The 57,671-nt window shown below is 59.8% G+C and carries 48 protein-coding genes and 1 CRISPR repeat array (2 of these 49 running past the window's edge); of the genes, 21 read left to right on the forward strand and 27 right to left on the reverse strand.

The window, feature by feature from the left end:
- The 7 genes from L861_RS21800 to glnA all read right to left on the reverse strand — a co-directional run.
- Positions 1-838, reverse strand: the 5' portion of a protein-coding gene (locus tag L861_RS21800; protein ID WP_016418833.1) for a Bug family tripartite tricarboxylate transporter substrate binding protein. The gene continues 158 nt to the left of window position 1, outside the view; the window shows 838 of its 996 coding nt (coding positions 1-838); the start codon lies at positions 836-838; the stop codon falls past the left edge of the window.
- An 84-nt stretch (positions 839-922) separates the two neighbouring features.
- Positions 923-2,128, reverse strand: coding sequence for a CaiB/BaiF CoA transferase family protein (locus L861_RS21805; protein WP_016418834.1), 1,206 nt, complete (start codon positions 2,126-2,128; stop codon positions 923-925).
- 2 nt (positions 2,129-2,130) lie between these two features.
- A complete protein-coding gene (locus tag L861_RS21810; protein ID WP_016418835.1) occupies positions 2,131-3,081 on the reverse strand; it encodes a hydroxymethylglutaryl-CoA lyase in 951 nt (316 codons plus the stop codon).
- Between the two features lie 154 nt (positions 3,082-3,235).
- Positions 3,236-4,645 (reverse strand): nitrogen regulation protein NR(I), encoded by a 1,410-nt coding sequence (gene glnG / locus L861_RS21815; protein WP_016418836.1) that lies wholly within the window; start codon positions 4,643-4,645, stop codon positions 3,236-3,238.
- A 61-nt stretch (positions 4,646-4,706) separates the two neighbouring features.
- A complete protein-coding gene (gene glnL / locus L861_RS21820; RefSeq protein ID WP_016418837.1) occupies positions 4,707-5,750 on the reverse strand; it encodes a nitrogen regulation protein NR(II) in 1,044 nt (347 codons plus the stop codon).
- A 184-nt stretch (positions 5,751-5,934) separates the two neighbouring features.
- A complete protein-coding gene (locus L861_RS21825) occupies positions 5,935-6,507 on the reverse strand; it encodes a DUF4124 domain-containing protein (RefSeq protein WP_016418838.1) in 573 nt (190 codons plus the stop codon).
- A gap of 147 nt (positions 6,508-6,654) precedes the next feature.
- Positions 6,655-8,061, reverse strand: coding sequence for a glutamate--ammonia ligase (gene glnA / locus L861_RS21830; RefSeq protein ID WP_027947767.1), 1,407 nt, complete (start codon positions 8,059-8,061; stop codon positions 6,655-6,657).
- A 570-nt stretch (positions 8,062-8,631) separates the two neighbouring features.
- Here glnA and L861_RS21835 point away from each other — a divergent pair.
- The 3 genes from L861_RS21835 (at position 8,632) to typA (ending at position 12,196) form a co-directional block, all read left to right on the forward strand.
- Positions 8,632-9,171, forward strand: coding sequence for a glycosyltransferase family 2 protein (locus L861_RS21835; RefSeq protein WP_016418840.1), 540 nt, complete (start codon positions 8,632-8,634; stop codon positions 9,169-9,171).
- Between the two features lie 80 nt (positions 9,172-9,251).
- The gene (locus L861_RS21840; RefSeq protein ID WP_016418841.1) at positions 9,252-10,241 is read left to right on the forward strand and encodes a polysaccharide deacetylase family protein; all 990 of its coding nucleotides are present in this window, start codon (positions 9,252-9,254) and stop codon (positions 10,239-10,241) included.
- Between the two features lie 125 nt (positions 10,242-10,366).
- Positions 10,367-12,196, forward strand: coding sequence for a translational GTPase TypA (gene typA / locus L861_RS21845; protein WP_016418842.1), 1,830 nt, complete (start codon positions 10,367-10,369; stop codon positions 12,194-12,196).
- Positions 12,197-12,296: 100 nt separating this feature from the next.
- Here the strand turns inward: typA and L861_RS21850 are convergent, their stop codons facing one another.
- Positions 12,297-14,501, reverse strand: coding sequence for an esterase-like activity of phytase family protein (locus L861_RS21850; protein WP_016418843.1), 2,205 nt, complete (start codon positions 14,499-14,501; stop codon positions 12,297-12,299).
- Positions 14,502-14,734: 233 nt separating this feature from the next.
- Between L861_RS21850 and L861_RS21855 the strand changes: the two genes are divergently transcribed.
- The 5 genes from L861_RS21855 (at position 14,735) to L861_RS21875 (ending at position 19,186) form a co-directional block, all read left to right on the forward strand.
- Positions 14,735-15,052: a hypothetical protein gene (locus L861_RS21855; RefSeq protein ID WP_016418844.1), complete on the forward strand. Its 318-nt coding sequence runs from the start codon at positions 14,735-14,737 to the stop codon at positions 15,050-15,052.
- A gap of 279 nt (positions 15,053-15,331) precedes the next feature.
- Positions 15,332-16,102: an ABC transporter ATP-binding protein gene (locus tag L861_RS21860; protein ID WP_016418845.1), complete on the forward strand. Its 771-nt coding sequence runs from the start codon at positions 15,332-15,334 to the stop codon at positions 16,100-16,102.
- 65 nt (positions 16,103-16,167) lie between these two features.
- Positions 16,168-16,872 (forward strand): ABC transporter ATP-binding protein, encoded by a 705-nt coding sequence (locus L861_RS21865; protein WP_016418846.1) that lies wholly within the window; start codon positions 16,168-16,170, stop codon positions 16,870-16,872.
- Positions 16,873-16,910: 38 nt separating this feature from the next.
- Entirely contained in the window at positions 16,911-17,915 is a 1,005-nt protein-coding gene (locus L861_RS21870; protein WP_016418847.1) for a branched-chain amino acid ABC transporter permease, read from the forward strand.
- Positions 17,915-19,186, forward strand: a complete 1,272-nt coding sequence (locus tag L861_RS21875) for a branched-chain amino acid ABC transporter permease (protein ID WP_016418848.1) — start codon at positions 17,915-17,917, stop codon at positions 19,184-19,186. Before L861_RS21870 ends, L861_RS21875 begins: the two co-directional genes overlap by 1 nt.
- 128 nt (positions 19,187-19,314) lie before the next feature.
- Here L861_RS21875 and L861_RS21880 read toward each other — a convergent pair whose 3' ends face one another.
- A complete protein-coding gene (locus L861_RS21880) occupies positions 19,315-20,514 on the reverse strand; it encodes an ABC transporter substrate-binding protein (protein WP_016418849.1) in 1,200 nt (399 codons plus the stop codon).
- A 254-nt stretch (positions 20,515-20,768) separates the two neighbouring features.
- Between L861_RS21880 and L861_RS21885 the strand changes: the two genes are divergently transcribed.
- The 3 genes from L861_RS21885 (at position 20,769) to L861_RS21895 (ending at position 23,351) form a co-directional block, all read left to right on the forward strand.
- Positions 20,769-21,536 (forward strand): dienelactone hydrolase family protein, encoded by a 768-nt coding sequence (locus tag L861_RS21885; protein ID WP_016418850.1) that lies wholly within the window; start codon positions 20,769-20,771, stop codon positions 21,534-21,536.
- Positions 21,533-22,588, forward strand: a complete 1,056-nt coding sequence (locus L861_RS21890; protein ID WP_016418851.1) for a C45 family autoproteolytic acyltransferase/hydrolase — start codon at positions 21,533-21,535, stop codon at positions 22,586-22,588. Before L861_RS21885 ends, L861_RS21890 begins: the two co-directional genes overlap by 4 nt.
- Positions 22,589-22,685: 97 nt before the next feature.
- Positions 22,686-23,351, forward strand: a complete 666-nt coding sequence (locus L861_RS21895) for a GntR family transcriptional regulator (RefSeq protein ID WP_016418852.1) — start codon at positions 22,686-22,688, stop codon at positions 23,349-23,351.
- 16 nt (positions 23,352-23,367) lie between these two features.
- Here the strand turns inward: L861_RS21895 and L861_RS21900 are convergent, their stop codons facing one another.
- The 7 genes from L861_RS21900 to L861_RS21930 form a co-directional block, all read right to left on the reverse strand.
- Entirely contained in the window at positions 23,368-24,687 is a 1,320-nt protein-coding gene (locus tag L861_RS21900) for a TRAP transporter large permease (RefSeq protein ID WP_016418853.1), read from the reverse strand.
- Entirely contained in the window at positions 24,687-25,190 is a 504-nt protein-coding gene (locus L861_RS21905; protein ID WP_016418854.1) for a TRAP transporter small permease subunit, read from the reverse strand. The genes L861_RS21900 and L861_RS21905 overlap by 1 nt, the downstream gene beginning before the upstream one ends.
- A 52-nt stretch (positions 25,191-25,242) precedes the next feature.
- Complete coding sequence (dctP, locus tag L861_RS21910; RefSeq protein WP_016418855.1) at positions 25,243-26,295, reverse strand: TRAP transporter substrate-binding protein DctP; 1,053 nt, start codon at positions 26,293-26,295, stop codon at positions 25,243-25,245.
- Between the two features lie 86 nt (positions 26,296-26,381).
- Positions 26,382-27,875 carry an aldehyde dehydrogenase gene (locus tag L861_RS21915; RefSeq protein ID WP_016418856.1) on the reverse strand — a complete coding sequence of 498 codons (1,494 nt, stop codon included), beginning with the start codon at positions 27,873-27,875 and terminating at the stop codon, positions 26,382-26,384.
- A 2-nt stretch (positions 27,876-27,877) separates the two neighbouring features.
- Entirely contained in the window at positions 27,878-28,768 is an 891-nt protein-coding gene (gene dapA, locus L861_RS21920; protein ID WP_016418857.1) for a 4-hydroxy-tetrahydrodipicolinate synthase, read from the reverse strand.
- A 42-nt stretch (positions 28,769-28,810) separates the two neighbouring features.
- Positions 28,811-30,253: a Na+/H+ antiporter NhaC gene (gene nhaC / locus L861_RS21925; RefSeq protein ID WP_016418858.1), complete on the reverse strand. Its 1,443-nt coding sequence runs from the start codon at positions 30,251-30,253 to the stop codon at positions 28,811-28,813.
- Between the two features lie 68 nt (positions 30,254-30,321).
- The gene (locus L861_RS21930) at positions 30,322-31,593 is read right to left on the reverse strand and encodes an NAD(P)/FAD-dependent oxidoreductase (protein WP_016418859.1); all 1,272 of its coding nucleotides are present in this window, start codon (positions 31,591-31,593) and stop codon (positions 30,322-30,324) included.
- Between the two features lie 148 nt (positions 31,594-31,741).
- Here L861_RS21930 and L861_RS21935 point away from each other — a divergent pair, with 148 nt between their 5' ends.
- Positions 31,742-32,677: a 4-hydroxyproline epimerase gene (locus tag L861_RS21935; RefSeq protein ID WP_016418860.1), complete on the forward strand. Its 936-nt coding sequence runs from the start codon at positions 31,742-31,744 to the stop codon at positions 32,675-32,677.
- A gap of 47 nt (positions 32,678-32,724) precedes the next feature.
- Here the strand turns inward: L861_RS21935 and L861_RS21940 are convergent, their stop codons facing one another.
- Complete coding sequence (locus L861_RS21940; protein WP_016418861.1) at positions 32,725-32,991, reverse strand: hypothetical protein; 267 nt, start codon at positions 32,989-32,991, stop codon at positions 32,725-32,727.
- 232 nt (positions 32,992-33,223) lie between these two features.
- On the opposite strand from L861_RS21940, the gene L861_RS24840 reads away from it, so the two are divergent.
- Entirely contained in the window at positions 33,224-33,385 is a 162-nt protein-coding gene (locus L861_RS24840; protein ID WP_016418862.1) for a hypothetical protein, read from the forward strand.
- 201 nt (positions 33,386-33,586) lie between these two features.
- A CRISPR array of direct repeats spans positions 33,587-36,437; the repeat unit is 28 nt; unit sequence TTTCTGAGCTGCCTATCCGGCAGCGAAC.
- Positions 36,438-36,566: 129 nt separating this feature from the next.
- On the opposite strand, the gene cas6f is transcribed toward L861_RS24840, so the two are convergent.
- From cas6f to cas1f, 6 genes are all read right to left on the reverse strand, one after another.
- Positions 36,567-37,130: a type I-F CRISPR-associated endoribonuclease Cas6/Csy4 gene (gene cas6f / locus L861_RS21945; protein ID WP_016418863.1), complete on the reverse strand. Its 564-nt coding sequence runs from the start codon at positions 37,128-37,130 to the stop codon at positions 36,567-36,569.
- Between the two features lie 4 nt (positions 37,131-37,134).
- Positions 37,135-38,175, reverse strand: a complete 1,041-nt coding sequence (csy3, locus tag L861_RS21950) for a type I-F CRISPR-associated protein Csy3 (RefSeq protein ID WP_016418864.1) — start codon at positions 38,173-38,175, stop codon at positions 37,135-37,137.
- Positions 38,176-38,192: 17 nt separating this feature from the next.
- Positions 38,193-39,176, reverse strand: coding sequence for a type I-F CRISPR-associated protein Csy2 (gene csy2, locus L861_RS21955; RefSeq protein WP_016418865.1), 984 nt, complete (start codon positions 39,174-39,176; stop codon positions 38,193-38,195).
- Positions 39,169-40,470, reverse strand: coding sequence for a type I-F CRISPR-associated protein Csy1 (csy1, locus tag L861_RS21960; protein ID WP_016418866.1), 1,302 nt, complete (start codon positions 40,468-40,470; stop codon positions 39,169-39,171). Before csy1 ends, csy2 begins: the two co-directional genes overlap by 8 nt.
- Before the next feature lie 189 nt (positions 40,471-40,659).
- Positions 40,660-44,052, reverse strand: a complete 3,393-nt coding sequence (gene cas3f, locus L861_RS21965; RefSeq protein WP_016418867.1) for a type I-F CRISPR-associated helicase Cas3f — start codon at positions 44,050-44,052, stop codon at positions 40,660-40,662.
- Entirely contained in the window at positions 44,049-45,026 is a 978-nt protein-coding gene (gene cas1f, locus L861_RS21970; RefSeq protein ID WP_016418868.1) for a type I-F CRISPR-associated endonuclease Cas1f, read from the reverse strand. The genes cas3f and cas1f overlap by 4 nt, the downstream gene beginning before the upstream one ends.
- A gap of 156 nt (positions 45,027-45,182) precedes the next feature.
- Between cas1f and L861_RS21975 the strand changes: the two genes are divergently transcribed.
- A complete protein-coding gene (locus L861_RS21975; RefSeq protein ID WP_016418869.1) occupies positions 45,183-46,052 on the forward strand; it encodes a WYL domain-containing protein in 870 nt (289 codons plus the stop codon).
- Positions 46,053-46,061: 9 nt separating this feature from the next.
- On the opposite strand, the gene L861_RS21980 is transcribed toward L861_RS21975, so the two are convergent.
- The 4 genes from L861_RS21980 to L861_RS21995 form a co-directional block, all read right to left on the reverse strand.
- Entirely contained in the window at positions 46,062-46,808 is a 747-nt protein-coding gene (locus tag L861_RS21980; protein WP_016418870.1) for an HIRAN domain-containing protein, read from the reverse strand.
- Between the two features lies 1 nt (position 46,809).
- Complete coding sequence (locus L861_RS21985) at positions 46,810-47,802, reverse strand: HipA domain-containing protein (RefSeq protein ID WP_016418871.1); 993 nt, start codon at positions 47,800-47,802, stop codon at positions 46,810-46,812.
- A gap of 142 nt (positions 47,803-47,944) precedes the next feature.
- Positions 47,945-48,169, reverse strand: a complete 225-nt coding sequence (locus tag L861_RS23860; RefSeq protein WP_016418872.1) for a type II toxin-antitoxin system Phd/YefM family antitoxin — start codon at positions 48,167-48,169, stop codon at positions 47,945-47,947.
- 147 nt (positions 48,170-48,316) lie between these two features.
- On the reverse strand, positions 48,317-49,756 hold the full coding sequence (locus L861_RS21995; protein ID WP_016418873.1) for an APC family permease: 1,440 nt from the start codon (positions 49,754-49,756) through the stop codon (positions 48,317-48,319).
- 224 nt (positions 49,757-49,980) lie between these two features.
- Between L861_RS21995 and L861_RS22000 the strand changes: the two genes are divergently transcribed.
- The 7 genes from L861_RS22000 to L861_RS22030 all read left to right on the forward strand — a co-directional run.
- Positions 49,981-50,655, forward strand: a complete 675-nt coding sequence (locus tag L861_RS22000; RefSeq protein WP_016418874.1) for a hypothetical protein — start codon at positions 49,981-49,983, stop codon at positions 50,653-50,655.
- Positions 50,656-50,916: 261 nt separating this feature from the next.
- Positions 50,917-51,681, forward strand: coding sequence for a metal ABC transporter ATP-binding protein (locus L861_RS22005; protein ID WP_016418875.1), 765 nt, complete (start codon positions 50,917-50,919; stop codon positions 51,679-51,681).
- Positions 51,681-52,571: a metal ABC transporter permease gene (locus L861_RS22010; protein WP_016418876.1), complete on the forward strand. Its 891-nt coding sequence runs from the start codon at positions 51,681-51,683 to the stop codon at positions 52,569-52,571. Before L861_RS22005 ends, L861_RS22010 begins: the two co-directional genes overlap by 1 nt.
- Before the next feature lie 33 nt (positions 52,572-52,604).
- The gene (locus L861_RS22015; protein WP_016418877.1) at positions 52,605-53,678 is read left to right on the forward strand and encodes a metal ABC transporter solute-binding protein, Zn/Mn family; all 1,074 of its coding nucleotides are present in this window, start codon (positions 52,605-52,607) and stop codon (positions 53,676-53,678) included.
- 110 nt (positions 53,679-53,788) lie between these two features.
- Positions 53,789-54,454: an ABC transporter ATP-binding protein gene (locus tag L861_RS22020; protein WP_016418878.1), complete on the forward strand. Its 666-nt coding sequence runs from the start codon at positions 53,789-53,791 to the stop codon at positions 54,452-54,454.
- Complete coding sequence (locus L861_RS22025; RefSeq protein WP_016418879.1) at positions 54,451-56,952, forward strand: ABC transporter permease; 2,502 nt, start codon at positions 54,451-54,453, stop codon at positions 56,950-56,952. Before L861_RS22020 ends, L861_RS22025 begins: the two co-directional genes overlap by 4 nt.
- Positions 56,949-57,671, forward strand: the 5' portion of a protein-coding gene (locus L861_RS22030; RefSeq protein ID WP_016418880.1) for a lipocalin-like domain-containing protein. Its footprint extends 444 nt past the window's final position; 723 of the gene's 1,167 nt are visible here — the first part of the coding sequence; it begins with the start codon at positions 56,949-56,951; the stop codon falls past the right edge of the window. The genes L861_RS22025 and L861_RS22030 overlap by 4 nt, the downstream gene beginning before the upstream one ends.

Raw genomic sequence — 57,671 nt, forward strand, 5'->3', positions numbered from 1 at the left:
TATCGACCATGGCAGTGTAATCTTCGTCCGATACCTCGCCGCCGGTGTAGAAGCCACGCCAGTTGTAACCCGTGACATCGTAGCCTTGAGAGACGGCAGTCGGGAGATCGGCAAAAGGCTCCGGCAACGGCTCCTCGGATAACACTGCCAAGACCCGCACGTCGCCGGATTCGATGAAACCAGCGATCTCACCTAAATCGGTGGACACGACATCCACATGGCCACCCATCATCTGGGTCACCGCTGGACCGCCGCCGTCGAACTGCACCCAGCGCACGCTACCGATCTGGTCGGCCGGCATGCCGGCGGCCTTGGCCAGCATCAGGGCTCGGATGTGATCCCATCCACCAGCACCGCTGGAGCCCGCCATGGCCAGTGAGTCCGGCTCCTCGACCATGGTCTCGAGCAACTGGTCCAGGCTCTCGAAGCGACTCTCATCATCGACCAGGATGACCCCTACGTCCGTTCCCAGCATCGCCAACCAGCGCATGGTGTCGGCGCCGCCCGGGTACTGGCCCTGGGCGATCTGGGTCATGCCCACCGTGCTGGTGGCGACGACCAGGTCGCTGTCCGCCGGTCGCTTGCTGGCCACATTGGAAAACGCTACGGCACCGACGCCGCCCGGCATGTTAGTGACCTGAACCGGGCTGTCCACCAGATCCAGCTCGAGCAGCAGCTTGCCTACCGAACGGCAGGTGAAATCCCAGCCGCCCCCCGGGTCCGCCGGGGCGATGCATTCGCTGATGGGTAGCGCCTGGCTCGGCGCGCTGAAAGCCAGGCCGAGGCCCAACAGGGCCGAGGCGGCAAGACCATGACGGGCGTGCTTGATAGTTGGCATCTTGTTGTTCCTCCACTTGTTTTTATGTCGCTTGTTATCATGGCCAAGACCCGTGTGGATCCAGGCGACCCCTTGCAAGGTAGCTCAAATGACGCCTCGCTCACTCAAGGCATTCACTTCCGCTTCGTCAAGGCCCAAGTCGAGCAGGATGTCGCGGGTATGTTCGCCGAGTCTCGGCACGGGGTGATGCACCGCCGCCGGGGCCTCACTCATTTTCACCGGGAAACCGGTGGTGGGAACACGGCCAAACTCTCCCTGATCCAACTCGATCTTCATCTGCTGGGCCTGCACCTGAGGGTCCTCGAAGGTCTCGCGCAGATTGTAGACCCTTCCGCAGGGCACGCCGGCCCGGTTGAGATGTTCGATCCATTCGTCGACGCTGCGCTCCTCGGTCACCTGCGTCAGGATCTCGCGCAACGCCTCGCGGTTGGCCATACGACGTGAGTTGTCAGTGAAGCGCTCATCTTCGAGCAGGTGCAGCATGTCGAGCGCTCCCAAAAAACGCTCGACCATGATGTCGTTGCTGGGTGCGATAGCCACTTCCCCATCGCTGGCTCGAAACAGGCCATAGGGATAAAGCATGGGATGGTCGTTGCCAGTACGCGCCGGCACTTGGTCGGTGGCGAAGAATTCCGCCGCCAGATAGCCCATCATGCTGATCAAGCCATTGGTCAAGGCAGTCTCGACGATATCACCCTGACCGGTTCGCTCACGGCGCACCAGTGCCGCGCAGATCCCAAAAGCCAGATTCTGGCTGGCGACCATATCGCTGATCGGCGGCGCTGCCCGCATGGGCTCGCCGTCACCGGGGCCGTTGACGCCCATGAAGCCGCTCATCGCCTGGGCGATGAAGTCATAGGCCGGACGGTCGCGATAAGGGCCACTGGAACCGAAACCATTGATGCGGCCAATGACCAAGTGCGGGAAACGCTCGCGCAATGTCTCGTCGTCGAGCCCCATCTTCGCCATGACGCCCGGACGGAAATTCTCGACCAGGACGTCGGCCTCTTCCAGCAGCCGACACAGCAGCGCCTTGCCCTCATCGCTGCGCAGATCGAGCGTCAAGGAACGCTTGTTGCGGTTGAACTGGGCGAAGTACCAGCTGAAACCGTTCACCATATTGCCTTGGGAGCGCACGATATCGCCGCGCCCCGGCGGTTCGACCTTGATCACTTCAGCGCCATGATCGCCCAGGATCTGGGTACAGAAAGGCCCGGAGATCACGCGTGTCAAATCGATGACACGAATGCCATCCAAGGAACCCGTGGTGTGAGATTGCGAAACTGACATGCTCATCCTTTTGCCGTGGCCACGGCCGAACAGTCGCTGAGCGACAGACGAGGCCCAGCCTTGGAAACCTGTGCCGGTAAGGGGCGCCCCATCAAACGAGTGGCGACATGTGCGGCCTTGATCATGCCATCGAGATCGATACCGGTCTCGATCCCCATCTCATCGAGTAAATAGACCAGATCCTCGCTGGCGATATTGCCCGTTGCTCCTGGAGCGAAGGGGCAGCCGCCGAGGCCGCCAATCGAACTCTCGTAGCGATCGACGCCAAGCGCAAGTCCTTGCATGACGTTGGCCAGGCCGATGCCACGAGTATTATGGAAATGCAGTGTCGGCGATAGAGAAGGCGCGACATCGCGCAGGTGGAGGATGCGCTCGGTCACCAGAGGCGGCGTCGCCATCCCGGTCGTGTCGCCCAGCGACACATAGCGGGCTCCCAGCTCGGCGAAGCGGCTCGCGATATGCCCCACGGCAGCGACATCGACATTGCCTTCGAAAGGGCAACCGAAGCATGTGGCAATCGCCCCGCGTAACTCGACGCCACTGCCCTCGAGCAACCGGGCGACGCGTTCGAAGCTTGCCAACGATTGGTCGACGCTGCAGTTGACGTTCTTGGCATTGTGGCTTTCAGAGGCCGAGACGAACAGCACCACGGAGTCGACGCCCGCTTCCAGCGCCCGTTCAGCGCCGCGAAGATTGGGCACCAGCGCCGAGAAGTGCACGCCCTCGATATCCTTGAGCTTGGCCACCAGTTCCGCCGCATCGGCAAGCGCCGGTACCGCCCGCGGGCTGACGAAGGAGGTCAACTCGAACTCCTTGACCCCGGCGGTCACCAAGGCCCTCACCAGTTCGGCCTTTTCCAACGTGGATAACAGGACCGTTTCATTCTGCAGCCCATCGCGAGGGCCAACTTCGGTGATATGAACCCGCCCGGGGTTCGGAGTGGCGTCGTGCATGATCGCGCCTACTACATAGTGGATGTCGAAGAATAGCGAGTGTCGAATACTCCTCGAATATAAGGAACACCCTCTACCGGCGACCATGCACCTTTCGTACTAGTATGGTAGTCGGCGCCAGGGCATCGGAATTTCCGCCCCGGCACGGCGAAGCTCAGTCCTCGGCAAGCGCTGGCAATAGTACCTTGACCTTACGGGTGAGTGTATTGCGCCCCCAACCCAGCAACTCGGCAGCCTCGCCCTTGCGTCCCCCAGTGTGCTTGAGAGCCGTTTCGATCAGGATGCGCTCGAAATCGGGTACGGCTTCTTCCAACAGATGGGTGTGACCAGCAGACAAGGCACGATCGGCCCAGTCGCGGAATGCGGCCCGCCAGTCGCCGGCAGCGGCTTCGCCGGCTTCGATATTGCGCAGCTCCGGCGGCAAGTCATCGATCAGGATCTCTCGCCCCGAAGCCATCACCGTTAGCCAGCGACACGTATTCTCCAACTGACGCACATTGCCCGGCCAGGAGAGTCGCGTCAGGTGTTGCTCGGCTTCCTTGGTCAATACCTTGGCCTCGGTGGACAGTTCGCGTGCCGCTTCGGCCAGAAAATGCTGGGCCAGACGCGGGATGTCCTCGCGACGCTCAGCCAGGCGCGGCAGATGGATACGAATCACGTTGAGGCGATGGAACAGGTCCTCGCGGAAGCGCCCTTCCTCCACCAGATGTTCCAGGTTCTGATGGGTAGCGGCGATGATACGGACATCGGCCTTCACCGATACATGTCCACCGACCCGATAGAACTCGCCATCGGCCAGCACGCGCAACAGACGCGTCTGGGTATCCGGTGGCATATCGCCGATCTCGTCGAGAAACAAGGTGCCGCCATCGGCCTGCTCGAAGCGACCGCGACGCTGCGACGTAGCTCCAGTAAACGCCCCTTTCTCGTGACCGAACAGCTCGGACTCCATCAAGTCCTTGGGGATCGCCGCCATATTCAGTGCAATGAAGGGTTTGCCGGCTCGTGGACTGTGCTGATGCAGCGCCTGCGCCACGCGCTCCTTACCGGTCCCCGATTCTCCGTTGATCAGTACCGTGATGTGCGACTGAGAGAGCCGGCCGATAGCCCGGAAGACTTCCTGCATGGCCGGCGCTTCACCGATGATCTCGGCAGACAGCCCTTCGGGAGCGGTAGCCGGGCTTTGGCGTTCACGGGCATGTGCCACGGCGCGACGCACCAATGCCAGCGCCTCGTCGACATCGAACGGCTTGGGCAGGTACTCAAAGGCGCCACCCTGATAGGAGGCCACCGCACTGTCGAGGTCCGAGTGAGCGGTCATCACGATCACCGGCAGGTCCGGATGGCTCTCGCGCACCTTGGCCATCAGGTCGAGGCCATCGAGGCCAGGCATACGGATATCGGTAAGCAGTACGTCCGGTGGTGAATGCAGCAAACTCTCGAGAGCCGCGTCGGCACGCTCGAAACTTTCTACCTCGAGATCGGGTTGGGCCAGGGCGCGCTCCAGCACCCAGCGAATGGCTCGATCGTCGTCGACAATGACGATACGCGCGGCATCGTTCATAAAGGCCTCCTGCGAATAGTGCCAGCGGCGGCTGATAGGGAAAAATACGCTACCGAGAGACTCATGAAACGGCCTCCAACGGCATCAATAAGCGGAATTCGGTCCGTCCAGGAGCAGAATCGCATTCGATCAGTCCTTGATGTAGATGCAGAATCGACTGGGCGATGGATAAGCCCAGACCGCTGCCCTCCGCGCGGCCGGATACCATCGGATAGAACAGGGTTTCGCGCAGGTGCTCGGGGATACCGGGGCCGTTGTCGATGATTGCCACCTCGCACACCAGGCGATGACGCTCGGCCCCCAGCGTGAATTGACGCTTGGCGCGTGTACGCAAGGTCAGTCGTGGCTCGGGAATATCGTTCTCTTCCATGGCCTCCAGAGCGTTACGCGCCACGTTGAGTACGGCCTGGATCAACTGGGCCTCGTCACCAACCGGCTCCGGCAAGCTGGGATCGTAGTCGCGGACCACCTCGACATGCGGATGCTCGGCGATCAGCAAGGTGCGGACCCGCTCGAGCACCTTATGGATATTCAGTGGTGCATGGCGCTCCGGCTGGTTGGGGCCAAGCATGCGGTCGACCAGGTCACGTAGCCGGTCGGCCTCCTCGACGATGATGCGCGTGAACTCTGTCAGTTGAGGGTCAGGCAGGTCACGCTCGAGCAACTGCGCCGCACCGCGAATACCCCCCAGCGGATTCTTGACCTCGTGCGCCAACCCCCGCGACAGCACCTTGATCGTCTCCTGACGTGCAATCAGCGCTTCTTCACGAGAGATACGCAGCAAACGATCCCGTGGCTCGATCTCTAATAACAGTTCGTCGTCGGAAAGCGGTGTCACGGTAAAGTCCACCGTGATGTTATCGCCACTGGCCAGCCGTAACAGGGCTTCACGCTGGGTAAAAGGATGAAATTCGACTCGCGCCTTGGTTAGCACCTCGGCTACCTCGCCGTCGACACCTTCCAGGCACTCCAGACGCGAGCCCTGCACACGCCCGAGGCTGACGGCGAGCAACGCCTCGGCCGACGGGTTCAACCAGCGCACTCGCAAGGTGCCGTCGAGCAGCAGTACCGCCGTGGTCAAGTGTTCGAGCAGACGTTGGTACATGGTGCATCCCACATTGATGGCGTTCACTATCACTGTGCAAAAAGCGCGCCAGCCCAAAAATGGCGAGAAATACGGACCGAGGTAACGAATTCGCACACCCCATTGCACCAATTTAGTGCATCATGGGTGGCGGCCGCTATCATCCAGGGCAAATCGTGAAGCCGGTCGCGCTTTCATTGCGCGACTAGTTGGGATTTTGCGGCAAATTGACACTGGCGCGCTGCACATAGAGGGTCACCGGCGCACTGAGGTGGCGCACCTCGCCTTTGGCGTCGAGCAGTTCCGCCCGTAACGTATGCTCGCCCCGCTCCAGATTGGTGAGCTTGAAGACTGATGTATGCATGGCCGACTGGCTGACACGGCCATCGACGAGTAACCGCACTCGGTGATCTTCGCGCAGTGGGGGCTCGATACCCAATTCGACCTGCACATTACCGGCATAGCCGGTCGGCAAGGTGCCCTCGTCAGCGGGTGAAACAATGCGAAAGGTGGTGTATGGCATAAATGCTGGCCATGGTGCTGTCTCTTCGCGGCGCGGCCGGTCATGGTCGACTTCCCGAGCGGGCGTGGAGGTCTGGAGCTCGCTCGAAGGCACTACCGTTACCTCAGGCAGCTCGATGCGCTCGCTGCCTGGTGCGGGGCGGCCGGAAAACACCATGTTGCCTTGGGCATCGGTGCTGCGATAGACCGTCGTTGCCATGGCGGAAAATGGCACGCAAAGGCCTAGTAACATCACCCCTATGAAACGGCGTTGCATCGTCTTCTCCGAGACATGTCGAGCGTATGACGGCGTCTCCACCCGGTATGGTTGAGTCCTGGGGAGTGTAACGCAATGAAGAAGGGCCCCACCCTGCGGTGGAGCCCTTTTGTCACGACAACTGTCGAACGGCAGTCGATATCGCGCTTAGCAGCTGTAATAGAGGTCGAATTCGACCGGGTGCGTGGCCATGCGCAGACGCTCGACGTCTTCCTCCTTAAGCTCGATGTAGGCATCGATCATGTCGTCGGTGAACACACCGCCCTCGGTGAGGAAGGCACGATCCTTGTCCAGCGCTTCCAGGGCCTGGTCGAGGCTCTCGGCCACGGTCGGCACGGCCTTGCCTTCTTCCGGCGGCAGGTCGTAGAGGTTCTTGTCCATGGCATCGCCCGGATGGATCTTGTTCTTGATCCCGTCGATACCGGCCATCAGCATCGCGGCGAATGCCAGATAAGGGTTGGCGGTCGGATCCGGGAAGCGGCACTCGACACGCTTGCCCTTGGGGCTGGCGGTGTACGGAATGCGGATCGACGCGGAGCGGTTGCGAGCACTATAGGCCAGCATTACCGGCGCTTCGAAGCCCGGCACCAGACGCTTGTAGGAGTTGGTGGAAGCGTTGGTGAAGGCGTTCAGGGCACGTGCATGCTTGATGATGCCGCCGATGTAGTACAGCGCCATCTCGGACAGACCGGCATACTCGTCACCGGCAAACTGGTTCTGGCCGTCCTTCCAGAATGACTGGTGGACGTGCATGCCAGAGCCGTTGTCGCCGACCAACGGCTTGGGCATGAAGGTAGCGGTCTTGCCGTAGGCATGCGCCACGTTGTGCACGACGTACTTCATCATTTGAAGTTCGTCGGCCTTCTTGACCAGGGTGTTGAACTTGACGCCGATCTCATTCTGGCCAGCGTTGGACACCTCGTGGTGATGCACTTCGACCGTAAGGCCGATGGCTTCCATGGTGTTACACATCGCACCGCGAATGTCGTGGAAGCTGTCCACCGGCGGCACGGGGAAGTAGCCGCCCTTGACGCGCGGACGGTGCCCCAGGTTACCACCCTCGATAGTACGATCGGTGGACCAGGCACCCTCTTCGGAGGTCACCTTGTACATGGCGCCTTCGATATCGGCTTTCCAGTGCACCTCATCGAAGATGAAGAATTCCGGCTCCGGGCCGAAGAAAGCGGTATCGCCCAGGCCAGTTGACTCCAGGTAGGCCTCGGCACGCTTGGCGATGGAACGTGGGTCGCGCTCGTAGCCCTGCATGGTAGCCGGCTCGATGATGTCACAGCGCAGCACCAGCGTTGCGTCTTCGGTGAACGGGTCGAGGAAGGCGCTACCGTCTTCCGGACGCAGGATCATGTCGGACTCGTTGATGCCTTTCCAACCGGAAATGGAGGAACCATCGAACATCTGGCCGTTCTCGAAGAACTCCTCGTCAACGGTGCTGGCCGGGATGGTGACGTGCTGTTCCTTACCCTTGGTATCGGTAAAACGCAGGTCGACCCACTTGATATCATGTTCGTCAATAAGGGCGAGGGTCTTCTCAGACATGTTGTCCTCCACTGGTGAGCGATGGCTCGTCTCGTTGGCTTGGGTATCCCGCGTCGTTTGTAGCATGCCCCGGACACCTTGCCCACGGCAATCTCGACGACGAATAGGCATTCATGACTCTGAAGAGTGCAATGCAGGCAGCGTGCCAAAATGGCGCACGCGCGATCGAGCGAATGTGTAATCTACTGAAATATATGAAATTTATTGCACCACCATAAATCAACAATGGACATAACATCAGTATTGGGTGCCACTACGACTGGCTTAGATGCACCACAATCGAACAAAAGCACCTCGTGGCGCACCAAATTTGTGCAATAAGCATGCTGCATGTGCTGCAGTATGGTTCAGCCAACCTTTCTCTGATGCCCTCTAGCTACATGTGTGATCAGAAAAATCAGTCAGACAATGAATTGATACTTTATGCAACCAAAGGCTACTCTTTATTACAAGAAGCCAAATGCGATATCACTACTCCCGGTGGGCGCGTGATGCGACGCGAGGTCTTCGGTAACCGCCAGCGGCCCTCTTTCAGGCCGGCACTGGCAAGCTTATGGGACGCTGCCCTCGATGAATGCCTACTGCATCATTGTCGACTCGCGGCTGATGGCATCACGCCTACCACGCTGCCTCGCCACGCTGAAAAGCGCCATTCAGCGTTTCCCGGGACGCGTCGAGATTCGCGTAGTCAGTGAAGACGCAAATCCCAGACTGGCACGACTGAGCCGTCGATTCGATGCTCGCTTCGAGGCTATCCCTCAGCCCTCGGTCGGCGCCCGCGGCAACGAAGCCGCGCATCGCAGCCCCGCCGAAGCTCTGGTATTCCCCGCACCACGTGGCAAGCTCATCGACACTTGGCTGACCCGGGCCGATGCACTGCTGAGTGGACAGCAGTGGGATGCCGTTCTGTTTCTGTCACACGACACGACCTTGCCTCGCGGTCTGGTGCGGCTGTGGCGAACCACTATCTCACCGGGTACGCTCTGCGTTCATCGTGATTGGTTCGAACGTATCGGTGGTTTCGATCCCGCCCTCGATGAAACCGCCTACCAGGATCTGGTGACGCGCCTCCGGGCCTGCCAGGCGCGGGTGCTGGAAGTACCGATATAGAAACAGAAGCCATAAGGTAGGAAGCTGCACGGCAAAAGCAGAGGACGTACACTAAGGTTATCTCCGATGGGAGAACCACTATGAATGGTTTCGGCCTTGCCAGGGATCTTGCTCAACGGCTTCGCGGCCACTGGCGGCGTAGCCTAGCCGAACCGCTGCGAGGGCGTAGCGCCATTCTGGTGCTGCATCGAGTGCTCGCTGACGAACGAGCCGCCAGCCTGCCCCATCGAGCCCCTTATTGCCTGGGGCCGGAAAGTTTCCATCATTTGCTGATGAGCCTAATGGATGTTGCGCGTATCGTCAGCCTTGAAACGGCACTCAAGCCTCATCGTGACCCCCGAGCCTGCATTGCACTGACTTTCGACGACGGCTGGCGCGACAACGCCGAGGTGGCCGCCCCGGTGCTCGATCACTATGCCCTGCCAGCAAGCATCTTCGTCACTACCGGGCTGCTTGGGAAGCCACGTGGCTTTTGGTGGGAAGTGATCGCCGAAAGCCTGTGGACACACCGGCACCCCAACCTGGTTCGCGATGTCCTGGGCGATGCGGGTCTGCCTCTCCCCCCCAGGCCGCCACCCTACCCGGACGAGGACTACAGCCAGGCATTGCTCGATTATCTCGGGCAACTGCAGACCGCGTGTCCATTGACCCTCAACCGGGTGGGTGAGGAGCTGCATCATTTGCTTGACCTGCCACCCCACGGCATCGATCCCTTCACCCTACGACGCCTAGAGCACGGGGGCCTGATTCGTTTCGGCGCCCATGGCGTACTACCGGAGGCGCTGGAGCCACTGAGCGACGAACGCATCTGCTGGCATATCCGCCATTCACGGCACGATCTCAAGCGGCTGTGCCGTGAGCCGCTCGACGCTTTCGCCTACCCCGATATCAGGCCCTCGCCGCGCCTGCGTCGTCTGGCCCTACGCTGCGGTGTGCAACTCGCCCTGGCCGGTACCGGTGGCTGGCTCAGCCACCGCGACGACCCCCTGGCCATACCACGCATTCCCATCAGCCAGCCGGTGGCGCAAAGCCCCGGACGGCTATATGACTGGCTGCTGGGATATCAATGAGACAGTCTAACGTCTTGATCTGACGTTCACTGCCGCTATTTACCACGAATATTCGTCGACAATGCTGGTAGCCGTCATGGGCAAGATACTATAATGCGCCCCAATTTTCGCAGCAGGATCCCGTCGTGATCGAGAATCTTCGCAACATCGCCATCATCGCCCACGTCGACCACGGCAAGACCACCCTGGTCGACAAACTGTTGAGCCAATCCGGCACCCTGGACCGCAAGGCCGAGGGGCAGGAACGCATCATGGACTCCAACGACCAGGAGAAGGAACGCGGCATTACCATCCTGGCCAAGAACACGGCGATCCGCTGGCAGGCTCCTGACTCCGATCAGGCTTATCACATCAACATCGTCGACACCCCGGGACACGCCGACTTCGGCGGCGAGGTCGAGCGCGTGATGTCGATGGTCGACTCGGTGCTGTTGCTGGTCGATGCCGTCGACGGCCCCATGCCGCAGACCCGCTTCGTAACCCAGAAGGCCTTCGCCCAAGGGCTGAAGCCGATCGTGGTGGTCAACAAGATCGACCGTCCCGGCGCACGCCCCGACTGGGTCATCGACCAGATCTTCGACCTGTTCGACAATCTTGGCGCCACCGACGAGCAGCTCGACTTCCCGATCATCTACTGCTCGGCACTCAACGGCATCGCCGGCCCCGAACCGGATCAGCTCGCCGATGACATGACGCCGATGTTCCAGTCCATCGTCGATATCGTCGAACCGCCCAACGTCGAGCTCGACGGCCCGTTCCAGATGCAGATCTCAGCGCTGGACTACAACAGCTACGTCGGCGTCATCGGGCTGGGCCGCATCAAGCGCGGCGCGGTACGCCCCAACCAGCAGGTCAGCGTAGTCGGCATCGACGGCAAGACACGCAAGGGCAAGATTGGCCAAGTGATGACTCACATGGGCCTGGAGCGGGTGCAGACCGAACAGGCCACCGCCGGCGACATCGTGTGCATCACCGGCATCGACGACCTCGCCATCTCCGACACCCTGTGCGACCCGATCGCCGTCGAGGCGCTGCCGCCGCTGTCGGTCGACGAGCCCACCGTGTCGATGACCTTCCAGGTCAACGACTCGCCGTTCGCCGGCCGTGACGGCAAGTACGTCACCAGCCGCAACATCAAGGACCGCCTCGATCAGGAACTGATCCACAACGTCGCGCTGCGCGTCGAGCAGGGTGATTCGCCGGAGAAGTTCAAGGTCTCCGGGCGCGGCGAACTGCACCTCTCGGTACTGATCGAGACCATGCGGCGCGAAGGCTTCGAGCTAGCAGTGGGCCGCCCCGAGGTGATCATCCGCGAGATCGACGGCGTCAAGCAGGAGCCGTATGAAGAGGTGATCATCGACTGCGAAGAGCAGCACCAGGGCGCGATCATGGAAGAGCTCGGCTACCGCAAGGGCGAGCTGAGCAACATGAATCCCGACGGCAAGGGCCGCGTGCGCTTGGACTTCATCATCCCCGCACGTGGGTTGATCGGCTTCCGCGGCCAGTTCCTGACCCTGACCTCGGGCACCGGCATCCTCACCAGCCGCTTCGATCACTACGGCCCGCTCAAGCCCGATGCCTCCATCGAACGGCGCAACGGCGTATTGGTGTCGATGGTTCCCGGCAAGGCACTGGCCTACGCCCTTTACGCCCTGCAGGAGCGCGGCAAGCTGATCATCGATCACGGTACCGAAGTCTACGAAGGCATGCTGGTGGGTATCAACAACCGTGCCAACGACATGGTGGTCAACCCGACCAAGGGCAAGAAGCTCGACAACATGCGTGCCTCGGGCAACGACGAGAACATCGTGCTGACCCCGCCGGTGAAGTTCTCACTGGAACAGGCAATCGAGTTCCTCGACTCCGACGAACTGGTCGAAGTGACGCCCAACCACATCCGCCTGCGCAAGAAGCATCTCACTGAGAACGAGCGCAAGCGTGCCAGCAAAGGCTAAGCCTACCGGCCTATGCGTTGAAGCCCACCCTGCGGTGGGCTTTTTCGTTTCCCTCACCCCTGGCGGCACACTCCCGAACCGCTGACAATAGAATCGCGGCTCAGGCATCCGGTGGCGTTAGGCGCAACAGGTAAGTTTGCGAGATGCTGTCATCGACGCCGTCGTTGTCGGTGACCACCAGCAGCCGCCCATCGGCGAGCTGGCCCATGCCCTCGGGTTTGTCGACTACCATGCCGTGACCGCCGGCAAGCGCGGGGAGTAGATCCATTAGCGGCTGAGTGGTGAGGTGTGGGGGCGCTTGATCCGCGGCGACCGGCTCGACGCCGTCCAGAGAGATCGTGACCACGCGCTTGAGGCTGGCGCGCTCGCCACTCTGATTGTCACGCTCGATCAGCGCCAGTCGACCATCGGCGAGGGGAGTGATCTCAGAGAAGCCGACCCAGCCGTTGGCCGGCGAGAGAGGGGCCTGCAACGCCACTGTGGCGAAACGCCATTCCCCGGTTTCCGGATTCAGTAAACCCAACCGGGCTCGGCCCGCTTCGCCCTCCAAGGGACGCTGGAAGATCACCGCCAGGCGCTCCTGGCCATCTTGCAGCAAACGCGCAAGACCTTCGAAACCATAGTTGCCCATGCGTTCGGCGATAGACGTCGGCAGCGTGAAGCGCTCGGTAATGATGCCATCGGCGGTTACCCCTAGGATTTCGCTGGCTCGCCCAGCATCGGGCTTGCCTTCGCTGGCCACCCACACGCCACCGGCACGCCGTGGGGCGACACCCTCGAGATCCAGGTCAATGGGCCCGCCATCAGCGGTTTTCAGGGTCGTCACCGCGGTGATCCGTGCCGGTTGGCGGCGTGCGTCCAGCCGGTACAGGCGCGCCTCGGGGTAGAAGCTGTCGCTAACTGCCCAGAAGCGGTCCACGGCATCGGGGTCGGCAGCCAGCCCGGACAAGGCGCCGAAGCCGATCGGTTGGCCGTCGCCGTCCTCACCGATAATTGCCGGCTCCCCCACTCTGTCCGACCAGCGGTAGATCGACACCGTCGAACGCAGTCCTGCCTCAGGATCATCCTCCTCGGCAGCGACCACGAAAAGATCGCGCTGGGGAATCGCCAGCAGGCCCTCGGGACCCACCCCAGTAGGCAGCCACTGCACGAATTCGGGTGCCTGTCCCGGCCCCTGATCTCGATAGATGGCGACCGCTGCGGCACGCTCCAAGCCGACGAAAAATAGCCTGCGTTCACCCCACACCTCGATGCCTTCAGGCTCGACACCCTTCTTGTGTGCGCGTTTAGCCGGGTAGCTGCCATAGGTCAGCGCCAGGCGCTCCAGGGCATTGCCGCTGTCGTAGTCTATCTCGCCGTCACGATTGAAAATGGTGAAGCCGCGCGAACCGCCCTGATAGTCGCCCTCGTTGGCGGTGACGAAGCGCGAGTCATCCAGCCATCCCACTGCATCGGGCTCGCGGGACACATCCCTGAGTTCACCGTCGGCATTCAGGCGCCTTTCTTCAGTAGGGATGCCATCGAGATCAACCATGCCGGCGTGGGTCGATAGGATTAGCTCGCCACTGGCGAGATCGGCAACGATCAAGTGGTTGTTCTCTTGCAGGGTGAGCACCACCTGACCTTCACCGTTGATGTCGACGAACTCAGGTTCCGGATCCTCGCCAGCTACAGCGGCTTGCCCGGTGAGGTCGATCCGTGTCGGCGTCTCGCAATCACTGGGACGGCCCCCGGTATCGAGACGCAGCACGCTCAAGTAACCCTCCGGCAACTGCGGCAGGGAACCATCGTTACGATCTTCGTCACGCTCGTTCTCGATCGCCACGGCCAGGTAGTCGCTGCTGGGGCTGGCCGCCACCGAATCGGGCTGACCGCCCAGTGGGCAGCGCGCCACCACCTGGCGAGTCGTCATGTCCACGACAGCCAAGTGACCGTCGGGGTGTCGATAATCGGCGCTGGTGTTGACCCCCACCAGCGCGGTTCCACCTACTATGGCCACCGAGGTAGGTTCGCCGTCTAGAGCCAGGAAGCCGTCGGGTTTAGGGGTGGCAGGCTCAGCGATGTCGATAAAACCAAGCCGCTCGGCAGGACTATCGGTGTAGACCAGCGTCTGGCCGTCCTGACTGGCGGCGATGATCTCAGCCGCGGTGGTGGTCTCACGGGGTTCGTCAGCAGCGAGGTTGCGATGAACCTCGAAGGTGGCGAGCCGCGTCAGGCCACCGGCGGCCTGCACCGGAGGCGTCAAGACCATGAGCGCTGCAGCCAGTAGCGGCATGATCAACAGTGGAGAGCGAATGGAGAGCATCGGTAGCGTTCCCTGTCGTGGTTCCAAGTCTTTGGAACTTCCGACTATCGCCCATAGAGATGACAGCTAGCTGACATCACAGTCACCATAATCACTGAGAACGGGCGCGAGCGTGCCAGCGAAGGCTAAGCCTACCGGCCTATGCGTTGAAGCCCATCCCGCGGCGGGCTTTTTCGTTTGCATGAAAAGTGGCTAATCTGACAATAGGGTAAACAGTGAGAGGAGATTCCCACATGCACAAGCACGTGGAATGGGACGACCCCGGCAGAGACAGTGTCATGGCGCTCTACGCCAATGACCCCGAAGACTATGTCGAGCCACATCCTGGCAGTATCATCTCCGCCCACTATCAGGGCGTCACGGTACGCGTTCGCGTAGAGGCTTTCGTCAACAACGATACCAGCATCGGCGAGGTAGTCGCCCTGATCAATCCGCGCACCGGAGAGCGCAAGAAAATACACGGCAAGCTGACGCTGGGCGACATGGTGCGCCTGCCCGACGACAGGCGAGCCCTCGACCGTCGCAATCCCGACGCGGAGGGCAATAGCTGAGACACACCTCCTCTTTCCCTGATGCTTGTCCCTGTGGCCTCGAGGCCTGCAGGGGCAAGCATCAAACGTGAGAATTGCCATCGCATGAGGCGCCATATCCGCCTTTGCTCCACACCAAAGCGAATATATGATCGCTCCAGTGATCACCAGAGTTGCCACCGACCGCCTAGAGCCCTCGTCTAACGCCTCATAAACGTTTGTCTTCTGGTCAAGCGCTGTCGTCTGGCGCACAGTTGGGTCTTTGGTTAATACAAGATCAATAACACGATAGGACGGGGAATGAGTACGATCATCGAAGTCAGCCATGTCTATAAGGCCTTCGGTGGGTTGAACGTGATCAACGACTGCTCGATACAAGTGGAGCAGGGTTCGATCACTGGCATGATCGGCCCTAACGGGGCAGGCAAGACCACCCTGTTCAACATCATCGCCGGCAACCTGCCGCTGGACGCTGGACGCGTCCTGTTCGATGGCGAAGACATCACCAACATGTCCTCCAACGAACTCTTCCACAAGGGACTGTTGCGCACTTTCCAGATCGCCCATGAGTTCTCGAACATGACGGCACTGGAAAACCTGATGATGGTGCCGCCGCGCCAGCTTGGAGAGAACCTGTTCAGTGCCTGGCTCAAGCCCGGCGAGGTAAGCCGCGAAGAGAGCGAGGTACGCCAACGCGCAATGGAAGTCATCGACTTCATTGGCCTTTCCCACGTACGCAACGAATTGGCAGGTAATCTCTCAGGCGGTCAGAAGAAACTGCTGGAACTCGGGCGCACCATGATGACCGACGCCCGCGTAGTACTACTCGACGAAATCGCCGCGGGGGTCAACCGCACCCTACTGGGCGATCTGGTCGCGAACATCGAACGCCTCAATCGTGAAATGGGTTACACCTTCCTGGTCATCGAGCACGACATGGACATGATCGCCCGTCTGTGTGACCCGGTCATCGTGCTGGCCCAAGGCCGTGTGATGATGGAAGGCACCATCCAGGAAGTCCAGAGCAACCCAGAAGTCATCGAAGCCTACTTCGGGGCTCCAACAGAATAAAAGCGCCGCGCGAGAGTGCCGGCGTTCGCCGGAGTCTCACGCGGGACACATCCGGGAACGTACGCATGGCATTACTCGAAGCAAGCGATGTGCATGGCGGCTATGGCGGCATGAACATCCTCAACGGCGTCAACATGGCAATCGAGGCCAATGAGATTGGTGTGATCGTCGGCCCCAACGGGGCAGGCAAGTCGACCATGCTCAAGGCCATCTTCGGCCTGCTCAAGGTGAGCCAGGGCGAAATCCGCCTACGTGGCGAACCGATCACCAACACTGCCCCCAACAAGCTGGTGCACATGGGCATGGGCTTCGTGCCCCAGGAATACAACATCTTCCCCAGTCTGACCGTGCAGGAAAATCTCGAAATGGGCGCCTATATCCGCCCTCAGAATTTCCGCCGCATGCTCGAGCAGATCTATGAATTCTTCCCTCCGCTACTGGAAAAGCGTCGCCAGCCGGCTGGTGAGCTTTCCGGGGGTCAGCGCCAGATGGTGGCCATGGGTCGCGCCCTGATGGTCGAACCCGATGTGCTACTGCTCGATGAGCCCACTGCCGGGCTATCGCCGCTGTTCATGAACGAAATATTCGAACGCATCAAGACCATCAATGCCGCCGGAGTCGGCATCCTGATGGTCGAGCAGAACGCCAAGCAGGCACTGGCCATCGCCCACAAGGGTTTCGTTTTAGCGGCGGGACAGAACCGCTTCACCGACACCGGTGAAGCCCTGCTCAACGACCCCGACGTCGCCAAGAGTTTTCTCGGCGGCTGAACACGCCAGCCGCAAGTATCCCTTGGGGAGATAATGTTTTGAACGAACTGGTTTTCTTCATCAATAACGTGGTGGTATCCGGCACCGTGTCGGGGTCCATCTACGCCATGGGCGCCATTGGCGTGACTCTGGTGTTCAGCATCATGCGCTTCGCCCACTTCGCACACGCCGACATGATGACGCTGGGTGCCTTCGTGGTGCTCCTGCTGACCACATTGTTCCCGGAAGTCGGCGGGGTAGTCGGTCTGCCCAGCGCCTTGCTGCTGCTACCGATCGCCATGGCGGTCACCGCTGTCGCCGCGGTAGGCATCGACCGGACGTTCTACAAACCGCTGCGCGCCCATGACGTCAAACCGATCGTCATGGTCATCGCCTCGCTTGGCGTGACCTTGATGCTGCAAGGGCTGATCCGCCTGTTCGCCGGCACCGGTTCCGAGAGCCTGTATATCGCCGAACGCAAGGATATCTTCCGCATCGAGTTGCCGTTCGAACTGGCCTCGCGCCCGATCGTGGTTACCGAGCCCCAGATCATCCTGTTCGTGTTCGCCATCGTGGCGGTGGTAAGCCTGCATTTGTTCCTGAGCCGTTCGCGGTTGGGCAAGGCGATGCGTGCCATGTCCGACAATCCCGATCTGGCTCGCGCATCGGGCATCAATACCAACACCATCGTCGCCGTTACCTGGGTCATCGCCGGCTCTCTGGCCGCCGCCGCCGGTACTCTGCTGTCGTTGGACGTCGCCTTCAAGCCGGACCTCAGTTTCTTCCTTCTATTGCCGATCTTCGCCGCGGCCATCGTTGGCGGGGTCGGACACCCTTATGGCGCCATTGCCGGTGGATTCGTGGTCGGCTTCGCCGAGACGCTGGCGGTGTTCAACTGGTCGGTACTGCTGCGCCCCATCCGTGACAGCTTCCCGGAGTGGTTGGAACTTCCCAGCAATCTGGCCCTGGTCGGCACCGAGTACAAGATCGTGGTGCCCTTCTTCATTCTGGTCGCCATCCTGGTGTGGCGCCCCACTGGTATCTTCAAGGGGAAGGTGATCTGATGACCCGAGCGCTTCCTATCCGTGAGCTAAGCCTCTTTGTCGGCCTACTCGTCGCCGTGTTGGCGGTCTATGCCGCCATGGGGGCTGCCTATAGCACCCGCATGCTGGTCGAAGCCGCCTGCTACGCCATTCTCGCCCTGGGCCTGACCATTCAATGGGGTTATGCCGGCCAGTTCAATGCAGGTGTGATGGGGTTCGTGGCACTGGGCGGTTTTGCCGCCATGTTCTTCAGCGTGCCCATCAATCCCGCCTTCTGGAACAGCGAGATGCCCGGAGAACTCGGGCGTGCACTGCTGGCCCTAGTGGCCTCGATCATGCTGATCTATGGCGCCACCCGGCTCGACCGCCTCGGTATTCCCAAACGGCTGCGCACTCTGATTGCCATCATACTGGCGGTGGTGCTCTATCTGGTGGTGATCAGCATGTTGCGCGACGTTACCGGCGAAATCGAGTCACGTGCCGGCTTCATCGGTGGCCTGGGCTTGCCAGCCTGGGTCGGCTGGATCTTCGGCGGTATGCTGGCCGGTGGCATCGGGTATTTCATCGGCCGAATCTGCCTGGGGTTGCGCAGCGACTACCTGGCCATCGCCACCCTGGGCATCGCCGAAATCATCAAGGCCTTCCTCAAGAATTCCGACTGGCTGACTCGCGGCACCGCCACCGTATCTCCGTTGCCCTGGCCGACCCCTGGCGCCCGCGATCTTGGCTTCGTACTAGCCCGAGCGCTTTATCTATCGGTCACGGCGGTGGTGATCGCGGTCATCTTCTTCCTGCTACACCGCGCCTATCACGCCCCGTGGGGCCGCATGATCCGTGCTATCCGCGATAACGAGGTCTCAGCGGCGGCCATGGGCAAGGACATTAACCGCCGGCGCCTGGAGATCTTCGTGCTGGGCTGCATCCTGATGGGGATCGGCGGCGCGGCACTGACCAGCTTCAACAGTATCTTCAATCCGCAAGGCTACCTGCCGCTCAATCACACCTTCCTGGTGCTGGTGATGGTGATCCTCGGCGGACCAGGCAATAACCTGGGCACCATCTTCGGTGCGGTACTGGTGTATATCATCTGGATCATGTCCGAGCCTCTGGCACTGTTCCTGATGGAAAATGCGGCAACTCTCGGCCAGGGCTGGTTCGGCTGGGAAGACCCCGGCAATCTCGACAGCCGTGCCCTGCAGGCCCGAGTGTTCGTGATTGGGCTGCTGATCTCGTTGGTGCTACGTTACGCGCCCAAGGGGCTGATACCTGAGAAAGTGCCTCGCTATAACTGAGGGAATCACTGAATAAATGCCTGCGCGGGCATCATCCTGCAGGAAGCAAGAGGCCCCAGCGGATTCATTCCGCCGGGGCCTCTTTCATTACCGCTTTCTTGAATGGCTGCTTGCGTATTGACTTCGACTTACAGGTCCAACTGCCCCTTGGTCACGAAGTCTCCATCTTCGACAGCCATTTCCACCACCACGCCCGGTACGTCGCCATTATCGTCGAACTCATGGCTACCTGACGCACCCTCGTAGTTGATGTCCTGACCATCGGCCAGCAACTGCTTGGCCTTTTCCCATTCGCCCGGCAAGATGGTTTCGCCCGGGGCGGAAGCGACATCACGCAGCGCCTGGGAAAGCCCCTCGCGGCTGTCACTGCCATTCTTCTCGATGGCCAGCCCCAACAGGAAGGCGGCATCGTAGGCTTGGGCAGCGAACACCGCACTGGGGTCAATACCGGCCTCTTTGGCGAATTCCGCGAAGATCTCCGAGCCGGGGATATCCGGCGAGCCAGGACGAGTGGCGATCATGCCTTCCAAGACATCGGCTCCAATAGCCTCGATCAGCGAGTCACCCACCATGCCATCGGCACCGACGTACTGGGTGAACGCTCCGCTCTCATAGGCTTGACGCAAAATGGTCTGCCCGGATGTGTCGGCATAGGCCATCACCACCAGGGTCTCGGCACCTGTGGCCGATAGCGAGCCGAGTTCACTACGATAGTCGGCGCGGTTGTCCTCGTGAGCCTGGTTGGCTGTCACGGTTCCACCTTCCGACTCATAGGTGGCCACGAAAGCATCGGCCAGACCACGGCCGTAGTCATTGTTGACGTAGGTCACCGCCACTTCTTCGATACCCTTGGATATCAACAGCTTGGCCAGCATCTCACCCTGGAACGCATCGGATGGTACGGTGCGGAACACCAGGTCGTTGTCGTCCAGTTCGGTAACCGCCGGTGCCGTGGAGGCTGGCGAGACCATCACCACGCCGCCAGGAATGGCCGCATTGTTGGCAGCCGCTATCGTGGCACCGGTACACAGCGCCCCGACAATCGCCGTGACCTGTTCGGAGTTGACCATGCGATCCGCCGCGTTGGAAGCCGCCGAGGCATCGGAGCAGGTGGTATCACCGGTGGGAATCGCCAGCTGCTCGCCATCCAGAACGCCGCCCTGCTCATTGATCTGGTTCACCGCCAACTGCGCACCGTCGAAGATGGGCGGCGTCAGGCTCTCGATGCCGCCAGTGAAGCCTCCCAAGAATCCGATCTTGACCTCGGCCTGCGCGACACCCGTGAAGGCGGACGCGGCGATCACCATTGCTAACAAGGCTTTTTTCATGATTGTTCTCACTGTTGCCAGTTAAATTAGTACCTTAATAACTTTGGAATTGTTTACGCAAAAACACAAGCCAGGCTTCACCAACGCAAGCACGTCACACATCGTCGCTAATTCATTGATAAACTGTACTTTTAGGAATCTGCCCAACCCTCGACTGCGTCTCTTCAACGCTCTTCGCCATCAGGCACGGCAGATGACCATGGTCGACTATGCTTATCTCAGCCCCTATGTCGCAGCCTAACAAGGACAACACCATGACAATCCGGCTGACCCACCCTCTGCCAAGCATCCGTTCCCTGGCATTCCTGTCGTCCCTGCTGATAGCGCCTCTCACTACTCTGGCCGGTGAAACCGTGACCTACGACATCAATGGCGAAACCTTCGAAGGCTACTTCGCCCCTGCCAATGGCGACTCACGCGGCAACGTGCTGATCATTCATGACTGGGACGGTCTGACCGACTACGAGGTCAAGCGCGCCGACATGCTCGCTGAAATGGGTTACGACGCCTTCGCCCTGGACCTTTACGGCCAAGGTAATCGTCCTGTCGATATCGACGCGCGCAAGGAGGAAACCGCCCGGCTTTACGAAGACCGCGAACGCATGAGCACACTCACCTTTGCCGGCCTGGCAAAGGCTCGCGAGAGAGGAGCCCACAATACCGTGGTCATGGGCTACTGCTTCGGTGGTGCCGTAGTACTCGAATTGGCTCGTTCCGGCAAGATCGAAGGCATTCGTGGTTATGCCACCTTCCATGGCAGCCTGGCCACCCCGGAAGGCCAATCCTATTCCAGCGACACGGCGCCGATCCTAATCGCCCACGGCGGTGCCGACAGCTCGGTCACCATGGATGACGTCGCCACGCTCTCGGAGGAACTGGAAGCCGCCGGCGTCACCTACGAGATCCAAGTCTATTCCGGCGCTCCGCACGCCTTCACCGTGTTTGATGGAGACCGCTATCAGGAACGCGCCGACAAGCAGTCGTGGGACGCCTTCAGCGACTTCCTCAAGACCCATCTATGAACATGGACGTTATCGTACTGAAAGGCAGCCGCGCCGCCATCGGCCATGAGCATGGGCGACGCTACGCCAAGCAGATCGTCGCCAGCCTCGAGGTCTACGACCGGCTGTTTCGTGATTTCGCTGAACTCGACTGGCGTCAGGCTCGCCTGCAAGCGAAGCGCTTTCTGCCGGCAATCGAGCGTCACTTCCCGGGAATCCTGGACGAACTCGGTGGCCTGGCCCAGGGTGCCGGCATCGACTTCGACGATATCCTGACCCTCAACTGTCGTAGCGAAATATCCTTGACCCGGGCCAGTGGTGGCTGCTCGGCCTTCTCGCTGAATCGCCGTGGTCAGCAGTGGCTGGCCCAGAACTGGGACTGGCGCCAGGATCAGCTACACAACGTGGCGGTACTACGGATCGAACTCGATAACGGAACGACGCTAATCAGCGTTGGCGAGGCCGGCATGGTCGCCAAAATCGGCCTCAATGCTCATGGTATCGGCGTATGCCTCAATGCCATCCGCTCGCGCACCTGCGGCGATGGCCTGCCGATCCACTTTGCCCTGCGCAAGATGCTCGAAAGCCCCGACTTCGCCACGGCGAAGCGCGTGACGACCCACGACCGCGTCGCCTCACCTGCCCATTTCCTGCTCGCCAGCGCCGAGGGGCAGGTGGAAGGGCTCGAAGTGCACCCCGGCGCCCCGGGCGAACTTTCATCGCAAAACGGCATCGTCACTCACACCAACCACCTCTACACACAAGCCGCGACCACCTGCGTGGAAGACTTCCCACGCCCCGATTCCGCGACACGCCTGAGCCGGCTAGATCAGCTACTGGCCAGGCAGATCGATGAAACGCCACAGGCACTGTTTGAACTGCTCAGCGACCATGACAATGCCCCGACGTCGATCTGCCGCCACACCAACCACGCCCAGCCCGAAGCCGAACGCATGGAAACCCTGTTCTCGGTGGTCATGAACCTCAGTCGCCGCGAGTTTCACTTTCGATTGGGTAAGCCTTGTGATCCCATCGACAGCCTGACGCTGGGTCTAGCGAACGAAGTAGCCTGATTTCGACAGTTCGGAAATGCTAAAGGTCTCGAGGCAGACAGTCAGAAGAGCTTTTCGTATACTTTATGCAATACAAAGACGCCACAGTGGATATTGAATGTACAAAACACGTGCTCAGTACGTTACCGATGATCTCCGCCGGCGCATTTTGAGCGGCGAGTTCCAAGGCGGCGCTCAGTTACGTCAGGATGCCCTGGCCAGCGACTACGACGTCAGTCGCATCCCCGTACGCGAGGCCTTGCTGAACCTGGAGGCCGAGGGCCTGGTCGAGTTCATACCTCATCGAGGCGCTTTCGCTACCGAGCTTTCGGTGGCCACCATACGCGAGCTGTTCGATCTACGCGTGCTGCTGGAAACCTACCTGCTTGAGCGGGCCATCCCCAACATGAGCGAGGCCAACCTCAGTGCTGCCGGCCAGATCCTCGACAAGTATGATGCGGCACTGGATAGCGGGAGTCAGATCGACAACTGGAGCGAGTACAACTTCGCTTTTCACAAGGCACTGTACGCCCCCGCCGAGCTACCCGAAACCATGAGCATGGTGACTCACCTCAATACCAAATCCGATCGCTACATCCGCATGCAGTTGCTCTACACCCAAGGGATCGAAAAGGCCGAGCGCGAGCACCATGCCCTGCTTGAGCTGTGCCGCGACCGCAAGGCCAAGGAAGCCTGTGAGCTGCTGCGTCAACATATTCTCGAGGCCTGTGAGGGTATCGCCACGCTGCTGGAGGCACAGGCGCTAGAAAGTGAGACCGGCTAATCTCCTCGTTCGGCCATTAGAATCCCACGACTCTATCAGGCAGCCATGTAGCGGTAGCCGGGAAAGAAGCCACGATAGCGAGTGTCACCAGTTGCGCCACGATGAAAGGGACAACGCCGCGACACATCTGCCCATAAGTGATGGAAGGAGGCGCTATCGACTTCAGATAGAATATGGAGGAAGCCATAGGCGGTGTCAGATAGCTCGTTTGTATCGTCACCAGCACCATGACAGCGAACCAGATAGGATCGATCCCAAGGCTTCTCACGACCGGCGTAAAGATAGGGACGCAAATCAAGACGATTGATGTCCAGTCCAAGACGAAACCAAGCACGAAGGTCACTGCAAGAAAGAACAGAATCACACTCAGCTGACCGCCACCAAAGCTTGCGGCAATATCCGCCACCAACCTATCGCCACCATTGACGGCAAATATTCCGGTAAACATGGTTCCACCCGCGACGATCAACAAGATCATCGACGTTATTCTTACCGTCATGGCAAGAGAGTCATTCAAGGACCTGACACTCAGGCCTTTATTCATCAACGAAAGAATCAAGGCACCTGCGACACCGACCGCAGCCGCCTCCGTCGGGGAGGCGATACCACCGAGAAGAGAGCCCAAGACAGCGATCATCAGAAGCACAGGTGGAACCAACGCCTTGAATGTTATGGCAAGCTTCTCTCCAAGTGGTAGTTCGATTTCCTGCGAGGCAACGGCCGGGCCATCCTGAGGCCTGAGCATGCATCTTCCCAGCACATACACGGCGAACAAGGTCAACATGATGACTCCGGGGAAGATGATGGCCGAAAACAACGCGCCTATGGAAAGCTGAGCCAACGCAGCATAAACCACGACAATGACTGTTGGTGGAATGATCGTTCCCAAGGACCCACCAGCGCAAATGGTTCCAGAGATCAGGGAGTTGCTATATCGATAGGCATGCATTGCAGGTATTGCCATCAACCCGATCATGATTTCCACGGCCCCAACGACACCCGAAGCCGCCGCAAAAATAGCTGCCATCGCAATGGTAGTAAGTGAAAGGCCACCTGGAAGCCTTCCTAGCCACATCTGAATGGCACCAAACAAATTCTTGGCAATCCCCGACTTTTCCAGTATTGCTCCCATCAGCACGAACAACGGAATCGAAGACAGTATGTAATTCGACGCAGCACTATAAATACTTCCATAGAGCTGTTGAAACACCATTGGACCAAAGGCAAACCAACCTGCTATCACAGATACGACAGCCAACGAGAAAGCAATCGGAATTCCGAGAAAAATCATCACGAACAGCCCTGGAAACATCAGGGCAGCAATGGCCATATCCATTATTGTTTTTCTCCCGATAAGTTATCCATGTAAATAAAGCGAATGCCCTGAACCAGGATCTGCAAGGAAAACAATGTCAGACCAAGTGCTATGGTCGAGTAGAATGGCCACATTTGGGGAGCCCAAATACTGACCGTTTCCACCTCACCTGAAACGTAAGCCCGAAAAGTTCTCTCCCAGCCATACCAAGCCATGCAAGACATGATGGGAGCAACCATCCCCAGATAGACAACGGCATTGATCGACCGAGAGACACGAGCAGGGAACCGTTGACTGAGAAAATCGACACGGACATGCCCATCTATCTTGGCAGTCCAGGCCACACCGAGCATAAATGCCGCCCCGGTGGCCATATATGACAAGTCGAAAGCCCAGATAGTGGACGCATTGAAAACATATCTTGCAATTACCTCATAGAGCATGGCCACCACAAGCACCAGAAACAGCACTCTGCTCACAAGAGACAAGAACACAGAAGCCCTATCGATAAGATTTATTATCATGCTCCCCCCATGACTGGAAAGGAGGCCCGACAAGGCCTCCTTTAACGAGATATCATTCTTTTATCAGATAGTTACTTTCCGATATCCAAAGATCACGATAGGCCAAATAATTCTCGAGAATTTCCGCCATCATAGGTCTGCCATTGTCGGCTTCTTCCTGAGCCTTCTTCGCTATCCAATCACGACCACTATTGCCGAGATCTTCAACGAAGCTACTCTCCAACGTGATGACTTCATTCCTTCCCGAGCGATAATCCACCATCGCTTCCCTGTCATGGCGGTAGAAATAGCTAAGGCCTTCATAAGTCGTTAACTTGGCAGCGGCCTCCAACAGTGGTTTCAACTCACTTGGAAGCTGGTCCCATGTTTCTTGCTTCACCACCACTTCCCATAGGAATGTCGGTTGGTGAACGCCAGGAACTACGATGTACTTGGCAGCCTCGTGGAAGCCTTCCGGCAAGTTGCCAGAGGGTGTTGCCCACTCAACGGCATCGACCCCTTTTCTCTGCAATAACGTATAGGTATCACCGGGAGGAACGACGGTGGGTACTGCGTTGTAATAGCCCTTCATGACTTCGGCCCAAGGGCCGGACGTTCTATATTTCAAACCTTCAAGGTCTTCTGCCCCTCTGATGGGCACATTCGAGTGCGCAAATATTTCGGAAGAGCCAATACCTACGATAAGAGAGTGCAGCCCTTCACTTTCGCGAAGCTCTCTTAGCCTTTCCTGGCCACCCCCTTCATATATCCAATTGATATACGCTTCCGGCCCCATCCCGCCCGGAAATCCAGAAAAGATGGCATTGACGGGATTCTGGTTCACCAGATAACTAGGCGTTGAATGACCAGCCTCTACCGTTCCTTCCTTGACCGCATCATAGACTTGTAAGGCAGGCACGATGACACCTGCTCCAAAAGGCCTGATGTCGACTCGACTCTCGGTGAGGGTGGCGACATTATCGGAAAATCTCTCCAGGAAGTTCTCGTAGTAGGGGGAGCCCGCAGGCACCGATGTTGGTACGCGCCACGTCACATCTGCCGCAACGGCATGTGCACTCATTACGGCTGCCGTTGCCAAGGCAGTCACCATTTTCATTGTTTTCATGCTGTTCACCTCGTTGTTGTCTTTGTTCCATCAGGGGGCGCCTGACCGCCTAAAAAAACGGCCAGGCATTCTGAGGACCGGGATACTCAGTTCACGTACCACACCGTCTTGGTCTGCACGTACTGCTCAAAGGCTTCCATGCCGTTGTCACGTCCACCGAAGCCAGAGAGCTTGTAACCGCCAAATGGGGTGGTGATATCGCCTTCCGAAAAGCCATTCACCGACACGGTGCCGGCGCGAATACCGAATGCCATGCGGTTGGCGCGCTTGATGTCGGCGGTGTAGAGCGAGGCTGCCAGCCCATAGGCGGTATCGTTGGCAAGCGCCAGGGCTTCCTCTTCGCTATCGAAGGCGGTCACCGCCAGCAATGGGCCGAATACTTCTTCCTGGAACAGCCGCATGCCGGGGGTCACCTCGTCATAGATGGTGGGTTCCACGAACCAACCGCTACCCTGTGCAAGGGTCTGCCCGCCATGCACCAGCCTGGCCCCTTCTTCCTTGGCGGCTTCGAGGAAGCCACGTACCTTGTCGAAGTGCACTTGCTCGATCATGGGCCCGATACGCGTGGCAGGATCAGTGGGGTCACCGACTCTCCAGGCGTCAAGTCCGACAATCAGCTTTTCGATCAGGGCATCCTTGATGCTGCGCTCGACGATCAGCCGCGAGCCGCAGCTACAGTTCTCTCCCATGTTCCAGAAGGCGGCATTGAGCACGTCGTCGACAATGGCCTCCAAATCCGGCACATCGGCGAACACCACTTGAGGACTCTTGCCACCGCATTCGAGGACGATCTCCTTGAGGTTGCTGCGCGCGGAATATTCGAGGAACTTGCGCCCTACCTCGGTGGAGCCGGTGAAGGACACCACATCCACATCGGGATGCAGGCCCAGCGGCTGGCCGGTATCTTCACCGTGGCCTGTCACCAGCAGCAATGCCGATTCCGGCACCCCGGCCTGATGGGCCAGTTGCACCATGCGGAAGGCGCTCATCGAGGTCTGTTCCGCCGGCTTGACGATCACCGAGTTGCCGCTGGCCAGGGCGGGGCCAACCTTCCAGGCAAACATCTGGGCCGGGAAGTTCCACGGCAGCACCGCGCCCACCACACCGACGGGCTCTTTAACGATCAGCCCCAATGCATCACCACCGGTAGGGGCGACCTTGCCATAGAGCTTGTCGACGGCTTCGGCATACCAGGCCAGGGTATTGATGGTCTCGGGAATATCGGTCTCACGGCATTCCGTGATCGGCTTGCCGGCATCGATGCAGTCCAGCGCCGCCAATTCCTCGGCATGCTGTTCGAGCAACGCCACCCAACGCAGCATGACCCGCTTGCGCTCCGCGGGCGCCAGGCGTGACCACGCACCATCGACAAAACCAGACCGAGCGGTGCGCACCGCAGCATCGACGACTTCGGCACTGCCACGGGCCACTTGGCCGATTTCCGAGCCATCATGCGGTGCCAGGGTGGCAAAGCTCGGCTGCGCTTCCGCCTGCAGGCCGGGTACCAGATGCCCAGCCCACAGCCTACCCTCGCGGGCACGTGCAAAAATCTGTTCCACTGTCAGGGGTTGATTAGTCATTGTCACTCTCCCTTTCGCTTGGCCTCGAAGGCGTCCAAGGCATCGAGAAATGCCTGTGCATCGTCTGCGGATAGTGGGCGCAGCGGAGGGCGGACCTCACCGGCATTGACGCCGTGGCGACGGCACCCCAATTTGGCCTTCTGGTTGTAGTCGGCCGCTTCCATGTTCTGAATCGCCGGCAGCATGTCGCGCATCAGGTCGCGTACCTGATGCCAGTCTTCGCGCTTGGCGGCTTCCAGCATGCTGACCTGCTCGGCCGGGAAGACGTTGGCGCCACCGCTGATCCAGGAGCGGGCGCCCCAGAACAGATAGTCGGCGGCCTGATCGTCAGAGCCGCAGACGACCTGGAACTCCGGCCCAGCCATTTGCATCAGCGCCAGGGCACGGGTGAAGTCGCCGCTGCTCTCCTTGATGCCGATGATCCCCGGTATCCGCGCCAGCTCGGCGACGGTTTCCAGATCGAGGTTCACGCCAGTACGGGCGGGGAAGTTGTAGAGGATGATCGGCAGGTCCGTGGCCGCCGCCACATCCCGGTAGTGCGCGATGACCTCTTCCTGGTTGGGCAGGCTGTACGCCGGAGGCGCCAACATCAGTGCCTGATAGCCCAATGCCTTGGCCTGCCCGGCACGTTCGATCGCTGCGGCAGTGGAGAGCGAGTTGATTCCGGCGATCGCCAGTGCCTGCTCGCCAAGCGTCTCACGTACGGTGCGCAAGACCGCCTCGCGCTCCTGCTCATCCAGGGCGTAGTACTCACCGGTGGTGCCACAGGCGACGATGCCGCGCACACCGGCTTCCATGAATCGGGCAACCAAGGCCCGTAGTCCTTCCAGGTCTACTCGCCCTTGAGCGTCGAAGGGGGTAACGATTGGTACCAATACACCATCGAGTTGCATAGATTTCGCTTCCTTAGTGAGTCGTCTTGGTGAATGAGCCGTTCAGGAATTGGCCGCCGAAACCGCGGCACGGGAAGAAGTGTCTTGCGTGTCGCCACTTGGCGCCGTACGCCAAATGGCGATGTTGGCGAAGCCATAGAACAGCGAGATCAGGATCACCAACATGTGGTACCAGAGGAACGGCAGGTAACTGAGGGTAGAAATCCCGAGGGTGGTGGCCATGAATACCCCGCCATCGGTCCAGGGCACCATCGGCGTGGTGATAGTGCCGCCAGCCTCGGCATTGCGTGACAGCACTCGGCGATCGATGCCCTGCTGGTCGTAGTTCTTCTCGGTGATGGTGCTGGCGGTGATCAACGAGACATAAGCCGCACCACCGAAGAAGTTGCCGAAGAAGCCACCCAACATGGTGGAAACCGTCAGCCGGCCGGGATTGTTAGCCCAACGCAGGAAGCCATTACAGATGGCCTGTAGCACGCCGACTCGCTCCATCAGGCCACCCAGGCCCAGGGCGAACAGGATCAGTGCGATTACGCCCAGCATCGACTCGATGCCGCCGCGGTTGAGCAGGGTGTTGAGGAAGTCGACATCCGACTGCATGGCATTGCCGACATAGGCGGTGCGTACCGCATCCAACAGTTCGACGCCCTGAGCCAGCCAGGCACATACCGCGCCCATCACCGCCCCAAAGGTGATCACCGGAATGGCGGGATAACGGCGCACCAGCAGGGCGATGACCACCACCGCCGGCAACAACAGCCAGCCATTGATGGTGAAGTGGGTATTCAGCGCCTGCATGGCCTGCTCGGCACGTTGGATATCGGCGCCTTCCTTGACGTAGAAGAAACCGACCACCAGGAACAGCAACGCGGCGATCAGCGTCGCCGGCCCGCTGACCAATGCCATCGAGCGGATATGGTCGACCAGGCTGACCTTGCACAGCGATGCCGTCATCACCGTGGTATCCGACAGCGGGGACATCTTGTCGCCAACGTAGGCACCGGAAATCACCGCACCGGCCACCAGGGGCAACGGGATGCCGAAGCTGTAGCCGATCCCCATCATCGCCACCCCGGCAGTGCCGGCGGTGCCAAAGGAGGTGCCGGTGGCCAACGAGGTGATGGCGCAGATCAGGAAGGCCGCGCAGAGGAATATCTGCGGGTTCATCACCGACAGGCCGTAATAGATGATGCTCGGCACGATGCCACCAGCGATCCAGGTGCCGATCAGCGCGCCGACGGTGATCAGGACCAGCACCGCCTCCATGCCGTTATGGATGCCGTCGATCAGCCCCTTCTGCATGCTGTCGTAGGAGAGTTTCAGCCTCAGCCCCAGGGCCATCACCAGGAACCAGGAGGTGAACAGGGCCAGTTGGATGGGTAGATCGAAGATATTGATGTACAGGAACATGATGGCGATGAAGCCAGCCATCAGTACCAGCACTTCCGGCATGGTGGGTAGTCGGGTCGCTTGCCTTTCCTTCATGGTTCTCTCCCGTTGTTGTTGTACCGCCTATGAATGAATTGGCTGCCGGAAACGTCCTTCCGGCCGTGTCAGGCAAAGCGCCCCAGCCGGTAAGGCGCCAAGGGCGGCAATGCCGAGTCAGTCGTGTCGTCGTGGAAATGGCGAACCAGGCGCGCGGTGATGGCCGCCTGGGTCAGGCCAAGGTGGTGATGTCCGAAGGCCAGCCATACCCTGCCTTGCGGGCCGACCCGGTCGATGACTGGCAACGAATCGGGCAACGAGGGGCGAAAGCCCATCCAGGGAGTGGCTGATTCGGTATTCAAGGGACGCTGGAACAGCCCTTGCGCCAGGCGTTCGAGCTGCCGGGCGCGCTGCATGTTCGGGGGCCGCTCGAGACCGGCGAACTCCACCGTGCCGGCCAGGCGCAGCCCCTCCGCCATCGGCGTCATGATGAAGCGCCGTTCCAGGGAGGTGACGGCCACCGGCAGACGCTCGGCTTCCCGGGGCAGCATCAGGTGGTAACCGCGCTCGGTGTCCAGCGGTACGCGCTTGCCACACAACCCGGCGACGAACGGGGCGGAGTGGGCACCGGCCGCCACCAGCACCCGCGGCACCACCAACGTGCCCGCGGAGGTTTCGAGGCGAACCCCTTCTTCGTTGGCACTTACCGAATCCACGCGGCAGGTCGAAAAGCGCACGCCCTGCCGCTCGGCTGCGTCATGAAGTGCCAACACCACCTGGTGGGGGTCACTGACATGGCCGGTAGCCGGGAAGAACAGCCCACCTCGCACCCTATCCGTCAGGGCCGGCACGCGGCCTAGCACCGCCTGGCGCGACCACTCCTCCACGGGCACACTTTGTGCTCGCATACGCATGGCCAGCATCGTCAGCGATTCGGCTGACTCGTGGCGCTCATGAATCAGCAGCGAACCCTCTTCCTTGAGCAGTTCTCGCCTACCGATGCTGTCGAGCAATGCCTGCCAGGCCGGCAGGCTGGCTTCGTTCAACGCCCTGATACCCGCAATGCTGGCCTGGTAAGGAGCCGCCCGCATGTTCCACAACAGTTTCACGAACCACGGCATGGCCTTGGGCAAGTAACGCCAGTCCAGTCGCAACGGCCCCAAGGGATCGAGCAACATGCCGGGAATGCGCTTCAGCAAACCGGCATCGGCAATCGGGAAGACCTGCTCGGTAGCCATATGACCGGCATTGCCGTATGAAGCCCCTCGCCCCGGCGCCTGGCGGTCCAGCAACAGGACGCGCATCCCACTGCGTGCCAACTCCAGTGCACAGGCAACCCCAACGATTCCCGCACCGATCACGGCAATATCCGCAGCCGGCCGTTCAGAGGAAGTCGTCATAGTAGGTGTCAGGGGGTCTGTTGAAGCCATCGTCAGGGGCTCTCCATCTCGCGTTCCGTTGATTGTATAAAATATATAATCTATGTTGGCAAGTATCGAAAACCGGCTCCCCGTTAGAATCACCACAAATCAAGAGGACGGCAGGCACATGAAACGAATCCGGGTTATCGACTCGCATACCGGTGGTGAGCCCACTCGCCTGGTACTGGATGGCTTCCCCGACCTGGGGCCAGGCACCATGGCCGAGCGCCTGGCAGTATTGCGCGAGTGGCATGACCCCTGGCGCCGAGCCTGCATGCTGGAACCGCGCGGACACGATGTACTGGTCGGTGCCCTGCTCTGCCCCGCGGAAAGCGAAGGCGCCACCTGCGGCGTGATCTTCTTCAACAACACCGGCTACCTGGGCATGTGCGGCCATGGCACCATCGGCGTGGTGGCGTCACTGGCCTATCTCGGCGAGATCCAGCCCGGCCGGCATCGTATCGATACCCCGGTAGGTACGGTGGAGGCCACGCTGCATGAGGACGGCGACGTGACGGTGCGCAACATACCGGCCTACCGCTATCGGCAAGCCGTGACCCTGGACGTACCGGGCCATGGGCGTGTCGCGGGAGATATCGCCTGGGGCGGGAACTGGTTTTTCCTGATCGGAGAGCATGGCCAGCGTATCGCGCTGGACAACGTGGAGGGCCTGACCGACTACAGCTGGGCGGTGCGTCAGGAGTTGGAAAGGACAGGGGTGGCAGGGGAGGATGGCGGCGTCATCGATCACATCGAACTATTCGCCGACGACCCGCAAGCGGACAGTCGCAACTTCGTTCTGTGCCCGGGTAAGGCCTACGACCGTTCCCCTTGCGGCACCGGCACCAGTGCCAAGCTGGCCTGCCTGGCGGCGGACGGCAAACTGGCACCTGGCCAAGTCTGGCGCCAGGCCAGCATCACCGGCAGCGAGTTCCAGGGATATTACGAAGCCGAGGGTGAGAGGATCCGGCCCTACATTCGTGGCCGTGCGCATATCAGTGCCGAGGCCACACTGGTCATCGACACCGATGACCCCTTCGCCTGGGGAATCGCCGATACCTAAGCCTGGCTCACCAACCACGCCCGGACGCTCCGCCTCGCCTGACCCTCTCAACGTCGCACGAAGGCGGAGCGTACCGTTCCGTCCGCGCTGATCTCGCCCTTGAGATACTGCTCGGTGGTGAGCATGAACAAACGCCGGAACAGCTCATGGATCGCCTCTTCGCGGCGCAGCGTCAATAGCTCCCGATCCTCCTCCGACAACGCCGGATCTTGCCGCGGATATTCCCACGCCAGGCGCACCGCCCCCGATGAAGCATCACAGATCTGCAGCGTGGGGTTGGTACCCTTGAGCCCAGTATTGATTCGATACGGCATGGTGGCCTCCTTGCTTGATAGCTTTCACAAATGACAATAATTATCATTTGCAAAAACACTATAGGAAGGGAAGCGAAAAGTGTCAAAGGGGCAGTGATATCTAGCTCGGTTTTTTCAACTCGCGCCGTAGCTTCTACGCTGAACACACAAGACACACCCACCCCTCCTTCCGAGGGTGAGCCCGAGCAAGGGGGCTACTAGCTACCGAACCCCGACCTACCAAGGTGGCAACATGTCGAAGCAAACACGTATCGAGCCAATCTTCGAAGCCGACGACCTCCATGAAACCATCATCGGCTGGGTCGTGATCGACGAGAGCCAGCCCGATAACGAAGTCGTCGTCTCCGAGCACGAAAGCAGGAAAGAAGCGATCCAGGGCCGCCGAAGCGTTTGAGCAGCGCGAGGATTAGGGCACAGTTCGGGTTCTTACGCGCCAACCCCGCCTACCCACAGACGCCGCCACACCTGTGGGAGCGCACTTCAGTGCGCGATGGAATAAATCGGGATACTCCCTATGCCTGGGGATTACTTCGATACCATTGTTCATTAGGTTTCCATTCGCACAGCCGAGCGGGCTGCAACTCGGCAGCGTTTCTTTCTGAGCTGCCTGTCCGGCAGCGAAGTGCATTCCGCGCATAGACTTGATCGTCTACCGTTTCTGAGCTGCCTGTCCGGCAGCAAAGTAGCCAGGCGGAAATAGCCACCACAGAAACCATTTCTGAGCTGCCTGTCCGGCAGCGAAGAGTCTGACTGGCCGTCGCGCTCAAATAGATCCTTTCTGAGCTGCCTGTCCGGCAGCGAAGTTGTCTTTCTGTGCCGTCGTCAAGTCCGGATTTTTCTGAGCTGCCTGTCCGGCAGCGAACTCCTCCAGTCGCCCACATCTACATCGATCTCATTTCTGAGCTGCCTATCCGGCAGCGAACACCACGGTTGGTTCACACGCGACACCGAGCTATTTCTGAGCTGCCTATCCGGCAGCGAACCACCAATGAGCCCAGGACGTGGGCCCGGCGATTTTCTGAGCTGCCTATCCGGCAGCGAACCTATCTGGACGACAAGGACGTCTATCATTGCCTTTCTGAGCTGCCTATCCGGCAGCGAACGGTATCTTCGGCGTCGGCATCGATGGATATGTTTTCTGAGCTGCCTATCCGGCAGCGAACATGTACTCAAACGCAGCTATCGTCTGTCGGATTTTCTGAGCTGCCTATCCGGCAGCGAACGATCTGGCCGTCGGGTTCGGCCATGTCCCACTTTTCTGAGCTGCCTATCCGGCAGCGAACTGGTAAAGCGTCACCAGGCGTTCAATGCGCACTTTCTGAGCTGCCTATCCGGCAGCGAACATCTATGGCTGGTTCAGAGTGCTGCGCCGGGTTTTCTGAGCTGCCTATCCGGCAGCGAACACCAACGTGGCTCGTGCTGTGCTCTACGGTGCTTTCTGAGCTGCCTATCCGGCAGCGAACGATGCGTTTCGGCTGATGGTGGCTTTGAGGATTTTCTGAGCTGCCTATCCGGCAGCGAACCGCTGGGTGGCCCCTTCCTGCGTCTGGCTCACTTTCTGAGCTGCCTATCCGGCAGCGAACATCAAGGCGGACTCGGATGCGCCACCCCCTGCCTTTCTGAGCTGCCTATCCGGCAGCGAACCGGACGGCGCAGGCCGCGCTTGCGGGCGCTCATTTCTGAGCTGCCTATCCGGCAGCGAACATCCATGACGCACAAGCCGCTGCCGCCAAGCTTTTCTGAGCTGCCTATCCGGCAGCGAACTCGAAGGCGGCTGCGACGTACTCGTCGGACTTTTTCTGAGCTGCCTATCCGGCAGCGAACAAGTAGCCACCTGATGACAGCGGGGGCCTGATTTTCTGAGCTGCCTATCCGGCAGCGAACGCCGTCAAGGAACTCGACCTGGCCATGGCCAATTTCTGAGCTGCCTATCCGGCAGCGAACGAAGGCCACGCTCTTGAGGGCGGTGGTGAGTATTTTCTGAGCTGCCTATCCGGCAGCGAACTGATGGAGCCGCACAACTACGCCGTAACGCGCTTTCTGAGCTGCCTATCCGGCAGCGAACGTGGATGGTGATGCGCCGCTTGAGCATGACGATTTCTGAGCTGCCTATCCGGCAGCGAACATCGCTAGCCTCACCGGCCAGCATGCCTTGGTTTTCTGAGCTGCCTATCCGGCAGCGAACCTTGGCGGCCAGCTCGGAACCCGCTTCTGCCATTTCTGAGCTGCCTATCCGGCAGCGAACCTGGTGAAGGCCGAGAAGAGCAATCGCCGCATTTTCTGAGCTGCCTATCCGGCAGCGAACCCAGGCTAAGGCCAGTTCACGACGTGACGGCATTTCTGAGCTGCCTATCCGGCAGCGAACGAGTTGCTCGACCTGTACCGCGACTTTATCCATTTCTGAGCTGCCTATCCGGCAGCGAACACCATCGGCGATCAAGGGAATCGAATTTGCTTTTTCTGAGCTGCCTATCCGGCAGCGAACATCCCCAGGATGTCGCGCTTGATGGTGTCAATTTTCTGAGCTGCCTATCCGGCAGCGAACAAGGATCAGGCTCAAATCCTGTTTCGCGATGCTTTCTGAGCTGCCTATCCGGCAGCGAACCAGCACACCGACAGTCGGTCAGTGCCGCTGTTTTTCTGAGCTGCCTATCCGGCAGCGAACGCGGCGTACTCGGCCAGCTGCACCTGCAGCATTTTCTGAGCTGCCTATCCGGCAGCGAACCTGGCGGGCAAGCGCAGCCCGGCGCCCAAGGTTTTCTGAGCTGCCTATCCGGCAGCGAACTCGATCAAGCCTTGGCGGACATCGAACAAGATTTTCTGAGCTGCCTATCCGGCAGCGAACAATGCTGCAACAATTCGGCACCATGATTCAACTTTCTGAGCTGCCTATCCGGCAGCGAACCTGTTTTCGGTACGCCGGCTGCGGCACAAACATTTCTGAGCTGCCTATCCGGCAGCGAACATTTTGGCTTACCATTCATAGCTAAGTATCTCATTTCTGAGCTGCCTATCCGGCAGCGAACTTCTAGCGTGCTTGGACAAGACGCGGCTGAAATTTCTGAGCTGCCTATCCGGCAGCGAACTCTAGCGCATTGCCATAAGTATCGCGACAAGTTTTCTGAGCTGCCTATCCGGCAGCGAACTTATCTAGCGTGTATAATTCAGCAGGCGTAAATTTCTGAGCTGCCTATCCGGCAGCGAACTCCAGGTCGAATTGCACATAGCCGCCTGTCTTTTTCTGAGCTGCCTATCCGGCAGCGAACTGCGAACGCCGCTTTCGTCGGCGCTGGCAGCATTTCTGAGCTGCCTATCCGGCAGCGAACAAAGACAGGGGGCGCGGTGCCCCCTGCTGTCATTTCTGAGCTGCCTATCCGGCAGCGAACCAATAATTCGATAAACCACGGTTCTTCACGGTTTTCTGAGCTGCCTATCCGGCAGCGAACTAGAGCCACTAAAAGATAACACTCTGATTGTTAAAGAGCATACCCCCAAAACAGCCACGCCTCCCTTATCAGAGAGGCGTGGCTAACCAGTTGTTTTCACTAGTCTCTTCTTGGGCGAGAAAAAAAGGGTCAGAACCAGGGCACCGTGGCACCGGCACTGAGCCCATAGCGATTGAAGGCTCCATCTACTGGCTCTGCCTGGATTTCCTCATGCTCGATAAAGAGGCTGAAGGTTTCTCCAGTGCTTTGGCTACGTATCCTTGCGAACGGCAGGTTCACTTTGCGTTCAACGCTATCGGGAATGCTTTCCCTCGCCTGTTCTAGTGTCTCCCCATGGCGTCGGGCACGGCGCCGTCGCAACCGCTCCGCATTGGTCTTGAACTGCCGGCGACGCACAGCGCGATGGTGGACATTGGCTGGTACCTCAGAAATATCCGTCATCACTATGTGATCACGCATACCGGTCAGCCAGTGCTGGGCCATGAGCCGATCCAACGCGGCAGCACTGCCGTGCAAGCGCAGCACGTTGCCCAGCGTCCTGGGGCGCAGACCATGCTCAGGAAAGCTGACCCCGATATCGTCGGCACCAAGCGCTACCAATGCTCGATGCAGCTTGCCATATAGCGCTCCCATCAATATGGTTGCCGGAAATTCTGGATCGGGGCGTAGCCTGATATCGATGTAGTAGTTCATGGGCTTACCCCGCATCGCCGAAGACGCCGCCACGAATCAAGGTGGCCATTACGAAGTGCTGCTGCTCGGTCGAGGGCACCTGATCCTTGAGCAACCAATTATCGAGCAGGTTGTAGAAATCCATTTTCTGCTTCGGCTGTCGATAGGCGCTGCCTTGGGTAGTCACCGAGCCGTAGGGCTCGACGGCGATAGGGCCGAGATCGCTACCGTCTTCCGGTGCTGGATACCAAGTGTCGATGGTGCGCAGAGCATTGCCGAGCTTTTGGGAGTGAATGCCCGCAACCTCGTTGACCTGATACAGCGTCTTGCTCTTGTCTCCCCGGCCACGATCCAGGATCAACTCCTGCGAGGGGAATACTTCCTGACCAGCACCAACACGAGCAAAGGCGACCACTTCCAGCAGTACATGCCGTTCTCCACTCAGTCCGTTGGTGATATGGCCTGCAAGCTCTTCCAGGGAAGCTTGGGCATCGCCTGTAGAGGCAAAGTCGCGCAATGAAAGCGAAAATGCGTCGAACGTCCAAGCGCTAACCGCTTGCCCTTTTTCCATGAGGCGCACTTGCACTTCAACCTGTTCGGCACCAACACGGTTACGCCATAGGAATCGACCATTGGCAAGGTTGTAGGCGTAACGCTTCGCCAGTTCATTGAAGCCATAGCCTGAAACATATCCCTTCACGACATCATTGAGCTTGGCTTGATAATCAGCGTTGTTGCAGGCGGAGGGCACGCCTGCGCCACCGAGCACACGTAGCGTGAAACGGGCCATCAGGGTATCGGCACCGCTAGGCAGGGTCGCCACATCGACTGTCTGAAGATTCGGATTCTCAATGGCGGCATCGAGCTTGGCCGGGTCCTGTTCCTTAACCTTGAGGCGGTTGGAGATGGTGCCGCGTACGGACTTTTCACGGACTTCGACGTGCGGCCAGACGTCCGCCTGATCGCGATTCTCCCAATTCCCAGCAAAGAACAGTGCATCGGAAGGATCGAGCTTGCGTTCGAAGGCGAGTACGGAAGCGGTCTTGAGGGTATCGTTTTTGGCCATGATGAAACTCCCTGTCATTACGCGATGGTGTTGGTGGTGCGATAGTCGTTCTGCAAACGGTAGAGGCCGGCATCGAGATCGTTGTCGACGTACCAGAGCAGGTCTTGCGGTCGTTCGAGACGATGAGGGCTGATCCACTGCCCTACGGAGTAGAGACTTTCGACAAAGCGAAAGGGAGTCGAGGTATCGCGACTGTTGGCGACCGTCCCCGGCTCGAAGGTGTCGCTCAAGGCGCCATAACCGATGGGAATCGGCACGATCCAGCCAGGCGGTCGCCGAATTTCCCAATGGATCTCATCATGCGGATTGCCCCCTTCGTCGGTGGTCGCAATGCGCTCGCACTCGTGATTGAGCCGGGAAAGATCCAGCCAGGCATCCAGTGCCGTGGCATCGGGACGATCCTGCTGCATCTCGGAGAGGCGTTGTGCCAGCAAGTCATCACGCAGCACCAAGGCAAATCCTGGCAACCAGCGGCGGCGTAGACGCTTGAACTGAGCATCCCGCTCCTCGTCGCTTTCATCGAGGGGGATCAGTGCTGGGCGTTGGCGGGACGCCTGTCCCGAAAGTGAGGGCATGACACTGCCGCCGGCAATGCGCATCCCTGCCACGATATCAGCCACTGCCTTGGCCGCTGCGTCGCGTGCTTCCTCCGAGCCATGACAGACCTCGCCGCGCACGGCAAAGACCAAGGTGAGCTCCAAGTGAACACGCCCTTCCTCGACAATCGCCGCAGTATCGCCACTCTTATCGATAGGGTTGCGTGTCAGGTGAAAGGCGCGCGTAAAGCCACCTTGCGTAACCTGGGCATCGAAATGGTGGCAAATGACTCCTACACGCTCGAACTCGATATCCAGCGACACAGGAAGTTTTCGCTCCAACGCATGCATCAGACCAACCAAGGCGCTCATGGCCGGGAATCCCCAGGTCATGGGACTGGAAATGGCATTGGCGTTTTGCACACGCAGGTGGGGTAACACCAGCAAGGAGTGGATATCAGGCATGTGGCAGTACCTCCTGCAGGGCATCCAGTTTTTTCTTGAGCTGTGCCATCCAGTAGTGATGCTCTGCGTCACCAACAGGCAACACATCCTGCAACCGGCCGTTCAGCCAATTGGCAAAACGATGCCGGACCTCTTCCACCCACTCTCCCTGCTCGCGTCGCTCGGCAAAAGCTTGATCGTCTTCACCGCGATACGGATCGAGCCATAGCGCTTCTGCCTCGACCAAACGGCATTCGGGCTTGGCACTCCAACCTGGCTCCAGTGGGTGGTACTGACTGGCGAACAGCACCAGTTCATCGATCAGTGCCCATACATACTCATCGCGCCGTTCGCGCGTCTGCACATTGGGACTTGGATCCAACTCGAGCAGCTTGCGAAGTCCTCGAATCAGCCACTGCACTTCTCGGCGCCGACCGAACCTCGGGAAAATCGACTCGGTATGCAGGGGCTCTTTCACCTCGCGTGACTTCCAACTCGGTGGCAGGGAGGCCAGCAAGTAATTATTGCCACCACGCTCGCTATTCAATTGAGATATGTTCTGAGGCTTGGTCCCGCCCAACTTCTGCACAGCGAGTTCGGGATAGTCGTGATAGCCCGTTTCGGACTCTGCATTGTCACGTCGTGCCTGACGCGCCGCCTTGGCCGCCTCACCGAAACGGTCCTCGTTGATGGTCTGAAACACTTGGTGCGCCAGTGATGTGGCATATAGTGGCGCCAGCAGGTGGTAATCGCTGTCCGCAGTCGGATCATCACCAACCAACCAATAGAGCTGCTTGGCCCGTGTGTGCGAGGTCTCACTGCCACGCGGCTCGGTGATGGCGGCAAATGCCTGCATCCATTCCCGAGCCTGCACGGGATCATCGCTCAGGGCAGCGGCCAGCTCGGTGTCGTCCTCCAATACTCGTTCCAACAGCGATTTGCCTTGATGCTCGAGCTTGAGGAACTTGTAGACATCCAACGCCGCGGCATTGCCAACCACATCGCCTTGGAAGTCGGCTGGCAAGACATGGCTGCCGACGGCAACATGCTGGCCCAGCGACTCGGGTGGTGCGTAAAGATTGGTGCCCTTGGCATCGGGGTGAATGGGCTTGAGGGAGTGGGTCACGACCTGGAGTTGGCCAACACGCCGTGCGGCGTCACCGATCCAATTCTCGCGTTGGAACTGCTCGGTCAGCACATCGCGTTTGGGATCGTCGGGAGCGAGCTTCTCGGTCTTGCCCTCGAGTCGTTCCAGAAGGAAGCGCCCGATAAGCGACCGAAGCTCGTTCCGTTCCCTTGAAAGGGGGCGTGTCATAGCAGCTCCTGAGTAATTTCATCCATTGTAGTTTTATTTTTAGGGTTATTAGGGAAAACCAATGACGACAAAAAGAAATATAGTTAGCCTATAGCTCTGCCGCAAGGCAGCTCAGAAAATTGTCGTTTTCCCATTAGGGTGAAAAATTGCTGCCGCACAGGCAGTGGGCCGGTCCAGCACCATCCCTCCTCATTTTTGCTTCGTAAATCCGAGCACCGGGTGGAACCGCCACCCGTTGTCGTTCTTGGGCACCGTCACGGTACCGAACTTCCTGGCACAAGCCTCCAATGGCAAATCCATCTCATCGGCCAGAGCCACCAGCGCATCGACGTAGTCGGTTTGTCCCCAGACCGCGATGCGCTCACCTATCTCCAGATCACAACGTTCGAGCTTCTCCTCGGCGTCGACATACTCCCAATCCCGTCGTTTCTTGCCCTGCCAGATCATCTGTAAACGCCAGTCCTCGCCACTCTCGTCGGGCATCAGCACTAAATCGACCTGCGGCGTGCTCTGCTCGCGAAAGGGAAGCTGCTGTGACATCACTCCGGTCAAGGTGACACGCGGCACGACATACCAGGTATAAGCGCCCAAAGGTGGTACTTCGGACGATGGCCGTAGTTTCCTGCGCTGCCTGGGCGACAGGCTTTCCAGATCGACAGGATCAACTGGGTCGGCCTGAGCATCAGCAGTCTTGGCCACCACCATCCTTTTCTTCAATCGTGCATGTTCAAGATCGACCAAACTGTCGTGAGGCCGCAGCTCCGCCCGCTCGACAATACGTGGCCGCGCATCGATCACCTCAATCTCATCGGGGGTCATCAACTTCGTAAGTGAATGACTGTTTAGCAACCATTCACCCGGCCCCTCGAAGCCGGGTCGACAGAAGGCCGGGGCGTTGGGGCGCTCCACGTGACTCAGGTTGGTGTCGAGCACAATCAGGTTCGGCGAAGTGCATTCCGCTTCCCGGTGACGGCGTATACGGCCAGCCAACTGGATCAACGAACGCATCGAGGATGGCTCGACGATGGCCCAGTCATAGTCATGATCGCGCCCCACTTCCGTGACGGGCGACCCCAGTACGATGAACAGCTGGTCGTCTTCCGGGGAGGTATCGAGACGGCGACGGATATCAGGCAGTTCGAATACGGCCATTTCGTCGCGTCGGTCGAGAGCCTGGTCGAGGCGGCTCTCGATATCAGAGCGCATCAACAGTGGGAATTGGGAGTGATAGACACAAAGATGAATACATTGGCCAACTTCAGCTCCCAACGCATACAACGCACGTGCCACCTCGACGATTGGCTCAATATTGGCCATTCGAATCAGACCAAAGCTCACCCGCTTGCCACTGTGGGGATCGATGCTGTGATGACGGTTATGCAGTGTCTCGGCATAATCTCTAAGCAGGTCAGCCAACCCCTGGCAGATCACTTCTCTCCGCTTGCCAGCGAGATTAGACAGCGGCATCAGTTCAGCACGTCGACGTACCACGGCTTTGGCAAGCCGTTCATGGCGTTTATTGGCAAACGCCCGATGCGCTTCCGCGAAGGTTTCTGTCGTCCCACACTCGTTGTGCTGACGGTCATGCTCGTCGAACCAGGCACAGCAAATCTCCACTGGTCGCCCGGGTTCGCCACGATTGTTTTGATACTGCGCCCGGCCATCCTGATAGGCATCGAACAGCCCCTGGAGCAGTGCAGGTGGCAAGGTCGCCGAGGAGAGCAGCACGCGTGAGCCTAACATCCCGGCCCAGTGCACCAGTCGGGTCAACGCTGGAAGGTCGTTAATATCGAAATCGTCTATTTCATCCAAAACCAGATCGCTACTCATCAAGCGCAGCATAGGAGCGATCTGGCGCCCACCGCGCAGACCTTCCGTCGCGGGAACCAGATGATCGACAGTACATACCAGAATTGGCGCGGAGATCAGCGACTTGACGCTTGGGTCGTCATTGAGGCGGCGCAGCACCGGATGGCCATCGAAATTGCCATCGAAGGTGACGTGGGAATCTTCCTCGATCAGCCTTTGCATGGAAGCGGAGCCGCTTTGCTCGGCCTCGCTCTGGTGGTGCTCGAACAAGGCTCGGCTGGCACTGCCGCCCACACGAATCGCCAGTTCGTCTTCGCCGAGGGAAAGACGCTCCCGATAGGCCTGCCCCGTTTGCAGGGTGAGAGTTCGCAGCCCCAGTGCTATGGAGAAGCGGGCCCCTTGATCGGGATTGGCCAGGGCATACAGGATTCGGCCATTGGCCAGCGTCTTCCCGCAGCCGGTCGAGGCCATATTGATGCCAAAGAAGCCTTGCTGTCGGGATCGCTCACGCAAGCCCGAGGCAAGATCGAATGCCTTGTCCTGCCAGCGGAAGCGCGGGTGATCGCTGCGTTTGCGAAATCCTTTGTGACGGGCGATGCGAGGCAGGTTCCGCTCCATACTCGGCAGCGAGCGGCTGATCGCCGCGCTGTGCTTTTCCACACCGAGCAAGTGTTCGTCCAACGGCTGGATACATTCACCGGTCTTGCGGTCGGTGTTGGCGTATAGGGGGTAATCCAGCTCGCCTCTCACCCGCTTGCCGGGCTCGGTCAAACTGGAGTAGTGATGGTCGGCCAGCATCAATGTCAGGCGAGCCAAGTGCATTAGGTAAAGGTTGTCCAACCATTTCCCTTCGCTGCCTTTGGTACGGGACAACAGCCGCTCAGCCAAGTGACTTGCTCGCGCCCGCCACTTCGCCGTAGTAACAGGCAAACCATGAGGGAACGACCAGTAGGGCTCGATCCGCTTCCTGTCGTCGGTAGTGCAGATTTCATTCCAGCCCGCCGTGATATCGCCGGGAAGGTCTCTCAGCCTGGAGGCTTGAAACCCTGACACTCTGCCACCCAACTTAGGTCGGCCACTATCATCTAGCGAACCACTCGGCATGAGCGGCAATCGATGATGCGACAGGATCAGCCATCCGATGGCGGCCGCCAATGGCGGAAGATGCTTGAACGGCTGGGCATCGAAGGCGTTCAGGCCATCGCACTGCAGGCGGTTCACCCATGTCGCCGTATCGGTTTCAGTGGGTTCCATCAACCGCTTGAGCCAGGTTGCGTCATCATCCTCGCCAATAAAGGCCTGAAACAAGCGGAGGGATACCCACTCATGCCGATACAGGTTGCGCTCTTGAGGGCCTTTGCCCTGCAGCCGCAGTTGGAAGGCTTCAATGGCTTTGCCCAGGTCATGCATCAAGGCAGCAAGCCCTGCCAGCAGCGTGATGTCCTCGCCACAGTGCCAGTCGTTCTCGTCTTCGCGACGTAGAATATCTTGCGAGGTCGTGTTGGTGGGTACCGCTCCACGTACATTGAAGCGGCTGGCATCGCCAACGATCCACACCAGCTCGCTATGATCGCGCCCACGTATCCAGTGACAGGCCACGGCAGTGTTCTTGCGCGCCGATTTGCGCAACAGGCGCCTCAGCGTATCGAGTCCTGCCTGGGTGATCGGCGTCTGCCAGGTCCGCTCCCCTCGACGCTCGGCGAACTGATCCAGGATGCGCCTGGTTTCCTTGAGCGCATTCTTGCTGCACTGGGAAACGATCAGCACATTCATGACGAGACGCCTCCAAGGTCGGCGGCGATGTCCTTGATGGTATCGATCATGAAATCGAGTGATTCAGTACGCGTCAGGCTCTCGATGCAGGCTTGTCGAAACTCCTGCTCCTCGTCGCCATTCATGGCCGAGATGAAGGCCTGAGGAAGAATGACGGCATCCTTGACGAGATCCGCCACATCGAACACCAGGCCTCCGCGTCGGGTCTTGCCGTGAAGCACCGCCAAGCCATGCGGAATGCCTAGTACCCAGGTCGCCGTCGCTCCCAAGCCATAGGCCAGGTAATTGCCATGGTCGAGAAAGCGGTTGGCCGGATCAGTGCCGCTACCGCGCTTGGCACGAGTGAACTCACCATAGTTCACGGCACGAGTGGCGAGCTTGAAGAGCGTTTTGGTCAACCTCGCCTCTTCCGTGAGCAGATCGGTCGTGCTGGGGGCTTGCGCAATGGACTCGCGGCTACGGTTCAGCACGCTTTGGAGTTCTGATGGTGAAATGTCGAACCCAGCATCCTTTAGTGGGCGACTGTTGGGCCAGTGCGCCTCGATACGTTTGAGGCGTGCCAGTTGAACCATCTTGGCTGCCTCCAAGCGTCGATCGTCGTCGAACCAGAAACGCACCCAATATTGCAGGTATTCGGTGGGCCGGTATTCACTCTGCGGGCTCAACCAGGCGACGTCGACATCGACTTCGTTGGCTGAAAACAATGGCGTACCACCACCGCCACAAAACCCCACCAGAACGCCAGCCTTGGCAAGTTCACGCATTGCCGCCTGAGTGATCGAGGTACCTGTGCCCAGCAGTAGCGAAGTCGTGTTGGCTATCGGGATATTCCAGTATTTCGATTGTCGGCCCTCGTCGGTGACATACTCGACACGACCTCCATTCACCAAGACCCGGCAATGCTGAAGGTAGTAGAGGTTGGCACGCTTCGAATGAAGAATCGTTTTGAGGTCGGAAGGAGAGAAGTCATCCATATGGCGTCTCTGCTGGCGCTTTTATTTATTTCTCATAACCATCTAAGCACCCCTCCCACCCCTTTACCACTGATGTACATCAAACCAGGGTACTATTCATCCCGGTCGCTTTTTTCGGCACACTCCTGACATCAAAGGCTTAGATACGGAGGTCCTATGCCAACCGCCTCGCCACTGCCATGGGACACATTGGCCCGCTATCGATTGATCGAAATTCTGGCGTTATGGGAGGGACAAATCGCGTCTTCCCAGCTTGGCAAGGCGTTCGGGATTGGGCGACAACAGTCACAGAAGATACTGCGACAATATCGTGATTTATTTCCTCATAACTTGATCTACGATGAGTCGCGCAAAGGGTTTCTTCCGGGTACGAATTTCCAAGCCAAATTCACCCAGGGCAAGGTGGAGGAATACCTGCATTTGCTGGGGTCTCACCTGGGGTTGGATTCACCCTTCGCCGGGCTGGGCCTGGGCACGGCGGATACCGAATCGCTGCCACTGCCTAGCCGCAAGGTGCCGCCCCGGGTGGTGCGCGAGCTAGTCAAGGCGTCACGCCAAGGGCTACGCCTGGAAGTCACTTACGCGTCGTTCACTAGCCCTGAGGGTGAGGATCGCATCATCGTGCCGCACACCCTGGTGTTCGCCGCTGGGCGCTGGCATGTACGGGCTTTCTGCGAAAAGCATCGCGATTACCGCGATTTTGTGCTCAGCCGCTTTCGCGACATGCCGGAGCCAACAGGCCCAATGCTGGGGAAGCACGATGCCGAGCACGACCGTGAGTGGCAGACCATGGTGGAGGTGCGTTTGATCCCCGACCGGCGCCTGCCCGAAACCGAGCAGTGCCTGATCATGGTCGATTACGGTATGACGGAAGGAGAGCTGGTACTGAACTGCCGCGGCCCACTGGTGTTATACGCATTGCGCGAACTGGGCGTGAACCCCAACCATTCGGAACCCGATCCACGCGCCCAGCAGATCCAGGTTGCCAATGCTGCGGAGTTGAAACGCTGGATCCGCTGGGATTAGTAGATCGGATTAATAGCTAACCGCCGTATAAGAGTGAGCATACTGACGGCAGGCTTGTGCTATGCGCGTCAGTATATACACCAGCGGTCGATCGCTAGTCCCATTGATACGGAATATCTCACCTTCCAAGCGGGCTCCCTGTTCGAGCATGCGATGCAGCATGTCGAGATGCCCACGCGGTGCATAGCCAAGCTTCCGGCCGTGACACTCAACGCGAATCGCTTGTGAGTCGTAGGCGTTCCCAGGCTCTGGAAAGAAGCGGATGGAATCCCCCTCTTTGAGCTCTCCCACCTCGACCTGAGACTCATGCCGGAACCCGGCCACTTCCAGCAGCACCTCGAATATTTCGGGTGGCTCGTCGAAGGGGTGAACCAGTTCGAAGCCGTCGTTGGGCAACTTGGCTCCACTGTAACCCAGCAAGGCAAAGTCGCTGACCTCAGCATCCGCCGGAATGGCGCGAAGTTCCAAGTAGCGGCTGAAGTCGCGACGGCTGCGCGGCGGCAGGCGCCGCATAAAGGCTTCCATGACCTGATGTTGGTGCTCTGCCTGCTCCAAACGAAAGGCTGGATAGCCTTGGAAGCCCATTTCCATGGCCTCGGCCATCTCTGACCCATCCAGGTCATACTTGAGCACTACCTGATCTCCCCGCTTCACCAGTTGGCCCACGCGGTAGCGAGAGCGGTTCTTGCTCTCACGGGCCTGCCAGTAGAGTAGCAGCCGACGTGGTTCCACCAGGTGTTCGATAAAGCGGTTCATGTCAGTTCTCCAGAGCCTGTAGCAGGCGCGCTCTCCTCGTCTGGGTCAGGAAGGCAACAAATTCAGCGCGACTTTGTGTGAATGGGGCTGGCATATCGAAACGGACAAGGTTCAGCAGCATGGCCTCCAGCGCGTCTTCATGCCACTGGCTCAACCGCTCTATCAGTATCGGCCGAACTTCCGGGTAGTGCTCACAATACCGTACGACGCCCTCTATTAGTGGCAGGCGTCGAGGATCCCCCTTTATCCAACGCATCTGATGCTCGCCCCTTCGCAGATAGGCATTGAGCTCATTGGGGTCGCGCATCATGCGCTGCATTTTCCTCGGCTGCAACTCATGACCCAGGCTGGTGCCGTTATCGTAGTATGGCGTGAAGCGGGCCGTTAAACCATCGTCACTCCAGATCAAGCCCCAGTTTTCCTGATGCCGATCAGTGTTACCGATCAGGGCATCGAAGCAGAGGCAGAGGCCCCAATAGGTTTTCCAATCGTGAGAGAGCCTGCCTTCACGTGCCAACGCCCTGCTCAGAATGACGATGGTGGACAAGCTGTGATCCCGCCCTTTGTTGCGGTCATACCCGGGGATCAGACGCTGCATGTAGTCCCCGCCAGGGAAATAGCGCTCGTCCTCACTATCCGGATAACCCATGAACCACTCGTTGACGGTGCCCGGCTCATCCATGGACGAGTCGATGGCAACGAACACAGGCGGTAGCGTCAACCCCATGAGGCGACCGATGCGAAAGGCTATCACTTCCGCCCAATACTGATCAGGGTGCCTTGGTTGGCCTGGGTTCTTGGCGCTCTTGATCGCCTCCTTGAACAGGTAGCGATGACCAGGAAGACAGAATTTGAAGGGTGGAGACTCGGGGCAGACTCGTAGCGTCTTATCCCTGGCGCCTTCCGGGAAGACATCATAGTTCTCATATACCGGCCAATCAGCGATATCGATAATCTGGTCAGGAGCTTGTTCGATATCCTCGCGATCAATCATGGCGCTATCCCTAGCTTGAGACGGACAGCCCCCTCATCTGAGTCACCACAAGACACGGAGCCACACGATACATTAGCGTAACCTTCCCTGCCCCTTGGTGAAATAGGCTACTAATTCCAGAGAAAACGAGCCTCCCTCTTCCTCAAGCATCCTCTTCACGTTCCAGGTCGGTATACAGGCTGTCCAGTTCCTTGGAGGTTGGTTCTTGTTCGCCGGTGAAGTGGCGGTAGTCTTCTAACGACAACAGCACCACATGACGGCCATTCTTGCGGGTGATGATGAGCGGTTCGTGACGTTTGCAGACGTCATCGCACAAGTGTTCGAGGTTACGGCGGGCCTTGGAGAGGGTCGTGACATCGGTAGCCATGACGCATACCTCCTATGGCTGTTGCTATATAGTCTAGGTCTGCCAACGGAAGGGGACTAACCTGACCTCGCTCATACGAAACGATGAATGACGCCTCAAGTCAGCCCTGTCGCCGCCTAGCGGCGACAGGGCAAACACCCGGAAGAATCAGCGCGGTTGAGCCGATTGGGTCGCGGCCAGTTCGCGTTGCATCATGCGGTCGCTGAAGGCTACGCCATAGCGTGCGCGGGCCCAGGCGTACATCGCCAGGCCAAGCAGCATCCAGCCGGCGAAGATCGCCCATTCCACCGCAGACAGTGCCGATGGGCTGCCCGGCAGGTAGAGCGCCATCATGCCCAGTGAAAGGATCACGGCCACTACGCCGACTGGCGTGCCGTAAGGCACCTTGAAGGGGCGCGGCATTTGCGGCTCGCGCTGGCGCAGTACCAGGAACGAAAACGCCACGAACAGGTAGGCCACCACGATGCCGAGCCCACCGGCCACTACCAGCCACACCAGCGCCGGGCGCCCCAGGAAAGGAGCGAGACACGACAGGATCCCCATCAGGAAGACGGCATTGGTGGGTGTCTTGTGGCGCGGATGCAGCTTCCCGAGGAAGGCCGGCAGCATGCCGGAATGCGCCAAGGCGTAGATGGCGCGTGAGCCGCCGACATAGAAGGCATTCCAGCTCGTCACAATGCCTGCGATTCCCGCCAATACCATCAGGTTACCGGCCCAGGGCGCCTGGAATACCGCCTGCATGGCATCCGGCACCGCCAGCGAACTCTCGCCGAGTGCTTGCGGATCCAGCATCAGGGAGGTGCCGAGAATGATCAGCGAATACCAGAATACAGCCAGGATCACCGACACCATCAGGACCTTGCCGATCTCCCGGAATGGCAGGTCGATTTCCTCGGCCGCCTGGGGAATGACGTCGAACCCGACGAACATGAAGGGCACCATGATCATGACCGTCATGATGCCACCCATGACGCCCTCGGTAGTGTTGAACAGCGGCTCCATGGTCGCCCGCTCACCTTCGAACAGGGAACCGGTGATGAACATGATACCGACCACCAGGATCAGTAAGGTGACGACTTTCTGCACCAGCGCCACCGTGCGGATGCCGACGTAGTTGATCCACGTCATCAGCAGTGAGCCTAGCACCCCGACGGCGACCCAGGTGGCGTTCACGTCCCAGCCGGCAATGGTCCACAGGTAGCCCATGGAATACCCCGGGAACAGGTGCTCGACCACGGTCGGCAGTGCGACGGCTTCGAAGGCCACGACGCTCACGTAGCCCAGCGCGATCGCCCAGGTGCATAGAAAGGAAGAAAAGTGACCGAGAGCGCGGTAGCTGTAGACGTGCTCTCCTCCGACTTGGGGCATGGCCGAAGCCAGTTCTGCGTAGGTGAGCCCCACCAGTACGATGGCGATGCCGCCGATCACGAAGGCCGTGATGGCGCCCAGGCTGCCCGCCGACTGTATCCAACTGCCGGTCATGACGATCCAGCCCCAACCGATCATGGCGCCGAACGCCAAAGCGAGCACATCTTTGCGTGCGAGCACTCGCGAGAGTTGCCCACCGTTAGACACATCCGTTGTCATGTCATCTGCCTCACTGTTTGTTTGAATTGGTCTGCTCGAGAACTCAACCATCGGTGCTGATTAGTAATTTTTATCAACACTCGAGCAATATAATTGACGCCAGAAGCGGCAACAAGCTCTCCGCCGAAATAGCTGACACGATACAGCCATGCATTAACCACCTGGGCCGGGCGAGCCGCCAATGCTACCTTTACGACATTCCGCTCAACCGCGATGGAGCCGCCATGACCCGCTTCCGTTTTCTCTTGCCTGCCCTGCTCGCCAGCCTGACGCTGATCGTTTCTCCTTTTGCCATGGCCCAATCGGCTGAGCGGGAGTGGGATGCCTATCGCGACGCGCTGGAACGTGGCGAGCGCCAGGCCAACTATTGGCAATACGGTTGGACGGGGTTCTATGCCACCACGTTGGCGGTCAATGCCTATCAGGCCAGCGAAGCGAGCGATAGCAACGACCGCTTCGATGCTCGCGTAGGGGCGGTGAAGTCGGCGCTGGCACTGGGTGGGATGTTTTTCGATCGCCAGCCACACCCCGAGGCACGACGCGAACTGGAACGGCTATACGCCGAGGACGACCTGGCCCTTGCCCGGGCACTGATCGAGCAAACGGCGGCGGTAGAGCGCGAGCGGCGTAGCTGGCGAGCACGCGTGGGATCACTGATCGTGAATACCGCTGGCGGTCTGGTGATCGGTATCGGCGATGACCGCCCCAGCGACGGGGCCATCAGTTTCGCTACCGGTATGCTGATCAATGAGCTACAGATCTGGACCCAGCCCCGCCAGGCCGGCGTGGCCTTGAATAACTTCCAGCCGGCGCGCCTGTCGATGGGCGAGATGCACTTCGATTATGAATATGCATTCGTGGTCGCCCCCAATCAGGTAGGCATGCATATCCGCTATTAACGCCCTTTTTCCGATCCAGCCTGGCCACTATCATGGGTGGCCATTCAGGGACCGGCATGCTTCGTCGAGATGAGGCATGAGTCCGACGTTTTTCGTCTGGTCTTCGCACATATTGTTATGTTATAACTTTCTTCGCTCGTTTCGAGGTTTCGTCATGGCTCATCGTCACCATCACCGGCCGGAAGGTCCTTGTCATTTCTCCTTGATGTCGCTGGCAGCCGGCCGGCGGCTGTTGCTGGCGGCCGTGCCTCTGGCCGGGCTATGGCTGGCAGTGTCGTGGGCCGCGGGGTGGTGGAACTGATGCGACTGCGCCTCAAGGATCTGCACTTGGCCCAGGCTGGGCGCACGGTGCTGGAGAACCTCAACGGCACCTTCGAAGAAGGCGCCGTCACGGCGTTGGTGGGTGCCAACGGCGCCGGCAAGAGCACACTGATCCAAGCCATCATGGGCGAGCTCAAGCCGACCGGTGGCGCGATCGAATGTGACGTACCCAAGGAGCGCCGCGCCTGGCTGCCCCAGCAGTTGGCGCTGGACCTGACCTTCCCGATGAGCGTGGAAGAGCTGATCATGACCGGCACCTGGCCAAGCCATGGTGCCCTGCTGGGCTATTGCGGGCCGCATTATCGCAAGGCACGCGATGTCATGGCGCGCCTGGGCATCTCTCATCTCGCCCACCGCCCGCTGGGTGAGCTGTCCGGCGGCCAGCGCCAGCGTGCCCTGCTGGGCCGCACCCTGATGCAGGAAGCCGAGCTGCTGCTGCTCGACGAGCCCTTCGCCAACGTCGATATCGAAACCGTCGAGGTGCTGGCCAAGGTACTGCGCGACATGGCCAATCAAGGCACCACTATCATCGTGGTGGTTCACGACCTCGAGCAGCTTGCACGGCTGGCCGATTGCGTGCTGGTACTGGCCGGCGGCCACGGCCAGTGGACGACTCCCCAAGCCATCCTCGAACGGCACCATGGCGGCGACCAACGCCACCATCATGCGCCGATCCTGCCATTCGACCTGCAGAACCTATCGTGATGATCGAGCTTTTCAACAACTGGTTTATCGTGCCCTTCGACTACGGTTTCATGCAGCGTGCTGCGGTCGCCGGCCTGGCACTGTCCCTGGCCGCTCCGCCGCTCGGCGTGTTCCTGATGCTGCGCGGTATGAGCTTGATCGGCGATGCCATGGCCCACGCCATCTTGCCCGGAGTTGCCTTGGGCTTTTTGCTGGCGGGTTTCTCGCTGCCGGTCATGAGCCTGGGTGGCATCCTGTCGGGGCTGTTGGTGGCTGGGCTGGCCGGCAGCGTGTCGCAGATGACCGGCCACCGCGAAGATGCGGCCATGGCCAGTTTCTTCCTGATTTCATTGGCTGCCGGCGTGATGTTGGTCTCGCTGGGCGGCAGCAGCGTCGACCTCACCCATGTGCTGTTTGGTTCGATCCTGGCCGTCAACACCACGGCCTTGTTACTGATCGCCGCTATCAGTAGTGCCATCGTGCTGGCATTGGCACTGATGTTCCGGGCCCTGGTAGTGGAATGCCTGGACCCGTTGTTCCTGCGTGGCCAGGGGGTACGGCATGGGCTGATACATGGCTTGTTCCTGGCCTTGGTGGTGCTCAACCTGACCGCCGGCTTCCAAACCCTGGGCACCTTGATGGCAGTTGGGCTGATGATGCTTCCGGCCACCACCGCGCGCTTCTGGAGCAAGCGCCTGGAAGGGCTGATGGGCATTGCCGTGCTGTGGGCCATGGTCGCCAGTACCGGCGGGCTGCTGCTTTCCTATCACCTGTCACTGCCATCCGGTCCCAGCATCATCATGCTGGCCGGCATCGGCTACGTATTCTCGGCGCTGCTGGGCCGCTACAACAGCCTGCGAGCCAGGCTGTACCGGCACGCCACTCCCCTGGAAACCGGGGAAACCGCCTGATATCACCCCACCGCTATCGACGAGGAGTGTCACATGCACAAACCGCTTGCCTTCAGGATCCTGCTGGGCACCGCCGGGGCCTTCGCCCTGTCACCGGCTTACGCCGAGGAGCCCATCGATGTCGTCGCCAGCTTCAGCATCCTGGCCGACATGGTCGAACAGGTGGGCGGTAACCATGTCGCGGTGACGTCACTGGTGGGGCCGGATAGCGACACCCATGTGTTCTCGCCCAGCCCCACCCACGCCCGCGCCCTGACCGAAGCCGACCTGGTGGTGTTCAACGGCTTGCAGTTCGAGGGGTGGATGGAGCGCCTGATCGATTCCAGCGACTACGATGGCCCGTTGGTGATGTCCACCGAAGGCATCGATACCCTGGCCTATCACGGCCATGCCCACGAGCATGATGAGCACGGACATGATGGCCACGAGGAGGACGCTCATGGGCATGATGATCACGACGACCATGCCGAGCAGGAGGGCGACGAACATGGCCATGGTGATCGAGATCCGCATGCCTGGCAGAACCTTGCCTTGAGCGAGGTCTACGTCACCAATATCCGCGATGGTTTGATCGAAGCCGACCCGGACAATGCCGACGTCTATCGCCTCAATGCCGAACGTTATATCCAGGAGATCGAAACCGCCAACGCGAAAATCCACTCCATGTTGAGCGAGATTCCGGATGATACCGCCGTGGTGACAGGCCATGACTCGTTTGGCTATTTCGCCAACGCCTATGGAATACGTTTTCTCTCGCCAGCAGGGCTTTCCACCGAGGTCGACCCTTCGGCAGCGGATATGGCACAACTGATCGATGTGATTCGCGATCAGGATATCAAGGCCCTGTTCCACGAAAGCATGACCAACCCCACCACCATCGATCAGTTGGCCGAGGAAACCGGCGTGCCCATTGCCGGCACCCTGTATGCCGACGCCTTGGCAAGCGAAGGCGATGCCAGCACCTACCTCGGCATGATGCACCACAACGCCAACGTCCTGTATGAGGCCCTGGCCGAACCAGGTCACGACGACGGTGAGCGGGAACACAGTCACGATGACGACCATGATCATGACCACGACGATGATGACCACGGTCATAGCCACTGATTGACCGCTTATTGGCTGGATTGGGCGCCACCTTCGGATGGCGCCTTTTTTATGGGAACATGGCGGGTTTATGGGAACATGATTGGGCTCGGCCGCTGCCAAGGAACGTCATGCTCGAACTCGTGCAAGTCAACAAGTCCTACCCCACACCACAGGGGCCCTTGTCGGTACTTCAGGGCGTCGACCTGCATCTCGCTGCCGGCGAGAGCTTGGCATTGATGGGGGAATCAGGCTGCGGCAAGTCGACCCTGTTGCACCTGGCGGCAGGGCTGGATACCCCGGATAGTGGCGAGATACGCCTAGATGGACGCTCGCTCTCGGCGTTGGAGGAGCCCGGCCGGGCGCGCCTGCGTCGCGAACGGCTGGGGCTGGTGTTCCAGCAGTTCCACCTGGTGCCTAGCCTGAGTGTGGCCGACAACCTGCGCTTGCAAGCCCGCCTGGCCGGGCGCGAGGATCCGGCCTGGAATCGCACCCTGCTCGAGCGCCTGGGGCTGACCACGATGGCAGACCGTTATCCCGAGCGGCTTTCCGGTGGCCAGCAGCAGCGCCTGGCGATCGGTCGCGCCCTGGCGGCCCGCCCTGACTTGCTGATGGCCGACGAGCCTACCGGCAATCTCGATGAATCCAGTGCCGACGAGGTACTGGAACTGCTATTGGCATTGGTCAAGGACAGCGGCTGCGCGCTGCTGATGGTCACCCACAGCCCTCGCGTGGCGGCACCACTCGACCGCTGCTTGCGGCTCACCCACGGGCGAATCGAGGAGACCGCACCGTGAATGCCGCGTCGCTTCGAGTCGCTTTCCTTGCCTTGTTCTCGCACTATCGCCGCCACCCGGGCCAACTCGTCATGCTACTGGTGGGATTGTGGGTAGCCAGTGCCCTGTGGAGCGGTGTGCAAGCGATCAATGCTTCGGCCCGCGACAGCTATGCTCGCGCCGAAGCGATGTTCAGCGTGCGACTCGACCGTATCGAGCGTCGCGACGGCGAGCCACTTTCGATGCACGACTATCTGGCACTACGTCTGGCCGGTGCGCCGGTATCGCCACTGGTGGAAAGTGAACTCGAGCTTGCCGACGGCAGCCAACTGGACGTGGTGGGGATCGATCCCTTGACCCTGCCGGCAGGCAGCGGCTTTCGGACGGCCGGTGGCGCTGCAACGCTGACGGATTTCCTGCTGCCCCCCTACCTCACTCGTGTGGCACCCGAGACCTACGCCGCTCTCCAAGCGGATGATGCAACGCCTCCGGTACTGGCTGATGGCCGCCAATTACCGCCGTTGCAACTGGCGCCGGAACTGCCACCCGGTTTGGCGGTGATGGACATCGCCGCTGCCCAGGCACTACTCGAGCAAGAGGGTTTGAGCCATCTTTTGGTGGCACCGGAGGTAACACTCGATCTGCCTGAATCACTGGTACGTGGCCACGCAGCAAACCTGGCAGCACCCGGCCAATTAACCGACAGTTTCCACCTCAACCTGACCGCCATGGGCCTGCTGGCCTTGGTGGTAGGGTTATTGATCGTGCATGCCGCTCTCAGCCTGACGCTAGAACAGCGCTTGGGACTGATGCGCACACTGCGCGCTCTGGGCCTCTCGGCCCGGGCGCTGGTGGCCCTGCTGCTGACCGAGCTGCTGCTTTTGGGGCTACTGGGTGCAGGACTCGGCATTCTCAGCGGGGTATGGCTGGCCCAGTGGTTGCTGCCCGATGTCGCCGCCAGCCTCGACGCCCTGTATGGCAAGCGCCTGGGGAGTGAGTTGATACTGCCCTGGCACTACTGGCTGGGTGGGCTGGCCGTCACGCTGGGCGGGCTCTTGACCGCCGGCATCGGCACGCTATGGCGAGCGGCACGCCTAAACGTCCTCGAACTTGGCCAGGCCCAGGCCTGGCGCGGGCAGTTCCTGCGTCAGCTCCGTGGCATGGCCGTGGCGGGTAGCCTGCTGTGGCTGGTTGCCCTGGGGCTGCTGTCGTGGCTCGCCCATCAGCCACCGGCACAAGGGCTGCGCCTGGGCTTCGCAATGATTGCCGCACTGCTATTAGGTAGTGCGCTATGGTTGTCGCCACTGCTGGCCATGTTGCTGGCGGGGGCCAGCCGCCTGCTGAAACGGCCGCTCCTGCAGTGGGCCGCCGCCGATCTGCAGTTGCAACTGCCGCGACTGTCAGTGGCGATGATGGCGCTGTTACTGGCGTTGTCGGCCAACCTTGGGGTAGGCAGCATGGTCGGCGGGTTTCGCCTGACCTTTCTCGAATGGCTGGACCAGCGCCTGGTCGCCGACCTCTACCTGAATCCCCCCACCGAACAATATGCCGCCGTCGTCGACTGGCTCGAATCGCGCCCCGACATTTCAGCCCTGCTACCCAGGGCACGTGCCGAAGCCACCCTGCTCGAGAGCGAGGACATGCGTACCCAGGCACCGCGCCAAGTGGGCGTGTATGGCGTCACACCCCACCCGGCACTGACCGAGCATTGGCCTTTGCTGACCAGCCTGGGGGACGAGACGGCCGCTTGGCAGGCGTTTTCGCAAGGGGCGGCGATGATCAATGAGCAACTTGCCTTGGCCACTGGCCTGGAGCCCGGCCAGTGGTTACAGCTGTCGAGCCCGACGGGCGTGATGGAGCGGCGTATCGCGGCGATCTATCCCGATTATGGCAACCCGCGCGGCGAAGTGATGCTGACCGCCTCACAACTAAGCGAGCGATTTCAGACGTCGCCCGATTCGATCGGCATCGTGCTCGATCGAAAGATGACATCGGGTGATGTCACTCCGCTGCGCCGTGCACTGGTCCAGCACTTCGGCATGTCAGGCGACAGTCTGATCGACCAACGTGAGATCCAGCAACGTTCGACCGAGATCTTCGAGCGTACCTTTGCCATCACCCGAACCCTGAATGTTCTGACCCTGGGGGTCGCGGGATTGGCCCTGCTGTCGAGCCTGCTGGCCCAGACCAGCCAGCGCCGTTCCCAGCTTGCACCGCTGTGGGCACTGGGTGTCTCACGCCTGCCCTTGGCCGTCATTGGTGTCGCTCAACTCGCTGGCGTTGCCCTGATCACGGCCACGGTAGCCATACCGCTGGGCCTGGCCTTGACCTGGTGCCTGGTCGAAGTGATCAATGTGGCGGCCTTCGGCTGGCGCCTGCCGCTGCATGTCTTTCCAGGACAGATCGCCGTCACACTGGGGCTGGCGGTGGGTGTGGCGCTGCTTGCCGCCCTGCTGCCCGCCTGGCGATTGTGGCGTACCTCGCCACGCACATTGCTGACGGAGTTCGACGCCATATGAGCCCAGCCAAACATTCGACACGCTTCCGTGTCTGGCTCGCGCTGGTACTGGTGGCACTGCTGCTCCTGATACTGGCACTGCAGCAGCGCAGCACACCACCGAGCGAGAGCTTCGCCGGTCTGGGCGAGAAAGCGGAGGAGTATGCCCAGGCTCGTCCCGGCGTCACGCTGCACTTCCCTGCAGACCATGGCGCCCACCCCGACTACCGCATCGAATGGTGGTACCTGACCGCCAACCTGGAAGACACCGAAGGCGAACCGCTAGGGGTCCAGTGGACACTGTTTCGCCAGGCACTGGCACCACCCGGGAATGACGATACCAACGATGCCGGTTCGCCCTGGAGCAGCCGGCAGTTATGGATGGCCCACGCCGCACTATCGACTCCGGACAGCCACTTCGTTGCCGAACGCTTCGCCCGCGGCATGACGTTGCCCGACGGCAAGGGCCAAGCGGGGGTCGAGATCGCCCCTTTCACGGCCTGGTTGGACCACTGGCGTCTGGAAAGCCGGGTAACGGACCCTGCTGGCGACCTTCTCGACCGACTACTGGTCAGTGCCCAAGGAAACGACAATGACCATGACTTCGGTTATCGCCTCGAGCTGACCGCCGAGGGGCCCTTGGTGCTGCACGGTAAGAACGGCTTCAGCCAGAAAGCCGCCGACGGCCAAGGCTCCTTCTATTACAGCCAACCGTTCTACCGCGTCGAGGGCCAAGTGGAA

The sequence above is a fragment of the Litchfieldella anticariensis FP35 = DSM 16096 genome (genome assembly GCF_000409775.1).
Lineage (GTDB): Bacteria > Pseudomonadota > Gammaproteobacteria > Pseudomonadales > Halomonadaceae > Litchfieldella > Litchfieldella anticariensis.

Coding starts and splice junctions, on each gene's coding strand:
- L861_RS21805 (WP_016418834.1), bottom strand. CDS start 2,128: ATGTCAGTTTCGCAATCTCACACCACGGGTTCCTTGGATGGCATTCGT.
- L861_RS21810 (WP_016418835.1), bottom strand. CDS start 3,081: ATGCACGACGCCACTCCGAACCCCGGGCGGGTTCATATCACCGAAGTT.
- glnG (WP_016418836.1), bottom strand. CDS start 4,645: ATGAACGATGCCGCGCGTATCGTCATTGTCGACGACGATCGAGCCATT.
- glnL (WP_016418837.1), bottom strand. CDS start 5,750: ATGTACCAACGTCTGCTCGAACACTTGACCACGGCGGTACTGCTGCTC.
- L861_RS21825 (WP_016418838.1), bottom strand. CDS start 6,507: ATGCAACGCCGTTTCATAGGGGTGATGTTACTAGGCCTTTGCGTGCCA.
- glnA (WP_027947767.1), bottom strand. CDS start 8,061: ATGTCTGAGAAGACCCTCGCCCTTATTGACGAACATGATATCAAGTGG.
- L861_RS21835 (WP_016418840.1), top strand. CDS start 8,632: ATGAATGCCTACTGCATCATTGTCGACTCGCGGCTGATGGCATCACGC.
- L861_RS21840 (WP_016418841.1), top strand. CDS start 9,252: ATGAATGGTTTCGGCCTTGCCAGGGATCTTGCTCAACGGCTTCGCGGC.
- L861_RS21850 (WP_016418843.1), bottom strand. CDS start 14,501: ATGCTCTCCATTCGCTCTCCACTGTTGATCATGCCGCTACTGGCTGCA.
- L861_RS21855 (WP_016418844.1), top strand. CDS start 14,735: ATGCACAAGCACGTGGAATGGGACGACCCCGGCAGAGACAGTGTCATG.
- L861_RS21860 (WP_016418845.1), top strand. CDS start 15,332: ATGAGTACGATCATCGAAGTCAGCCATGTCTATAAGGCCTTCGGTGGG.
- L861_RS21865 (WP_016418846.1), top strand. CDS start 16,168: ATGGCATTACTCGAAGCAAGCGATGTGCATGGCGGCTATGGCGGCATG.
- L861_RS21875 (WP_016418848.1), top strand. CDS start 17,915: ATGACCCGAGCGCTTCCTATCCGTGAGCTAAGCCTCTTTGTCGGCCTA.
- L861_RS21880 (WP_016418849.1), bottom strand. CDS start 20,514: ATGAAAAAAGCCTTGTTAGCAATGGTGATCGCCGCGTCCGCCTTCACG.
- L861_RS21885 (WP_016418850.1), top strand. CDS start 20,769: ATGACAATCCGGCTGACCCACCCTCTGCCAAGCATCCGTTCCCTGGCA.
- L861_RS21890 (WP_016418851.1), top strand. CDS start 21,533: ATGAACATGGACGTTATCGTACTGAAAGGCAGCCGCGCCGCCATCGGC.
- L861_RS21895 (WP_016418852.1), top strand. CDS start 22,686: ATGTACAAAACACGTGCTCAGTACGTTACCGATGATCTCCGCCGGCGC.
- L861_RS21900 (WP_016418853.1), bottom strand. CDS start 24,687: ATGGATATGGCCATTGCTGCCCTGATGTTTCCAGGGCTGTTCGTGATG.
- L861_RS21905 (WP_016418854.1), bottom strand. CDS start 25,190: ATGATAATAAATCTTATCGATAGGGCTTCTGTGTTCTTGTCTCTTGTG.
- dctP (WP_016418855.1), bottom strand. CDS start 26,295: ATGAAAACAATGAAAATGGTGACTGCCTTGGCAACGGCAGCCGTAATG.
- L861_RS21915 (WP_016418856.1), bottom strand. CDS start 27,875: ATGACTAATCAACCCCTGACAGTGGAACAGATTTTTGCACGTGCCCGC.
- dapA (WP_016418857.1), bottom strand. CDS start 28,768: ATGCAACTCGATGGTGTATTGGTACCAATCGTTACCCCCTTCGACGCT.
- nhaC (WP_016418858.1), bottom strand. CDS start 30,253: ATGAAGGAAAGGCAAGCGACCCGACTACCCACCATGCCGGAAGTGCTG.
- L861_RS21930 (WP_016418859.1), bottom strand. CDS start 31,593: ATGACGACTTCCTCTGAACGGCCGGCTGCGGATATTGCCGTGATCGGT.
- L861_RS21935 (WP_016418860.1), top strand. CDS start 31,742: ATGAAACGAATCCGGGTTATCGACTCGCATACCGGTGGTGAGCCCACT.
- L861_RS21940 (WP_016418861.1), bottom strand. CDS start 32,991: ATGCCGTATCGAATCAATACTGGGCTCAAGGGTACCAACCCCACGCTG.
- L861_RS24840 (WP_016418862.1), top strand. CDS start 33,224: ATGTCGAAGCAAACACGTATCGAGCCAATCTTCGAAGCCGACGACCTC.
- cas6f (WP_016418863.1), bottom strand. CDS start 37,130: ATGAACTACTACATCGATATCAGGCTACGCCCCGATCCAGAATTTCCG.
- csy3 (WP_016418864.1), bottom strand. CDS start 38,175: ATGGCCAAAAACGATACCCTCAAGACCGCTTCCGTACTCGCCTTCGAA.
- csy2 (WP_016418865.1), bottom strand. CDS start 39,176: ATGCCTGATATCCACTCCTTGCTGGTGTTACCCCACCTGCGTGTGCAA.
- csy1 (WP_016418866.1), bottom strand. CDS start 40,470: ATGACACGCCCCCTTTCAAGGGAACGGAACGAGCTTCGGTCGCTTATC.
- cas3f (WP_016418867.1), bottom strand. CDS start 44,052: ATGAATGTGCTGATCGTTTCCCAGTGCAGCAAGAATGCGCTCAAGGAA.
- cas1f (WP_016418868.1), bottom strand. CDS start 45,026: ATGGATGACTTCTCTCCTTCCGACCTCAAAACGATTCTTCATTCGAAG.
- L861_RS21975 (WP_016418869.1), top strand. CDS start 45,183: ATGCCAACCGCCTCGCCACTGCCATGGGACACATTGGCCCGCTATCGA.
- L861_RS21980 (WP_016418870.1), bottom strand. CDS start 46,808: ATGAACCGCTTTATCGAACACCTGGTGGAACCACGTCGGCTGCTACTC.
- L861_RS21985 (WP_016418871.1), bottom strand. CDS start 47,802: ATGATTGATCGCGAGGATATCGAACAAGCTCCTGACCAGATTATCGAT.
- L861_RS23860 (WP_016418872.1), bottom strand. CDS start 48,169: ATGGCTACCGATGTCACGACCCTCTCCAAGGCCCGCCGTAACCTCGAA.
- L861_RS21995 (WP_016418873.1), bottom strand. CDS start 49,756: ATGACAACGGATGTGTCTAACGGTGGGCAACTCTCGCGAGTGCTCGCA.
- L861_RS22000 (WP_016418874.1), top strand. CDS start 49,981: ATGACCCGCTTCCGTTTTCTCTTGCCTGCCCTGCTCGCCAGCCTGACG.
- L861_RS22005 (WP_016418875.1), top strand. CDS start 50,917: ATGGCTGGCAGTGTCGTGGGCCGCGGGGTGGTGGAACTGATGCGACTG.
- L861_RS22010 (WP_016418876.1), top strand. CDS start 51,681: ATGATCGAGCTTTTCAACAACTGGTTTATCGTGCCCTTCGACTACGGT.
- L861_RS22015 (WP_016418877.1), top strand. CDS start 52,605: ATGCACAAACCGCTTGCCTTCAGGATCCTGCTGGGCACCGCCGGGGCC.
- L861_RS22020 (WP_016418878.1), top strand. CDS start 53,789: ATGCTCGAACTCGTGCAAGTCAACAAGTCCTACCCCACACCACAGGGG.